Genomic DNA, 55,146 nt, shown 5'->3' with positions numbered 1-55,146 from the left:
TTCCTTTTGTTCTTCAGCAGCATGAATCACCTCAATGCCTTTCGATTGTAAAAATTCAAGTGGTTTGATTAGTTCATCGTGTTCTATACCAAGATTAGAGGTAATAAATAATGCTTTTTTAGACATGTTAAAAATCCTGAATTTTGTATTTGAATTCTGACATTAACAAAGTATATTCGATGAAGCTGTACAAAATTTAGCTTGTTCTTGTTAAGGTTTGAAAAAATTGAGTGAAAAATAAGCCCCATACGTGATGAGGCTTATTTTATATAGATTTCAAGTTAGACCTTTTTCTTACTTTTATGCATCCTGCTTACGTCGTTTATTATTTTTATTATTGGAAACATCCTATTTCCTGATAATTTAATCATATAGTTTGGGATCTATCTTAACTAGCCGAGATTGTATACTTTAGTTGTAAGTAATTGCGTACAAAATATAGATCATTGGTCGGTAAAAAAGAGTCGAAGAATGACTAATTTTCTATTGTTCTAATATTTAGACGTACATTAAAGTAGTTTTTGCATCCAAATTTCACAAGCATGGCTATGTCCAGTATTTCCTTTAGGTTGGTCTAAATATTTAAAACCTAATTTTTCATACAGTTTGATTGCTTGCCACAATTCCTTGGTCGTTTCTAGATAACAAGATTTAAAACCTTGTTGCTCAGTAAAGTGAAAACTTTTTTCTAGTATTTGTTTAGCAAAGCCTAAACTACGAATTTCTGGCAGAAAATACATTTTTTGAATTTCTAGGATCGTTTCATCACCTTTTAGTTCGGATAAACCGCCACCACCAAATATTTGGCCGTGTTCATTTTCAATGATCCAATACTGGCTGTTTTTCTGTGAATATACGCTGTATAAATCATCTAAAATTGAATCAGCTACGGCAAAACCAGATTCAGCAGCGAGTCCAAATTCTTTGGAAACTTTACGAATAATGCGTGCAATTTCAGTATTGTCTTGGGTTTGGATGGGTCTGATGTGATACATAAACTTAAATCAATAACAATAAAAAAAGAGATGGATTTTTATAACAAAAAATTCATCTCTTGTAAGTTCTTTTTCGATTAAAAAATCACAAAACTATTTTAATTCACTTGAATTTTTTCCTAATTCACGACGTGCAATAATGAGCTGTTGAATTTGTTGTGTACCTTCAAAAATGTCGAGAATTTTTGAGTCACGCGCCCATTTTTCCAATAATTCATCTTCGTTATAGCCAACTGTTGCAGCCAATTCGACACATTTTAATGTGATTTCATTACAAATTCGTCCTGCCTTGGCTTTTGAAATAGAAGCTTCACGTGAGTTTGGTTTTTTATTGTCAGCCATCCACGCAGCTTTCATGGTCAGTAAACGTGCAGCTTCCCATTCTGCCTCCATCCGATAAATTTGTGCGGCTATATAGGATGTCTGTAAATAGGGGGTAGCATAATTTTCATCGAGTTGATCTTTAAAAATTTCTTTAATTCTTTCTAGCGATGCTTTGGCACAGCCCACAGCCATTGCAGCGACCAAAGGGCGAGTGTTATCAAAAGTTTCCATGACACCAGCGAAACCTTTTGCCATATCAATTTCAGCGTGACCCAATAAATTTACACTGGGTACACGACAATCAATAAAGCTAATCACGGCAGTATCGGATGCTTTAATACCGAGTTTATGTTCCAGACGTTCTACTTTCATTCCCGCAGTTCCTTTCGGAACGACAAAGGATTTAATCGCAGCTCGACCTTGTTTTTTATCTAAGGTTGCCCAAACGACAACAGAGTCAGCACGTTCACCTGAAGTCACGAAAATTTTTTCACCATTTAAAATATAATCATCGCCATCTTTGGTTGCAGTGGTACGAATTGCAGCGGAATCTGAACCACAGCCAGATTCGGTAATGGCCATTGCGGCCCATGTGCCTTTGAAGCGTTCTAGCTGTTCATCGTTTGCGACAGCAGCGATTGCGGAATTACCTAAACCTTGACGCGGCATACTCAGTAATAATCCCGTATCTCCATAGCACATCTCAATGACACCGAGTGCCGTAGACATATTGACACCATTTTTATTTCCAGCTTCTGTGTTGCCACGTTTTCCGACGGCAGCACCTGCGTTCATGCCTTCGCCACCATCGTTCATCCCATCAAGGATTGAGGCAAACATATCGAGTTCTTTAGGATAGCTATGTTCGGCTTTATCGTATTTACGTGAAATAGGGCGCAGTACATTGACAGCCGTTTCATGGGCTTGATCTATCAGTAGCTTAAATTTTTTAGGATTTTGTAAGTTCATGTGCTTTATTCCTTATTTTGATAGATTAAGCATGTAAGCCTGAATGTAAGATTGCTGTTGCACGTAAATCACGATACCAACGTTCTACGGGGTGCTCTTTGGTAAAGCCATGACCCCCTAAAATTTGCACACCATTCGTGCCAATTTGCATGGATTTTTCTGCACAGAGTAAACGTGCTAAATAGGCTTCGCGATGAAAAGCTTGACCTGCTTCTGCAAGACTTGCCGCATTTAAAATCAGCATACGCATCGCATCAATTTCAATTGCCATATCTGCAATCATAAATGCCACACTTTGACGGTGTGAAATAGGTTCACCAAAAGCAGTACGTTCATTGGCATAGTGAATACAGTAAGCTTTCACTGCTTCACAAGTACCAACAGCCATAGCGCACCACATTAAATTGCCTAAGTCTAAGAAAGCTGGATAATTAAAGTCTTCATCACCTAACAATTCAGCAGGGGTTTGGTTGAACTTTAAAGTCATGGTTTCTGCGGCTTTCATCCCCATAGCTGTGCTTTTTTTTGCGGTAATAGTGTGGTTGCGTTTTACAATGAACACCTCTGCTGAGCCATTAAGTTCGGCATTTACCAGCAATAAATCAGCCGTTTCACCTAAGATAACTAAGGTTTTTTCTCCATTAATGGTGTATTTGCCATTGTTTGAAGTCGCTTTAGTTTTTAAGTTGAATGGATTAAATGCAGGAGTTGCTTCTTGTATCGCAAACGTTGCTTGGATGTCACTTTCATTGGCAAAGCTGGGTAAATAGGTCGCTTGAATTTTTTCCGAACCCCATTGTGTAATTGCATTTATTACACTGAAGGTAGAAAGTAAACCCGCAGTTAAGCTGAAATCACCTTTAGCTAAATGTTCAGCAATCAAAATATTACTTAAAATATTTTTTTCTGTTGCCACGCCACCTAAGGCTTCAGGAAGCGCATAGTAATTTAATCCTAGATTTGTACAGTGTTGCCAAAGCACCGTTGGAAATTTTTCATCTTGATCCGCTTGATGTGCCAAAGGATAGAGGACTTCAGATGCAAATTGATCCATTGCATCACAGGTCATTTGTTGTTCTTCGGTGAGATTTAAATCGAAGAGTGATTTTTGTTGATTGGGCAGACGCTGTTTATGAATTTTTGCATCTGCTTTAAATACTTTTTGGGTTTTGCTTAAGGTCTTAAAACTAATTTTTGAGCCTTGATATAAAGACTTTTCCAGAAATTTACGTAGCTTGAGCTGATCAAGAACGTCACTACCCGCAATTTTGGTGATGAGTGAAAGTCCAAATCCTTGTGCCTTGTTTACCATATTGGTCATTATTATCGTCCATTAGTTTTTGATTTTTTGTATTTTTATGCTGACATGTGGACATAGAAAAGACTATGTCGTTGCTGACAATTAAAATTGACTTAGATGAATGGTTTTAAGTTTTTTTAAAATTTCTTAAACTACTGAATAATATTTGTTTTTTTAGATTTTTATTTGGCATCAGAAATAGGGGATTGACTAGAATGACAATAAGTTCATTCTAGTCTAGATGGTTTTATAAGAATTTTTCAACCATTTTACGGACATTGGTTTTTGCATCAATCACGGTCATAAATGTGTATGCACCAATGAATTTACGGCTAATAAACATAAATTCTTTTGGTGGTACGCTGAAATAACGCGATGCCATTGATTTAGATGCACGCTGCATTACACGGCTATGTAGTTGGCTCTTTTTCCAATCGTAACGCTGTTGTTCATCCATAACGCCTTCAGGTAAGTCTGGATTGTTTGCGATTGTACTAAAGGCTTCAGTGGCTAATAAAAAGACTTTCGCCATATCGGGTTTAATGCTTTGAGGAATGGAATCAAAGAATTCATAACCAGTCATGGCATTGACCATTTCATCAATATTATGATGATAGCCGGCTTGAATTAAATTGCGAGCAACGCTTAGCAAATGCTCATCAAATTGACGAATCGCACCAAAATCTAACAGTACAATTTTATCTTTATTGTCTGATCCATTGCCCAATTGCACCAAATAATTGCCAAAATTTGGATCGGTTTGCATTTCGCCCCATTCAAAAATTTCACGGACGGCAATTTCTAATGATGCTTCACCGAGTTGATTACGACGTTCTTGAGGCAGAGACAACATCACAGGGCTATTGATTGGGACACCACGTTCAAAAGTCATACAGAGAATTTGATCTGTGCAGTACTCATCAATAATGTGCGGTACGACATAGCGTGGGTCATCTTTTAAACGTTCTGCAAAACGACGCGTAGTCGCAGCTTCAATGTCATAGTTGACTTCACGATGTAGCATTTCACGAACTTCATCGAACCATTGATCAAATTCACGGGTTTGCGGCACGATGCGCGTCAGTTTAAGCATATTTTTAAATAAGCTCATATCTGAATCAATAGCATCGGCTACACCAGGATATTGGATTTTAAGCACAATTTCCAAGCCATCTGATTTGCGAGTGGCACGATGTACTTGCGCCAATGAGGCTGTGCCCAAAGGTTCATGGTCAATCGTTAAATCATCTAATTTAGAACCTAATTGTTGTTCTAAATGTTGCTTAATGGCAGGCCATGCGAGGGCAATAGTTTGATTGTTTAACGTATTAAGCGCTTGTGTGATTTCTTCAGGTAAAAAATGTTCGCCATATAGCGCCATCATTTGACCAATTTTAACGATCGAACCTTTGAGTTTACCAATTTCAGAAACAAGATAATCGGCTTGCTCTTTCATGGCTTTTTTACGTTTCTTTTCTTTTTCTGCTTCACTGGAAAACATAGTTGTCGCATTAGATGCAGCCCAACGAGTTCCTGCTAGTAAGGATGCTTTAGCGATAGATAAGCGTCGATCCATAGAGGAAGTTTTAAGTTGTTTAAGCTTATCGTTCTGATCTGACATTAAACAAAATCCTTTAATCAGCAAGTCGCAGAATAATTAATTGTAGCGGATATTAACGTGTATTGGCGTATTAAAAAAGTTCAACATGCTTAAATAGGGTATGAATATGCTGAATATTTAATTCATTTTTCATATTTTACCAAGATGAACCGATACTTTCATGTTACCAGTTCAATTGCTAACGACAGTTACAGTACTTTTTTTAAGAAGGCCTATTTCAAAGGGGATTCGTTGCCAGCTATCTATTGGCCACTTACATATTGAATTGAATTTTAATATTACTTTTTTGCTTTAACGTCGTTTTATTGTCTTGAATATACTGAAAAATCATGGCTTGAACAGTATCATGCTGAAAACCAAGTGAATAACCTTTTACAATGATGATGCTAGGTAGACTAAAAAATAGATATTTAGCATCATCTTCAGTCGCTGTTGCATAAATGCCGTGTTGAATGAGAGTTTCTTGGAAAAACTTTTTTTCATGTAAAACTTGAGTGGATAACGTGTCATTCCAATAATTTTGACGCATTGCCATTAAATTGTTGTGTTTATAACTCATAATAAAAGATTCGATGCTGAATTGAATGAGACTGTGTTCAATATAAGGGCATTTGTGCCGAATTCAATATGAAAATTGCAATGAGCTTTTTGATCTTTAGATTTCAACATGCTGTGATAGGAATCTGTAGATGATTACTGTACTATTCATAAAATAAAAGAATAGAATTTTAAATGAGTCATGTCGACAAGGGGAAGTCATGCGATTCGGATCAGCCATTTTTGGATGTATCGTTGCTTTGGGATCAAGTACAGCTTTTGCTAATGGATACTCAGCAGTATATACGCAGTGTTTAAATAAAGCTTACGGTGATCTAGAAATCATTAAAAAGTGTGTAAGTATGGAACAGGAAAAACAAACTAAATTACTTAAAAAGTATTACGAAAAAGTTTTGGAAAATAATACTCAGCATACGGTAAATATTAAACAACAGCGTCAACTTTGGCAAAGTCAGGTTGAGCAGCGCTGTTATTCAGCGCTAAAAAGTGATTTTGGTAAAATAAGGCAAGCGAAGTGCCAGTTAGAGATGACCATGAACCAAGTCGCTTATTATCAAAGTAAGCAATTAGGTCTGAGTTAATTGTGCATGAATGTCATGCAAGCGTTATAAAAACCAGTAAAACAAGGTATCATAAGGCGTTTAAAAATATCGACCTTGGAGAAGCCTTAAGTGGATCAACTGACCATTAGCCCTGAACATTTGCAGGAAGCCGCTGAAAACCTAATTACCATTCGCGATTTTATTCGTTTTGGTGTTTCAGCTCTACGTCAATATGATGCACATTTAGGTCAAGGTACGGAAGACTTTTTTGCTGAAAGTTCGGCTTTAGTGTTGCAAACATTGGCATTGGATTGGAGTGCGAATCCAGAAATTTTAGATGCAAAATTATTGCCAAGTGAAAAAGCAGAATTTATCAGTTTGCTTGAACGTCGTATCAATGAAAAAGTGCCAACCTCTTATTTATTGAATTTGGCTTACTTCTGTGACAAGCCATATTACGTAGATGAACGTGTGCTTATCCCACGTTCACCGATTGCAGAATTGATTAATCAGCGTTTTGCACCGTACTGCTTAGATGAAAACGGTCAAGTACGCGAGGCTTTAAATAATCTGCCTGAAAATACAAATCCTAAAATGCCACGTCGTATTTTAGATATGTGTACAGGTTCTGGTTGTATCGCAATTGCTTTGGCATATGCATTCCCTGAATCTGAAGTAGATGCCACCGATATTTCTAAAGAAGCTTTAGAAGTGGCTTCGATTAATGCTGAACATCACAATATGCAATATCAAGTTGCATTGATGGAATCAGATCTATTTGCAAAAATTCCTGCTGAAAATCAATATGACTTAATCGTGTCAAATCCTCCGTATGTGGATGCTGAAGACATGGCTGATTTACCTGCTGAATTTTTACATGAACCAGAACTTGCACTTGCTGCGGGTCAAGATGGTTTAGATTTAGTGCGTAAAATGTTAGCGCAAGCTGCTGATTACTTGACTGAAGATGGCTTAATCGTGATTGAAGTTGGTAATTCTGAATGGGCAATGAAACAGAATTTTAATACTGTGGATTTCCATTGGTTAACGTTCCAAAAAGGTGGTTCAGGTATTTTTGCTTTAACAGCAGAACAATGCCGTAAATACCGTGATTTATTTGTAAAATCGGTTCAAGCATAAGGAGTTGTGAACATGGCAGGTAATAGTATTGGACAGCTGTTCCGTGTAACGACTTGTGGTGAATCTCATGGCGTTGGCCTCATGGCAATTGTCGATGGTGTTCCGCCAGGTTTAGAACTTTCTGAAGCCGATTTGCAATACGATTTAGACCGTCGTAAGCCGGGCACCTCTAAATTTGCAACTCAACGTAAAGAACCCGATGAGGTTGAAATTATTTCAGGTGTGTTTGAAGGTAAAACCACAGGTACATCGATTGGTTTACTGATTCGTAATACCGACCAGAAATCGAAAGACTATGGCAATATTGCACAAACCTTCCGTCCGGGGCATGCAGATTATACCTATACCCAAAAGTATGGCTTTCGTGATTACCGTGGTGGTGGTCGTTCAAGTGCGCGTGAAACAGCGATGCGTGTAGCGGCAGGTGCAATTGCTAAAAAATATCTTGCTGAAAAATTTGCGATTGATATTCGTGGTCATGTCACGCAAATTGGCACAGAAAAAGCAGAAAAATTGGATTGGGCAGAAGTTCCGAACAATCCTTTTTTCTGTGGTGATGTTGATGCGGTGTCTCGTTTTGAAGCTTTAGTGACTTCATTGCGTGAACAAGGAACAAGTTGTGGTGCAAAGCTTGAAATTGTTGCCGAAAAAGTTCCAGTAGGTTGGGGCGAGCCTGTATTCGATCGTTTAGATGCCGACATTGCCCATGCAATGATGAGTATCAATGCGGTTAAAGGTGTTGAAATTGGCGATGGTTTTGCAGTTGCAGAACAGTTTGGTCATGAAACGCGTGATGAGTTAACAACCGATGGTTTCTTGGCAAATCATGCGGGCGGTATTTTGGGTGGTATTTCATCTGGGCAAACGATTCGTGTGGCAATTGCATTAAAACCAACTGCAAGTATTACCACGCCGGGTAAAACCATTAATATTGATCGTCAAGATACCGATGTATTAACCAAAGGTCGTCATGATCCTTGTGTTGGTGTACGAGCGACACCGATTGCGGAAGCCATGCTTGCCATAGTATTGATGGATCACTTTATGCGTCATCGTGCGCAAAATGCGGATGTTGTTGCGCCGTTTGCACCGATTGAGCCGAAGTAAAAGAAAACTTTTCTTTGCTCGAACATCGTTAGTGAAGAATTCATTTATACGCTTTAATAAAAAACCAGACATAAAGTCTGGTTTTTTATTTTTGAATTCGACCCAAGATCTGCTACATTTTAATTCATATTGTATAAATCACAGATCAAAATCATAACAATGAAAAACTTAAGTTTGAGAACAGCAAATTCTTCAGATATTCAAAAGTTAGTGATTCTCATCAACCAAGCTTATAGAACGAATGATTCTGCGAGTTGGACCAGTGAAGAAGGTATTGTTGCTGGGGCAAGAATCAATGAACAACAACTGCTTCATTTTTTGGCGCAAAAGAATGTACGGCTATTTGTTGCTGATGTTAAGGACAACCCACAACAGGCATTGCTTGGCTGTATTGGTTTAACTTTTCAACAAGATACAGTGGAAATCGGGACGTTTTGTGTTGCATCTTCTTGGTAAAATCAAGGTGTTGGTCGGCAGATACTTAAATATGCTGAAATGAAGGCACTGGAAATATGTGCAAATTTAAAGTTTTATGAGATGTTTGTACTTGATGCCAGATCTGAATTAATTGAATATTATGAACGGTGTGGCTACGTTAAAACCGCTTACATCGAAAATTATCCAATTCATGCAAATGTAGGCATCCCATTAATTGATTTAAAGTTACAGCAGATGAAAAAACTGATTATGCAATAGATCTAAAAATGCTAGGTGAAAGGGTTACTGAATGAAACTCAGCATTAATTTCTATTCAAGTGAGAAAATTATTAGTCTAAATAGGATTCGGCTTAGTTAATAGCTGAATCATTACAATGTTTCAGAAATTATATGATCAGACGTTGCAATATGATATTGATTTCGACCATTACTTTTCGCTGTATATAGTGCGTGATCCGCTCGTGAAATAAAATCTGAAAGCTTGTCATTGAGATGAGGAATCATTGTCGCTACACCAACACTAATAGTCACATGTTTGGAAACATTACTTTTAGGGTGGATAATTCCAATATTTCGGACTAATTCCATTAACTGCTGTACCTGAATAAGTGCTTGGTCTTTGTCTGTTACTGAGAACAATAACAAAAACTCTTCACCCCCATAACGTGCCGCTAGATCACCACTTCGTGAAGAAATTGAACCTAGTAAAATTGCGATACGTCTGAGGCATTGATCTCCTTGAATATGGCCAAGTGCATCGTTATATAGTTTAAAAAAATCTATATCAATCATCATGATTGTTATAGGTAGCTTATGACGAATTGCACTTCTCCATTCATTTTCAAGGACTTCATCTAAGTAGCGTCGATTAGCCAAGCCCGTTAAAGCATCTTGTTGTGAAAGGATCGAAAGTTGTTGTGCTTGACGCATCAGTTCTAATCGATTTAGTTCAATCATACAATTCTGTAGATAGTTTTCCCGATGTTGTCGATCGATAGCATAAGCTAAAGCCATGCCAAGGAAACTACTAAAAGTATAAGTTCTGTTTAAAATAGTCCAATCAATTGAACCGTTTAACCATGTGCTTATGCCTATGCCAATCAGACCACCACACCAACCTGCAATAATTGCAGTATAAAATCTCATGCCAACAAAGCCATAAATAATCACCACCGCATACATCATTGCAGCGTGAAAGAGCACGTTATTTTGACCTTGTTCTAATACGTTAATCAGGGTGAACGTCAGTGCAACTGCACCTGTAGAGCCAAGACAAACATAGTGATCAAACCACTTGTTCATAGAGGGAATGAAGGCAAGTAACCATGCAAAAACAATGATCATGCCAACCCAACCATAATATACGATCCATTCAAAACGCATCTCAGCGGGTAATGCTTGATAAGTACCAAAACTTAAATATAGATATAATCCTAAAATGATAGGCGCACGAAAACGAAATTCATATGCAGCTTCATTTTTATACTGGTTTTTATAAACAACTTCTAATTCTTTAGGAAACCAAACTAAATTTAGCCCGCTAGAAATTAACAAGTCAATTTGTTCTTGCCCCAGTAGATTGGATGCTTTCAACTTCATTTTATCTCTCACCACTCCCAATATTTTTATAAATGTAAAAGAGAGATTATTTTTTTGACTACGTTACACTGAATTAAATAAAATGTGTATTAGATTATAAAAGATTAATATAATTCTATTATTCAGAATTTTTCTGTATTCAATATTTAACTAATATAATCATTAAGCTTAATAAAATGTTATATAAATAGAAATAGTTACAATTTAAACAACAATGATTGTGTATTTATTGTATTTAGATAAAATCTAAAAATTAGCAATCATAGAATATGGTTGAATTAAGTCATACGAATAGGATGCATCGCAATGACTGCTATGAATCAATATGGAACAAAATTAGAAATTACAGCTCATTCGGAGTGGTCTCAAAAGTTTTGGGATGAACTTTTTCCTGCAAAAGAACGAGTGAGTAAACACCCTTTATTTTTAGATATGGCAAATGGATCATTGAGTCTAGAATGTTTTCGTTCAGCATTACTCAATTTTTATCCTTTAGTTGCTCATTTTCCATCTTATATGGCTGGTGCGCTTACTAAAGCAACATCATTTTCTCTAGAGGGGGTCATAGATACTAGAAATTGGTTAATTCAAAATATTAAAGTTGAAGAAAGTCATCTGCGTTGGTATCAAGATTGGGCTAGAGGTTTTGGTTTAACAGCTGAAATGTTAAATGAAGTTAGACCTCCTGCTGCAATGAATGCAGTGAATCATTTTCTATGGGATGTTAATTTTAGAGGAACTTTAGCAGAAAGTATTGCTGCAACAAATTTAGCAATTGAATGGGCAACAGGGGACTGGACAATACAAGTTTACAAAGGAATACAAGCATATACAGAGCACCCAAAAGTAAGCATTAATAAGCGATCTTTGGCTTGGTTAAGAGCACATGCTCATTATGATGATTTACATCCGTATGAAGCAATGGAGCTTATCAAGCGGTTGTGTGATAAAGATCCTGTGTTACAGAAGAAAGCATTTTTAGCTGCACAAGAAGGTTTGGCGTATTATGAATTAGCGTTAGATGCATGCTACAAATTACGTTAGAAAGATTTACAAACCGTTATTTAGAAGAAAACTGTACCAATTTTTAGCTTTGGGGCAAAAGTATTATTTAATATTAGATAATACTTCATTTTACCGAAGTGGAAATATAAGACAGACTGTATAAGCATATGGTTGTATTTTAATCTATTTACCACCTTATTTTTCTGCGTTAAATCTAATAGAAAAATATTGGGCAGTGCTCAAGCAAAAAATAAGATTGCTACTATTCTTCGGGCATTGCTCTTTTAGGATGCGTTGGAAATCATTTGTAGCTCTTAAAATGTTTTGGTCATATTAAACTTAAATATCAGTGATGGAGTGTTATTTACTTTAGAGCTATTAAAAATCAAAAAATTATTTTAAATATTTGATATATATGTATATTTAATAAAATTAAATTGGTTAACAAATTTAATTAATTTAGTGTTCGCAAATGGTATAAAAATTGCTCATATTAGAATAAGCAATTATTGCAGGAGAGATGTTCTTCTGTGAACACGCCGAAGGAGCAACGACCCCGGAAACTCTCAGGCAAAAGGACTGTAATAATTTTAAAAATCTGGAGAGAAGCATATAAAATATGCTCACCGAAGGGGATGGTCAGCGTTGAAATTTTTAGCGTCATGGTCGAAGCTCTCAGGTACCAATGACAGATGGGGCTCATAGAAATGTCAGGACATTTCAAGGGAGTGTCGTATGTGTCATATTGTTGTGATTGGATCGGGAATTACTGGTGTTACTTCTGCCTATGAGTTGGCAAAACTAGGCTATAAAGTCACCGTGATTGATAAACATTTATATGCTGCTATGGAAACATCGTTTGCCAATGGTGGGCAACTTTCAGCATGTAATGCAGAGGTTTGGAATCAAAAATCTACCGTGCTAAAGGGCATGAAGTGGATGTTTAATAAAAATGCACCTTTGCTGCTTAATCCTTCATTTGACCTGCATAAATATGGCTGGTTAATAGAATTCCTCGGTAATATTAAACACTATGAAGCCAATACGCGTGATACCGTAAAAATGGCATTATTGGCACGTGAGCGTTTATTTACCGTGGCTGAAGAAGAGAATATTCAGTTTGATTTAGAGAAACGTGGAATTCTTCACTTTTATCACAATAAATTGGATTATGAAGTAGCCACTCGGGTTAATACCTTACTGAATGAAGGTGGGCTAGAACGAAATGCGGTTACGCCAGAAGAAATTAAAAGTATAGAACCGAGTTTAAAGGGTGAGTATTATGGTGGCTTTTATTGCCCAGGGGATGCAACAGGAGATATTCATAAATTTACAATAGGTTTAGCCAAAGCCTCTGAAAAATATGGCGTGAAGTATGTGTTTGGTATGGAAGTCACTGATGTGAAGCATCATGCCAAAGGTGTTACGGTGCTTTATCATGCAAGTAATGAAAATATGCAATTGGATGCGACTACAGTGGAATCACTAGAGGCCGATGCGATTGTGGTTTGTGGTGGTGTTGGCAGTTACCATTTGGCAAATTTATTAGGTGATCGAGTCAATATTTATCCAGTGAAGGGATATTCGATTACGCTCAATTTAAATGATGAAGATAGTGTTAAGCATGCACCATGGGTTAGTTTACTGGATGAAAGTGCAAAAATTGTGACTTCGCGTTTAGGTGCAGACCGTTTAAGGGTCGCAGGAACAGCAGAATTTAATGGTTATAATCTTGATATTCGAGCAGACCGTATTCAACCACTGACAGACTGGGTGAATAAAAATTTTAATATTAGCACTGAAAATGTTGTGCCGTGGGCAGGTTTACGTCCAATGATGCCAAACATGATGCCGACTGTCCGACGTGGTAAACGTGAACGAGTGTTTTATAATACAGGGCATGGACATTTAGGTTGGACGTTATCTGCTGCAACAGCAGTGATGATTAGTCAGGAAGTGGCATCACAACATCCCATTTAATTGTATAGAAACTAAAAAAGTGCAACGTGATATGTTGCATTTTTTTTGTTAGTTTAATATATGATGATCAAAAAAAATTTCGTGAGATACAAGAAAATGAACAAAGTCTGTCCAGTGATTCTGAGAAAAAACAATCACGTATTGGAAGTTTTGCTTTTTAAACATCCGACAGCAGGTATTCAACTTGTAAAAGGTACGATTCAAAAATCAGAACAAATCTTTCATGCCGCTATGCGTGAATTGTATGAAGAATCGGGCATCGTTGTGGAAGAACAACAATGTTATGATTGGGGAACACATCAAATAAGCAACCAAGCGTGGCATTTTATTTTTTGTGATACTTCAAGTCAAGATTTAGAGGATCAATGGTGTTATGACACATTAGATGATTATGGGCATTGTTTTGAGTTTTTTTGGGAAAATATAAATACATATAACATTCTAGATTTACATTGCAAGTATGTACAAGCCCTAGATTTGATCAGGCAAAAAATGAATCTTTATTTGCTGTAAGCAATAAAAAGTTGCTAATACTCAATTTCAAAAAAATAATGAATGCATTCAAAAATTAATCATAAAGCCGATATACACCGACAAAACGTTCACAGCCTTTTTGCTTGGTTTTGACCGATAAAATTGCTTTATTGAAATTGAACTGATATTTACAATCATGTTCGTTATCTATAATTTCATCTTTCTTTTCTGTAGTTGTATACGCCAAGAATGGAATGGTTTGAGTTTCTAATTTATTGTTCGGGTTGCGGTAGGCAATACCTTCAATTTTAATTTTATCTTTGGTAAGTTGGTGGACTTGTAAATGCACAGGTTGACTGGCAATTTTTCCATTTTCAAATTTTAAATAGTGGTTGGTTAAACTCTGATTCAGTGATGTGTAAAAATTAAGATCCTCAATGCGTAATTCAAATTGTTGTTTATAACAATCTAAACTTTTACATTGCTGTAAGCGCTTAAACCATAAGGTATGTGTGTCTTCTAATAAATGAACAGGTGCATCACTGACTAAAAAAGCAGTTATATAATGATTGCTTAATTTCTCTCGAGATTCTAAAAAACCTTCAGCGCAAATATTTTTCATTGACGATGTATTTGGGCGAGAGCAGTCAATTTCTTGAGCATAAGTCATGGTTGAGCACAAACAGCCAATACTGAATAATGTGCTTAATGTTTTAATGAGATTAATATCGGTATTCACCAGCATGATCGCTTATAATTTCACTATGTTGCGCTGATGTAACTATAGCGAAATAGAAAGCGTGAATACAACATTTCAATCATTTATTTCTTAAGGATGCTAAAAGTGGTCGCACAAATTCGAATTGGTCAGGGAATGGATGTACACGCCTTTGAAGAAGGTGATTTTGTAACTTTAGCAGGCATTAAAATTCCCCATACACATGGCTTAAAAGCCCATTCAGATGGTGATGTCGTGCTGCATGCTTTATGTGATGCTTTATTGGGGGCGTTAGCTTTAGGGGATATCGGGCAGCATTTCCCTGATACGAATGTAAAATTTAAAGGTGTAGATAGCCGAGTTTTACTTAAGCATGTCTATCAACTTATTTTGGATCGGGGTTATGTGTTAAATAATGCTGATATTACGGTTGCGTGCGAACGTCCAAAATTAGCCAAACATAATTTAGAAATGCGTCAAAGTATTGCTGACGTTTTAAACGTGCATGTCACGCAAATTAGTATTAAAGCGACAACCACAGAACAGCTAGGTTTTACAGGACGTCAGGAAGGGATTTTGGCAACGGCAACAGTCTTGATTTCACATCAAGCAAAATGATCTGGATGGATGAGTGCCTGTTGTAATTCTTTGGTGGCTTTACGACCTTGCAGTTGTAAAGCGACCGCATGGATTAAGCCTGTCCATGTGTCATTGGGTTCCCAAATGCTATGCATCAGCTCTTGCGCCGTAGGCATATCCATATCCATAGAATATTGACGATATAAATACATCAAACAACTGACATGATAATTTTTACTACAGTGAACCCAAACCATTTGTTCTTGTACTAAATGAGCAAGCATATCTAATATTAGTAAACATTGGTCATCAGATGGGGTTTCAGCAGAAATAGGCAATTGAATATAGTTTAAGCCTAAATCTAAACAAATTTTATCTTCATGAGTTAAATACTGCTTTGCATCAGATAATCCCAAATTTACAATTGTCGTGACACCGTATTCTTTAATCAGCTTTAACTGTTCAGCAGATGGCTGAGCCGATGTGAATAGGTGTTCGTGAATAAACTGGAAATTTTCAATATGGCTTAATGCATTTTCAATTTCATTCATAAGATAAAACTTTTCCTAAGGTTAAAGTAGAAACGCCATCAATCAAGATGGCGTTTTAAATCTCTTAGCGATTTGGTAAAACGTCTTTGAGTGCTTCATGCATATCAAGTAGGGCTTTTTCAGTGGTTTCCCAATCAATACAGCCATCTGTCACTGATTGACCATATTCAAGATCATCCAGATTTTCAGGAATATCTTGACGACCACCTTTGAGATGGCTTTCAACCATAAGACCAACAATTGACTTGTTACCATCTAGAATTTGTTCTGTGATGTTTTTTAGTACAAGCGGTTGTAAATACGGGTCTTTATTTGAATTGGCATGACTGGCATCAATCATAATTTTGTTGCTTACTTTGGCTTTGGCTAAAGCATTTTCAGCTTCTGCAACAGAACCTGCGTCATAGTTTGGTTTGCCATTACCACCACGAAGTACGACGTGTGCATATGGGTTGCCACTGGTACGAATGACAGAAACTTGACCTTGATCATTTAAACCGAGGAAGCTGTGACCATGTTTAACAGATTGCATCGCATTGGTTGCAACGGTTAAACCACCGTCTGTACCATTTTTAAATCCAACAGGAGAAGATAAACCTGAAGACATTTCACGGTGAGTTTGACTTTCAGTGGTACGCGCACCAATCGCTGACCATGAAATAAGGTCTTGATAATATTGTGGTGAGTTTGGATCAAGTGCTTCAGTGGCACATGGCAAACCTTTATTATTGAGTTCAACTAAAAGTTGACGACCAATACGAAGACCTTTTTCAATGTTAAAAGAATCATTCATGTCAGGGTCATTAATTAAACCTTTCCAGCCCACAGTGGTTCGTGGTTTTTCAAAGTAAACACGCATCACGATATAAAGCGTATCTTTAATTTTTTCGCTTAACACTTTTAAACGATCTGCATACTCATGTGCAGCAACCGTGTCATGAATTGAGCAAGGACCAATGACCACAAATAGACGGTTGTCTTTACCATCAAGAATATTGCGAATGGTTTCTCGACCTTTTAAGACAGTTTGATAGGCATGTTCAGTCAGAGGTAACTCTTTTTTTAATTCAGCAGGAGTTACAAGAGGCTGAATGCTTTGTACATTCACGTCATCGATGTCAGATTGTGTAATAGGATTTGACTGTAGTGTATTCATTGCCGTCACTGGTTTGATCATACAAGAGTTTTTTTAGTAGCCTGAATATAACACGATTTAAGCGGTGAGTTGCTATACAAAACACCAATAAATCCGTGAAAAAAACCAATTAATCGCATAGATAGCTTAACCGTTGTTCGATTTTTCAACAGTTAAAATCATAGCAGTTGTTGGTTTTTCAACAGGTTTTACTTTTACTGGATGAAGGATAAAGTTAATACCTAATGCGAATAAGGTAATGCCTAAAATTTTACGGATAATTTTTTCAGGTAAGCGTGAACTAATTAAAGTTCCCACCACAATGGCAGGGATTGAACCCACTAATAACCAACCGAGTAAGTGTAAATCTACATTACCCGAACTCATATGTCCTAAGCCTGCAACTAAAGTTAAAAGTACCGCGTGTACCACGTCAGATCCAATAATACGAATCATGGGTAAATTTGGAAACATGAGCACCAATGCCATAATACCAAATGCACCCGCACCGACTGAGGATAAAGTGACAAATACACCCAACACGATACCCATAATTACAATATAAACACGTTTATCTTTGGCACTAAAATTAACTTTTTCTAAATCTTGTGTCATATCTAGTGTTTCATTTTTACGAAACTTGTTAAAGAAGCGTTCGATATGCCCACGGAAAACGATAGAAACACCTGTTAAAGTCAACATAAAACCTAAAACAGTGGTCAGAACAGCTTTATAGCTTGTAGATTGACTTAAATAGTTTTCTAAAACCCAATGAGTGCACAATGATGCAGGAATACTGCCGACAGCCAGCCAAATCACAATCGGCCAGACAATATTCATTTTTTTAGCATGTACCATTGAACCGCAAAATTTAGAGATTGCGGCATAAAGCAAGTCAGTACCAATGGCAATGTGTGGCTCAATTCGAAACAAACTAATTAGAATAGGCGTCATGAGTGAACCACCGCCAACACCTGTAATGCCGACGCAGAAGCCGACGATAACACCCGCTAAAATAAATTCAATTGGACCAAACATGGTTATATGCCAAATATCAAAAAACGTGCATATGTTATGACTATTTCAGATAAGTCGTTGTCTTGATTATTGATTTACTTATTCCAAAAAACGCTAAAGTAAACTCAATGGGCTTAAACTTTTAACACTTATTTTAAACAGTGAATGATCGTTATCTATAGCGCTACTTTTGTTTCGCGCTAAGCTCATTGATATATAGAATAAAGATAAAAATCAGGGGACTGGAAAAGACCCAGAAGCTGATGAAACCAATGGAATAACCATCTTCTTGGATAATCAATAGAGTGGCAATCACCAGCAGAAAAAGACAAATAACACGCACAATTCGTGGATGGTATGCCAACAATGCCCATTTAGACTGCAAAGTTTTTCTGATTTGTTTTTCACTGACCCGATATAGACCATAAACAGCACATAGAATAAAAAGGAAGCTGAATAAAATATTCATCAGAGGCTTTCTCCATTGTTTAGCTGTACATTCTTTTCAAGCTTATTTTTTATTTTTGTTTGAGCTTTAAGTTGAATAGGCTGAATATTTCTGTATAGAAACACTGCCAATAAGCCAAAAATGAGCATAAATAAGTCGATTCTAAAGAAAGTCCAAAATTGAGTAAAATTTTGAATCTGATTTTGTTGTAGAAGAAAAAACAGATTAAAAATAGGTAAGCTGAATGCTAAAACAATAAATATTGCCAGTTGTTTTTTCCAAAGATATTGTTTTTTAAGACCTAAGCTTATGGCAAAGATGGATAACCACACGGCAAAAAAAGTTGTTACTTCATAATTTTGTGTGCTTTGGAGCATAAGTCCAATTCGATTTGCATAAAAGTAGCCAAGAGCCGCACTAGGTAAGCCGATAATAGCAGCGACATTGAGTCGTTGTACCAAATAATATCCAAAATGGAACTTTTCAGTTTTTGTTTGTAGCTGTCGCTTTAGACTCCAAAGCAATAGTCCTGAAGCAATCATCGCGCAGCCCAGTAAGCCTGAAAAAAATAGGGCCAAACGCAGTAGAGGTTGAGCGAAAGTCGCCATATGTAATCCGTACACACCTGCATTCAGCGTAGCGATAGCACTATCGTTTTTTGTGCTGCGTAATTTTTCTCCCGTGACTGCATTCAAAGTAATTTGTGCTGGATTACGGGTAATTGAGTGATCTTGAGCTTCGATAAAGGTGATTTGTGCTTGTCGTGTATTGGGATTTTTTATATTAATGGCACTGTATTTGGTTTCGCCCCATTCTTGATGAACGGGATGCATTAAGTTGTTAATAGATAACATCTTGGCGTGGCTGTTATTTTCAATTTTCGGGATGGTTTTGGCGTTAATTTCTGTAAAATATTGGTAATTATTTTCAGGATAAAGTTTTTGCATGCCCCAAGGTAAATATAAATAAAAGAAAATGGCTAAGCCTGTAAAAGTAATGGTAAGAAAGAAGGGCAACGCAATAACAGAGCTGACATTGTGAAAATCTAAATAAGAGCGTTGTCCTTTAAAGGCACGTAGGGTAAAGAAATCGGTCAGAATTTTTTTATGGGTAATAATGCCCGAAACCAATGCGATCAGCATAATAAATGCTGCGAGTGAAACAATTAATCTGCCGATTAAATAAGGCATACCGAACAATTGAAAGTGGAACAGATAGAAAAAATCGCCCCCTTGTGTTTGCGTCAGCGTTAACTCTTGTCCTGTATTGGGATTTAAGGTTTTGCTTTCATAAGCATCATCTGCCTTTTGCCAATAGAGTTGGTTTACAGGCTTTTGCTCATTTGCGAGATTGATCATCCATGTTTTTGCATCTGGTGCATTTTGTTGTAAATATTGGTATGCGGTACGTATCGCGGTATCTTGATTAACCTGTATTTGGGCAAGCGGTGGTTGCATCCATAGGCTGATTTCATGACGATAGTAAGACAGTGCCCCCATCAGAAAGATGGTGAACAATAACCATCCGAAAAGTAACCCTGTCCAAGCGTGCAGCCATGCCATAGATTGACGTATTGATTTTTGCATGACTTAACCTAATATCCAGTAGATCGCATAAAAACACGCAGTCAAACTTATACTTATCAAGCTTAGTTTATGTAAAGAGTAGATACAAAAACTACTGATCACAAAACTTACAAAGAATAAAATACCAATGAATGCCGCCAGATAAATTGCTTCTGCTTTGGGAAGTGAGTGATGAAAAAGTACGGTGAAATTGCTCACCAGTAAGGAAGTACAAGCGTAACCAAATACAAAGGCAATCATAAAGCGGTAGAGCACTGTCATTCGATAAGAGAAAGATAGGGAAGAAGTTTTACTCATAGGGAAGATCACTGTGCGCATAAAAAACCAAGCCTGAATACTCAGGCTTGGTGGGTAAATTAGTATTTGAATTTAACTGCAAGTGTATAGTTAGCAGGCTCTCCATAAAAAGCTTGCCCATCAGGGAAGCTATTTAAGTATTTTTTATCAGTCACATTTTTAGCATTCGCTTGTAGCAGAATATGGTCGTTGACCTCATAACTGGCCATTAAATTGACGAGTGCATAGGCATCCTGAGAGATGGTGCTTTTTAAAGTCGAGTCATAGAGCTTGATCTTATCTTGCCATTGTAGCCCAGCACCAACTTTAAGTTTAGGTAATGCAGGAACTGTATAAGTGGCTAACAAATTAATGGTTTGATTTGGATTATAAGTACGCGCAGCACCGCCATTTTTCATATCTTTAAGGCTAAATTGGGTGTAACCAAAAGCTAAATTAATATCATCACTCATTTGCCCTGCAAGACCGACTTCGACCCCTTGTGATTGTAAATCGCTGGTCTTAGAAGTACGGTTTAATGGATTACCATCTGAATTACGGAGTGGATAATTATTCTGTTCAGTTCTAAACACCGAGAGCGTACCCGTCAACTGATCGTTTAGCCATGTGCTTTTAATACCGACTTCATAGCTTTCACCCTCGACAGGTTTTAAAGCTTGGCGTGTTGTTTCTTCAATACCTGTTTGTGGACGGAAAATAGAGGTATAGCTCATATAGCCTGTATATTCGGGTGTGAAGTTATAGGTTAGGCCTGCATATGGCGATAACTTACTTTCATCATAGTCCATTGGAGAGCCATAACTTACGCCACGACTTTTTGCTTGAACGTAATTTCCACCCAAGATTAACTTTAAATCGTCCGTTAAATTAAGACGTGTTGCGGCATAGTATGAGTTAATTTTTTGTCTATAATCCGCTGCATCACTGAAGTCAGACCATGTTATGGACTGAGGTGTCCAGCTCGCCCAGTTGGTTGTGTATTGCGTAAGATAAGGAACGCCATTATAAATGCCCGAGACATTGTTAATATTACTGTCATTGATAAAACCACTGGATTGTTGGTCATACTGATGCGTTTGAATACGACTGTATCCCAAAGTTGCTTCATGTTCTTGATTGAATAAATTGTAAGTGCCTTGGAAATTTAAATCAGCAAAATGTTTACGTAGTTGTTCTTTACCACCCCAAGCTGTAAGTGAAACGCCTGAACCATCTGCTTGCGGGTTGCCATAGTAATAAAGCAAGCGGCTATTGTGTTCAGTATCGCTATAGTTGTAGGTGAGTTTAGCCGTCCATTTTTTGCCCAATTTTTGCTGTAATTCTATAAAAGCATCTTGGGTTTCATTGTCCCAATGTGCCCAATCTGGATTTGGATTGTAACTACGGTCATAAGACAGTTGTTTTCCATTTGCATCCAGTAGAGGTAAAGCTCCCCAGTTATTGGCATTTGGCTTGTTCTGATTTTGACTGTAACCGACCGTGAATAATGTTGAGTCAGTAATATCGGCTTCTAAGATGCCTGCAAAGCCATTTTTTTCAGAAGAATATCGGTCAAGATGAGAATCTCCCGTTTGCTCATACCCCATTAGGCGACCACGTACGCGTCCATCTGGAGAAAGTGAGCCAGAAACATCTGCTTCATAGCGCTGAGTATTCCAAGAACCATAACTTAGTCCAGCACTTGCCTGTAATTCTTTGGTCGGACGTTTACGAATATTATTAATGGTTGCACTTGGGTCACCAAAGGCATTCGATAGGGCATCGGCTCCTTTTACCACTTCGACACGGTCATAAAAGTAAGTGTCTGGATTGGTATTGTTATAGTTATAACTGCTTAAAGGAAAGCCTACGCCGTCAGTGAGAATATTTGAAATTTCAAAACCTCGTGCCATGTAAGACGTACGTTCTGTTTCTTGACTTTGAACCGTGACTCCGGGCGTGTTTTTTAAGATTTCACGTGTTGAATTTAACCCGAAATCCTCAATCTGTTGACGCGTTACGACATTGACGGTTTGAGGTGTTTCTTTCACGGTAATATTAAGTTTTGATGCGCTGCGACTATTTTTAACGGTATATGCTTTGGTCTTTTCAGAGCTTTGATCAGCACTTTCTGATTGAGCTTGTAGCTGAATGGTCGATAAAGTTTGCACCTGAGGGTCTACAGCATCTGCTGCGTAACTATTTTGAATATTCAGTATGGATAAGCTGAGGAATGACAATTTAAAGCATTTGGAAAGCAAAGGAGAGATGGATTTCATTATAAAATCTAAGTGAAAACAATTATCATTTATATTATTATTTAATAAATCTAAACACAATGGGGTGATTATCGATATTTTGAATTGAAAAAATTATTTAAATATAAAATAGAAGCAAAAATCTTATTTGTACTGTCGGGATATGTAGATAAGATTTCAAATATATGAGTATGCTAAAATACCCCTACTTTGAAATAGGATAAAAGTTTTGCAAAATCGGAAACTTAAAATAGGAATTGTCGTCGGTGAAGTATCGGGTGATACACTTGGTGCTAAACTTATTCGTAGCTTCCGTGAGCAGGGAATTGATGCAGAGTTTGAAGGGATTGGTGGACCTCAAATGATTGCTGAAGGTTTCAGCAGTGATTATCCGATGGATATTTTATCGGTTATGGGCATTGTCGAAGTCTTAAAAGATATTAAAAAACTATTTGCTGTCCGCGATGGTTTGGTCGATAAGTGGACTCAAGAGCCCGTTGATATATTTATTGGTATTGATGCGCCAGACTTTAATTTACGTTTATCGAAAAGCTTAAAACAAAAAAATCTACCGATTAAAACAGTGCAATATGTCAGTCCTTCGGTATGGGCGTGGCGACAGGGACGGGTTCATGGTATTAAGGCCAGTATTGATTTAGTCTTGTGCTTATTTCCGTTTGAAAAAGCGTTTTATCATAAATTTGATGTGCCTGCTGCGTTTGTTGGGCATCCATTGGCAAGTCAATTGCCACTAAAAAATCCTCTTATTGAAGCAAAAAAAGAGCTTGGTTTAAATGTAGAACAGAAGCATATTGCACTTTTACCGGGTAGCCGCCGTGGTGAAATTGAACGACTTGGTCCATTGGTGCTTGATGCAGCGAAAATCATCAGTCAAAAGCACCCTGACTATATATTTTTAATTCCTGCGATTAATGATGCACGTAAGCAGCAGATTGAAGAATTATTAAAGCATTATCCAAATGATCTTGTTGCTAAAGTTAAATTGATGGAAAACACGGATACCGAATCTAAAATTGGCCGTCAAGTGATGAATGCTTCAAATATTGTGGCATTGGCTTCAGGAACGGCAACTTTAGAAGCAATGCTGTTACATCGTCCGATGGTGACTTTTTATAAGCTGAATTGGCTCACTTATGTTGTGGTTAAATTTTTGATCAAAATTCAGTATTATTCATTGCCGAATATTATTTCGGGTAAAAAAGTCATTCAAGAACTGATTCAGCATGATGCAACGCCAGAAAATTTAGCTGCTGAAATTGAAAAACTGATGAATATTGAAACTGCGCAAATACAAGCGATGCAGCACCTTACTATGCACAAGCAATTGCTTTCAGGAAATAGTGAGGACCCCGTTCAGGCTATTCTTAGTACCTTAAGTGCAGAATAACTTATTGAAATTGTTGTCGATACTGGCTTGGTGTTAAATCAAACAGTCGTTTAAAGGTTTGGCTAAATGCCGTTTCAGAAGAATAACCAACCCGATGGGCAATGTGTTGAATAGACCATTGTCCTTCGCGTAAGTATTGAGATGCCAAACGGAAGCGATACTGCTGTAAATAAGCCAACGGTGTTTCGCCAACAATCGTGCTAAATAGCGGGGCAAATTTGGAGCGCGACATACAGCATTGTTCAGCCAGTGTTTCAACGGTCCACGCTAGTTCGGGTTTGCCGTGAATGGCGGCTAAAGCATTGGCCAGTTCGGTATGTACCAGTGCGCGAAGCCAATTATTTGAATCACTTAATTGCGCAATATAGTCACGCACACACTCAATAAAAAGAATACTAACCAAATGATCGAGAATTTTGTCCCGACCGGGGCGAATTTGGTAGGCTTCAACCGCTAGAAAATGCAGACCTATTTGTAGCCATTCTGGTGCATTACTGCCCGTAATATGGTGAATATGAATATAGCTTGGTAGGGCATTCAGTAAAGGACGCGCCATGATGGTATCAATATGACAGCGAATAGCTAAAATGAGAGCAGGTTCACCGCTTTGGCTGCCAAACTCGATCGTCTCTTGTCTTTTTTGATCAAAAAGTGCTGTGATGTTTAAGGCTTCAACTAAATTATTTTTGTTATTGTTATGACAAGAATGATTTTGCCCAGACGGAATAAGGACTAAATCACCTGCTTCAACATGAAGTTGGTTTTGTGAGTCAAATTGAATGGTGAGATTACCAACCAGTACCACATAGCCAATCATGGCACCTTGTTCTTGATAGGCATATGCCCAGTCACCTTGAGGTTTTAAATAAATATATTCAGATTTATTGAGATGAATATCATCAAAAATTTTACTTAAAGCATCCATGTATTATCTTTCTGTCATCATCGAATAAAATTATAAAAAGCTTAGAGTCATTCAAGCATGTGTTTTTAGGTCAAATATTGGCTCTTGATGCCAAAGACGTTTGCATAGGTTTTTTGGACGTTTACAACTGTTCTTGATGGCCCATTTCTAGAAATATAACGGTAGAACAAAAAATAGGGAAGTCGCCAGCATGAATGCACCAGTAAATTTAAATCAAACAACAATTCAAACCCTACCAACGGCTACAGGTTTAGCACTGGATAAAAAACGCTATTGGTGGTTATTAAGCCCTGGTTTGCCTGTGATTGGGATGGGGATTTTGGCAGGCTATCAATTTGGCCCTAAAGCGACGAAAAAAATCTTTGCTTTGGGCGGGCCGTTATTACTGCATGTGATTATTCCTAGTCTTGATGCCATTGTTGGAGCGGACAATAACAACCCGAGTGATGATCAAATTTCATCTTTGGTCGCAGACCCTTACTATGACCGTATTGTAAAATTATTTATTCCTTTGCAAATGGCAGCAAATGTATTTGCAGGTTATGTGGTCAGTCGTAAAACAACCTCGTTGCTTGACCAAATCCTGTTGGGGGTTTCGATGGGGGCAATTAATGGTATTGGGGTGAATACTGCACATGAGTTGTCACATAGACCCAATAAAAAAGATCATTATCTTTCACATGCAACGCTCATGCCGCTGTTTTATAACCATTTCCGTGTAGAGCATCCGTATGGACACCATAAACGTGCTGCAACACCTGAAGATCCTGCATCGTCTAAAATGGGGGAAACCTTTTATGAATTCTGGCCAAGAACCGTATTTGGTGGTCTTAAGTCTGCCGTTGAGATTGAAAGAAATCGTTTAAAACGCAAAGGTTTATCTTTTTTCAGTCCCCAAAATGAACTGTTTCAAGGTTGGGCGATGAGTGCGGGTTTTCATGCCACCATGTTGAAATTGTTTGGTAAAGACATTATTCCATATTTAGCGACACAGGCTTTTTATGGTGTGAGCTTATTTGAAATTATTAACTATATTGAACATTATGGTTTAATGCGTGATCAAAAAGAAGATGGCTCTTATGCACGGACGATGCCGGAACACAGTTGGAATAACAATAACATTACCACCAATTTGTTTTTGTATCAGTTACAGCGCCATTCGGATCATCATGCTTATCCGACACGTCCATTCCAAGCGTTACGTAATTTTGAACAAGCACCTGTATTACCAAGCGGTTATGCCACCATGTTATTGCCCGCTTTAGTTCCATCGTTATGGTTTAAAATGATGGATAAGCGGGTTTTTGATCATTACGAAGGCGATTTAAATAAAGCCAATATTCATCCGAAACGCCGTGCAAAAATCTTTAAAAAATTTGGTGTAGTTGATCGGTTATTAAATAAAGAGTAAGAGTAGATGTTGTTTGCTAAATAGTGAATTAAACGTACTTATTTTAATCAAATACGTGAAGTATTGCTTAATAAATAAGTGTGGAACACGATTATTTAGACAAAAAGCCCAATCGGGTAGGATTGGGCTTTTTGTTATTAAATTTTTGATTTGTATGTGAATAAAAATTGTTATTCCCCAATTAAAATGTCTGGTTTTTCCAAAATAAAAATATCCACTTTTAGAGGACTCAATTGAATATTAATTTAGATAAAATAGCCTAAGGAAGCCAAACATTAACTTTAAAAAAGCATATAATTTCATAAACCAACTATTTTCATCATTAAAAAATGACACCAGCTTGCAAAGTTTTAAAATCAAATAAAATTGAATTTTCTATCCATGAATATCAGCATGATGTAAATGCTAAAAGTTTTGGATTAGAAGCTGCTGAAAAGCTCAATTTAGAAGTACATGAAGTCTTTAAAACATTATTGGTAACAGATAGCAAGAATTACTATGTGGCAGTTTTACCTGTTGCACATCAGTTAAGTTTAAAGAAAATTGCTGCGGCTGTGGGTGTTAAAAAATTACAAATGGCAGACCCTAAAGATGCAGAACGCTTAACAGGCTATTTGGTGGGCGGTATTAGTCCAGTAGGGCAGAAAAAGCGTTTAAAAACAATTATCTGTGATAGTGCTAAACAGCTTAAATCTATGTACGTTAGTGGTGGTAAAAGAGGCTTGGATATTGGGGTAAAACCTGATGATCTGGCGCAGGTTTTAGGTGCTAAATTTGCCGATATTATTGATGAATAATCACGTTGTTTTACAGCATAAATTTTAGTTTATTTTTAAGTGTTACTCACATTATTACTCACTTATACAATTCCCTTAAAACAACAAAAGCCGCATTAAGCGGCTTTATGATTTGATTCTACATCAAGAATCACAGATTGAACATAAGAGTGAAGCCAAAAACTTTTCCTCCCATCTTTATGAGGTTTTTTATACCTACCGTCTCTAATTCGCGCATCCAGTGTTTCAGGCTCTATATTTAACAACTTGGAAAACTCTGCACGACCAATGCGTCTTTCGCTTTGATGCTTGAATGCTTTTTTGAGTTCTTGCATTTCATTGAAGATAGCTTCAAGCAAATTGTTTTCTGCTTCTGTTCGCATCAAGACACCTCCTTCAAACTTTGAGCAACATCAGAAGGTAGGTTGGCATCATTCCAAACAGCATATGCAACACAATCTTCAGCATAGTCATCTGTAACGGAAACCTGACCATTATGACCGCATGACTTGCACTCAATTTTATCGCCATCAAACAATAAATCTTCAGTACCTTCGATGGTTTCAACTATTGCCCAACCATGGCCACATTTATTGCATTCTTCTAGCCAAAAAACTTCAACTTTATGACTCATGACTTTGCTCCTGAATTTCATATTCGCCATTCGCCCAGCCATCTTCATAATCAACATCTGGCATACCGATTTGCTTAGCTACATGTTGCACATCGCTGAAATTTAAATTATTTGCAGCCCAATCATGAATTTCATAATCGTTGGATTCAAAAAGAGGAACTGTGTCATCGTTGAGGCTTTCTTCTAAAGAAATTCCGTCTTTTTTCGCAAAATATTTAGCACGGTGTTCGGCAATAATGCGGACTGGAACTGCCCATTTGCTATTGTCTTCCATTTCTACAACATAGTTTTTATCAAGAATGCTCATAACTTTGCTCCAGTGCTTTGATCATGTCTTGAATGCGATTTCCAAGTGAAACCAAATGGGAGCTAACCGCCTCGGGTCTATTCTCAGTTGTAAGTAAATCAATTTGATTAATTATCAGTATTAAATCTAAAAGCTCGGGGGAGCTAACCAGAACAAAACCTTCTGGAGCTTTGTAATTTGCTACCTCAATACTCTTAAAATATTTACGAATTGATTCAATAACTGGTCTAACAAGCTTTTCTTCTTTGCTGGTTTGATTTCTTGAAAAACTATGTACTAAGGAATCAACACTTGCATGCGTAGATATAAATTTTTCAACTTCCTTTTCCCAATGGGTAAGAAGACGCGCAGTCCAAGCACAACCCCTATGGGTAATGGTTACTTCAAAATTTCCTTTATCGTGATTGATTATAAATACAGCGATAGGGCTAACATCATCCTGCTTTGGAATGTGATAAGTAATAACTTCTTCAATTTCCATCAGAGCATCACCTCATCGGAAAGCTGAGCAGATAACCGGGTAATTGATTGGCCTTCAGCGAAAAACTGAACATTCTTCAAACCGAATAAATCTTGAAGTAAGTTAGATAATTGTTTTGCATTTAAAGAAACGCTTTTCTTTTCTACAGTGACTGTTTCAACCATGGACTTATATTGTTCAAATGGATCAGTCACAATTTCGGGTTGATTATCAGGATCTACAACTTTGATAACTTCACTTTTTTGCGTAGAGGTTTTCACTTCAGCTTTAGGTTCAACCCCACCCGATATATCAAGTGGGGGATTATCAGCTGGAGTATCAATTAGTTTTTCTTTTTCATTCTGAGGAACGTCTGGCTGGGTTTCGCTATTTACTGATTCAGGTTGATTATTAGTTGAATCTTTAATTGTGAAAATGCCTAAGCCGTTATCTTGGGCTTCATCTAAAGTAGCAATGACATTCCGAACGGTTTTAACGCTTAGACGCGTGTTATTCGCAATTTGTGATACAGACAAGCCAAATGGATCACTTTTTATTGCAGCTAAAATTTTTTGAGCATTTTTCTGCATAACACGTTCATCTTCTGCAGCACGTACATCATTTAAAGCATCTTTACTCATGATATTTTCCAAATAGATTTTTATTCCTCAAACTCATGGCCTGAGGGGAATTTCAAATAATCCTAGGATCATTAACGATGGGTTTTAGCCCATTGCTTATAATCATCAGACTGGAAGTGGCCAGTTTTGTTTAGAAGGTCGTAATACTCAGTATTACGTTTTGCTTTACGGGCTGTAATTAATGCGTTGATAATCAAATCTGAGACTGTGTCTTTATCTACAGGAGTTAAATTGCCTTGAGATTCTTTATAGATGCTGAATCCATCAAGGTTGATACCACTACGGCCACTTGGTTTAAGTACATAGAAGCTAGGGTATTTTCCAATTCGATAGCGTTCGTTTTTATCACCATCTAATCCAACACATTCAGAAAAATACTTTTCTGATTGAGCTTTTTGAGCACGTTTCAAACCTTCATCCAAGGTTTGAGCAAAACGGAATTTAATAAAACCGCTAAATAAGTCAGCAAAGCCCAAACGTGTTTGAGGGGTTAGGAGTTCCCAATCATTGGTATCAACTTCTGCAAATTCCATTTTGAAACCTTTGGCTAAGGCTTCAAAAACTTGAGTAGGAGTGAGGGTTTGTTTAATGATTTGAGTCATCATTAGCGAGCTCCTTCAGTTGAAGAAGCAGAAAACTGCAATTGATGTTTTAAAGCCGCAGCATGTTGACGATCTACTTCGTTTGAGCAGCTGCGAACTGTAAATACGGTTGATACAACAGTGATACAGATTAGAGAGATTGCAGCGACTTCTTTCAGAACTACTTTAACTTGAGCACGCTTACTTGATTTTGCAAGCTGCTCGCTTGATGGTGGATGTTGAAACAGAACAGAAGTCGTTTGACTTTTGTCAGCGTCAAACTCAGGCATTTGACTGTGTGATGGGTTTTGATTCATAATTGCCTCGTTACAGTAATTAAGCTCCGTGTCTGCCAAGATTTATCGGAGCTTTTTTATTGGGTACGAGATTTAGTTTATCAAGGGAAACAATTAAGTCAATATAAAGTTGACTAATGGAAACAATTAATTCTACATAAAGAAACTTTATGTTTTAATAGACAAAAGAAAACCCATCACAGGGATGGGTTGTTAAAAAAGAGAGTGCTAACTCGCCTTTAACATTTCAAATATTCTTGACGCACCTTCATCCTCAGAATGACAAGCATAAATTTTAATATTAGATTTGGAGGAGATTTCTTTTCTAAGTAAATGAACATTTTCCTCCATCCGAGCTAAGGTTTTTGTGGGAACTTGGAGATCGTCCGCTGTAGGCATATAAAGTATCAAGTCATAATTATTTGATACGTGGTTGGAATCAAGTATTTGCAAATCAAATAAATTTGATTTCATTCTGGTAATGGTTTGTGATGTGCATACATTAAACTTTGCAGAATAACTAGGTGTATGAAATCCACAGGCAATACGGACATCTTTTCCAACTGGAATTTTTAAGTCAAAACATTTTTCATATGATGGGTCAATTTTAATTACCGCATTCTTGATTCGCTTTGACCACCTAGAATCAATTTGCTCATTTTCAATCAGAGTTTCATCTTGGTCAAATAAACCTTTCAAAGCGACAGATCCTAAGCTAGCCGTTCTATATAAGGCCTGCCTTACAATTCCTTTAATATCAATTGATTGAGATAATCGCCATGGACCCTCACTCACACCATCTACATTTGAAATTCCATTATTTTTGATTATATTATTTTTAATAAGCTTAATGTAGCCTTGAAATGATGGTGCCTTTGAGCCGTATAAGCTATCGATAACTGTTGGATGTAAAGCATCATAAATAGTAATTTTAAGATCAGCACTACGAGTTACGATAAGAATTGCAATTTTCTCACCACTATTTGGAATGGGTTCAAAGTATATCGTTTTCCATTCTGCTTGGAAGGTGGGGCTAGAGGGGAAATCAATTTTGCTAAACATATTAATCCCCTAAAAAGTCTAGTTGTGGTGAGTCATCTAGATGGGTTATAGCATTTTCAATTAGTAATGCCAATGACCCCAAACGTGCCGATAGAAAGCTTCGAATTCGATCTAGAAGAATATTATAATCAGTAAGTAATGTATTTTTTTGAGATTTAAAAAGAAGATGGTCGCAATCTGTCGCAGTAATTTCATCCTGAAGTAGATTTTTAATTTTAGCCATTAGCTTATGAATATATATATTATTTTCACCTTTATAGTGTTTAACAATATCTGAAATATTCCCGATTTTATGTATTTCATTTATTGGGAGTCGAGGGTTTTGTTGTGGATGAAAGGCTTTTTCATGATCGATAAACCGAAAAGACTCGCCATCATACAAAATATTACTATTGTTTCGATCAGGATTACCTATAAGCTCATCAAACGTGATAATTGATGAAAGATTGGGGTATTCAAGAATGCAATCCTCACTTAAGTCACTATCTCTTAAGAACCTTTCAAATGATGGCATCTCATACATTTGAGAGCCAAATAGATAGGATGTTTGTGTAACGTTTATTTGAGGATGATTTGGTTCAACTAAGACAATGATAGGTTTTGGAATGGGAATATTAAACCATAAACCTAACAGTGAACTAATCACTTCAATGCATAACCCCTCTGGATTTCTGCATTGTTTAATATAGGCTGGCATTTCACCTACATTGGTAGCCACAAATCCAGTCCACAACGGGTTAGACCCCTTATTGCTTACATCGAGGTCAATTAGTGCACGACCAAAAAGTAAGTTTTCATTGATAAATTGCTCTACTTCCATATATACCCCCTTCAATTTTATAAACCAAAATATTCATGTGCCTAGTTCACTGCATTAATTTTTCTATTTTTTGAATTATGACTTACATATATATTTATCAATCATTAATTCACCCACTTGATCCAAAGAACTGCATCGGTTTCGCAGTTTGTTTTAAATCACCCAAAAATCTGAATCCGCTTAAATTTTTTATTTGCCTCAATATGACTTCTATAAAACTTATCTTTATCTGCTGAATCAATAAATTCAGCAAATGTGCTAGCCTCTAGAAGCCTGTATATAAACTTTTCACCAGTCTTAAGTTCAACCGTTAATAAGAGCCATTGATAGAGCACACGGCTGATTTTATGTGAATTCATTTCAATTATTTGCATTCATATCACTGGACTATCCATAATCATCTGATTAATTAGCTGTTTCGGGTATAGCTTTTTACCATTTTTCTATTCTTGCTATTTGCCAAATCCAACCAAATATTTGAAAGTCTTGTTCTACACGTTCCTCAGCAGTCAAAATAATTTCAGGATATTCAATAGCATTGTCAGATACGATGCGAACTCCACCAAAAGGCATGTTGTATAAGCGTTTGGCATAATGAAGACCACCAATACAAATAACGAAAATACGACCATCTTTAATTTCTTTACGGCCTAAATCGATATGAATCGTATCGCCATCTTGAATTGTTGGTGACATTGAATCACCAGAAGCAGTTGCAGCTACAGCATTATCTTTGCTTATAGAAAGATTTCTTAGAGTCGCTTTGGACATCCGTAATTTTCGTTTTTCTTTAGAAATTTGTTCATTAATTGAGCCTATACCACAAGCAAATGAAAAATCTTTAAAGAATGGAATTTCAACTTCATCCTCATCAAGAGGGGTGTTCTCGTCCCATGGTTCAATTTTTTTGAAATCAGCACTTTGAATATTGTTTTCAACACCATTAATTAGCCAATCTGGTGTTGTGTTTAATAGCTTTGCTAAATCAGGTAACACTGAGGCACTCGGGACATTAATTCCTGAAACCCATTTAGAGACAGTGCCTTTGCTCAAGCCCAAAGCTCGGATGATATCTGTTTGCTTTAAATTTAATTCAGACATCCTCTGAATTAACCTACCCCTAACATCATTCATAAAGTACTCCATGCTCTCCAGCATTATGTTTCCTATGGTAAACAAACAAATTGACCCTAGAATAAACTTATGGTTTACTATTGGAAACATAACGGTTTATCAGGGTAAACATGACTGTGGATGATTTAAGACTCCATTACGGAGTAAAAACCGATACTGAGATTGCTCAGATTCTTGGTTATACAAAAGGAGCCATCAGTAAGTGGCGCCACAAAGGTATTTGCCTTGAGACTCAGGCAGTAATTGAGCTTAGAACTGAAGGAAAAGTTAAGGCTGATTTAAAAGCTTTAAGCTTATAGGAACTATAAATGTCCGAAAAATTAATAGAGAGTGGGACTTTTAAGTGTGCTGAATCTGAAAAATTAAAAGCTATCGCAATTGGTAAAACGCGTGGACAGAATTTTTCTGAATATATAAGAGCTTTAGTCATTAAGGATATTTCTGAAGTTGAGGTGTATTTAAATACTCTCATTCCAGTAATGGGTCTTACCACAGATACCGTAGATACGTTCCGCCTTGAACTTGCGCCACCTCCGATGCGTGATGTAACCCCAAAATATACAGGCACAAAAAAGGCTCAGTTGCATGAACAACTGAGCCTTTCTGCCGTTCACTCCGAAAAGTAAACGAGGTATGGAACCGATGTTGAATTTAGCACAACAGAAAAGCAATGACAATTCAGATTTTTTATCGGGTGATGTCGTGGTTTTAAAAGAATTAGATCTTTTATGTGTAAAGGATCTGATCACGCTCAATCGCTTTGATGGTGAGTTTTGGGAAACAGATCATCGCATTGGTCGAGTCTCTGAAGAGGTCATTCGTTCAGTATCACCAGCGGAACTCAAAGCCAAATGTCGTCTTGATCCATTAAACCGCCAAGCATTGGGTAAGAAGTGCTGTGATGATGATTCTTAGCTTATGTCACAGGTGTATGCATTCCAAGAGAACAGTTCGATCTAATCGAACGGAGCGAACACTAAGAATTACAAGGGGGATAATCCATGAATGCTTTGGTGAAAACAGCTATTGCCATTGGGGGTATTGAAATTCGGACAGATACGGATGGCCGCTTCTGTTTGAATGATTTGCATAAAGCTTCTGGCAATGATCGCAAGAATGAGCCTGGGTTCTTTTTGGCAAATAAGCAAACTATGGAACTTGTTCGGGAATTAACCGTTACAGGAATTCCTGTATCTGAAAAATTCAATAACTTAGCACCAGTTAGTGTGATTCGTGGTGGATTAGATCAGGGTACATACGTTGTCAAAGAATTAGTTTACTCATATGCAATGTGGATTAGCGCTGCATTCAATTTGAAAGTAATTCGCACATTTGATTCTCAATCAAATATTCCATCTGTTGCATTACCCAATTTCACCAATCCTGCTGAAGCAGCCCGTGCATGGGCAGAGCAATTCGAAGCAAAAAAAATAGCAGAACAGCAAATTACGATATTGGCACCTAAGGCAGAAGCATTAGAAACCATTGCGGATACGTCAAACACTTATTGCATACGTGAATGCGCAAAAACCATTGGCATAAAAGAATCTGAGCTGATCCAGCTACTGATTAATAAAAAATGGATTTACCGAGATGCAGACAGAAAATTGCAGCCACATGCCCAGTACACGATTAATGGCGTATTCATGAATAGAACATCACCAGTGATTAAAAATCAGTATGACGGCAAAGAGCGTGTATTTCTTCAAATGCGCGTAACGGCATTTGGTTTAACCCGTATTACCGGTCTTGTAAATAAATCTAAAAAGGAGAAAAGCATTGTATGAACCAATTAAGCGCTCATCAGGAACAAAAGTTAAAGATTTAGCTAAACAATTTTCTGTAAGCACTAGCACCATTGAATCGGTGCTTTATGGCAAGTCTTATAAGGTGATCCAAGGCGGTAGTAAGTGAAAGAAATAGACAAAGTTCTTCTTTTTATTTTCATGTTATTTGGGGCTGTTTTGGTCAAGGGTGGGGAATTTATATGAGTAATTTTACATATGCCACTTTGCAAGTGTTTGTTGCAGAACTGAAAGAAAGTCATGACAAGCACAACTGCTCTACACGTGACCCAATTTGGATGGTTCAAGAGCTTCAAAAAACATATGGTATGGATTCTGAATATGTTGATGATTCAACTTGGTTAGTAGATGGGGAAGGCTATTATAAAAACGCTCAAGCGTTGTTTGAGAGTCTTGATGCCGAAGAACGTCATGATATCAATGCATTCGTTTTAAAAGAGTCAGACATATTATTTGATGACTTAGATGGTGATGAATCTTCTCAAGATGATCTGCTTGAAAGTTATACACGTAGTAAAGGATTCAATTGGGAAAAGGTTTATTACGTCGAAGAATGGGTAAGTGTTCAAACTTTTGCTACCCGCCATGATGCAGACCGTTTTATTAAACGCCAAGGACATAACTACAAAGAATTACGTGTGTATGTTGAATCGCTCTGGCGCTCTCCTCAGTTGTGCGACCTGATGCAAGCCATTCTTGATGGTGAATTAAAACTGGTTAAGGCGGAGGAGTTAGTATGAGCTTAGATGCAACTATTTGGGCTTGGAAAGTTCGCCAAAAACAAAAGAAAGGTGGGAGCATAAAACCGCTTAAAAAATTGGTTTTACTCTCACTTTCTGACCGTGCAGGTGAAGATCATTGCGCCTATCCAAGTGTTGCTCGACTGGTTGAAGACACAGAAATGGACCGTAAAACTGTTTTAAAAATCATCGATGAGCTTATTGAAGATGGCTTAATTGTAGACACTGGTGAGAGAAAAGGACGTACAAAACAGGTTAAAGTTTATCAATTAGTTGGTGTGAATGGTCGGGAAACAGTCCCAACAACGGTACTCTTTGATGCTGGAAATGATGATTTAAACAGTCCCAACAGTGGAACAGTTCCAACAACGGAACAGTTCCAACAATTCCATGAAAGAGTCCCAACAATTCCGTTAAAGAGTCCCAACGTTGGGACACGGAATCTTTCAAAGAACCTCTCATTAGAATCTAAAAATAAAAAAGACTGGTTTTGCTTTAAAAAACTTCGTGAAGAAATTTATCTTGCCGATGACAGTATCGACTTTGAATCCATCATGAATTCGAAATGGGCTGAACGTGAAAAACGCGCATTCGAAATTTACAACGCTGAAAAAACTATGAGCGATGATCTGATGATTTATCACTTCACGGACTGGTTGATCAACGCATACAGAACCAAGTATTCGAATAATCAAAATTCAACTTCTGAAAAACCTGTAGGTACTGGAAATAAATCCCAACAACTTTCTGAAAAACAAATTCACAGCTTCGCTTTAAAACTTTCACAGCATCCTGAATTCGCAAGTAAGTTCTCTGAACCGGGTGAGTCTTATGAAAAACTTGCAGCACGTATCGCCGTAAAACTTGAAGATCCAGCTCAAGCGAAAAAATGGGAATCGTATTTGAAACAGGTTGGGTTCAGTGGAACTTTGGGAGCTGTAGCATGAATTTAATTGAAAAAATTGGAAATATTATTCAAGCAGAAATGATTGCATCTTGCCTTTTGACTACCGCAAATAACCCTGAGTATTTCAGCTTAAATCCAAAGCAGTACTTCAATGTGGTGGATGGTATTGTTTATTTTTATAACGATGATGAGCAACAGTTTTTTGAATACAAGCCATTGGTTGAGTGTGATTTTGAATATGTATTAATTGCCGACCTCCGCACTGCAATTGCCAATCATAATCTTACTGTCTCGAATTCAAACCAAAACGATAAGCAAATTGATTTGTCTATCAAAAAGGATATTGAAGACCACTGCACCGACATTGGTAACCACATTTCACCCCTAACTAGAGTGATTGATCGATGAGAAAGCGCAGTGCATGGGATTTATGGTCAAAAAATAATGTTGGCAGGTTCTCAGATCCATTTGAAGTGAAGAAAACAAACCGCCCAGCGCGTGAACGCCGTGTATTGGGAAGTGAGATCGTTTATCCATGTTCTTTAAAAACAGAAGTGATTGATCAAGATTCAGTACACCGAGGCAGTACTGGCGGAATAATTATCACAGGTGACAATTTCATTACTGTGAAATTGCCTTACGGAATTAGCGCGAATGATATTTGGCGTGCAACGATTGACGAAAATGGAAAGCAAAGAAACAGCCTTTCTGTGAATGCAAAAAAGTTTAAAAAGAAAGTTTTTGATACCTATGCACCAATTTTTAAAGCCATGAAATGGGAGGCTTTGAATCAGGAGTGTGAAGTGCGCTTGATGGTTCAGCCACCACTTAAACCACGCAATTATACAGTCAGAAGCTACCCACGCTTTGATATTGATAATTACCCAAAGCTGTTAATCGATTCCTTAAAAGGAACTGAATTACTTTATAAAGATGACAATATTTTTGTCAGTGAAAAAATTGAATTTGCAGAGCCTGTTCAGGACGGCTGTGTATGGCTTTCATGCATATTTATTGAAGAAACAAATTGGCTTGAAAAGAAAGTTAATTTCGACTGGTTGGCAGGGAGAAGTATTTAATGGCTAAACAATCTGATTTAGAAACCCGTGCAATGATCGGTCGTAAACTTGCGCTGGCGCGTGAACGCAGCGGGATGCTTCAGCATGAAGTGGCTATCGAATTATTTGGCGTAGCACAAAAGAATCGTATTAGTGAAATGGAAAATGGAAAAACTCTACCAGATGCAGAATTACTTCAGGTGATGTGCAGTCTTTACCGGGTTTCAGTAGATTGGGTACTGGGCTTTACAATTAACCCAGAGCTAAATGAAACAGAATCAGTAGCTGGTGTTCTGTTTAACAGCGTAGGAGATATTCTTTCTGAAAACTTAAATGCCGTTGCAGCACAAATGTCCATGTTGTGCGCAAAGCATATTGCCAGTTTCCCAAAGCCTTTGACAATTCAGCTTTTAGAGCAAGCTAAAACCGTAGTGAACCAATACCTATTGGATCAATGCTCTAATGATAAATTACAGCCCGTTATGATTGAACTGATCCAAACAATTAAAGAATGTGAAAAGGATCGGGCGATTCAATTCAATTACTTGGCCAAAGGCTTAGATGATATTTTTGAGCGCGATGAAGGTGATGTACAGGAGAAAATTTTACTTGATCTTAAAAAATCAAGAAAAACACGTTTTTCTCAAACGACATTGCCGAAAAGTGATTGCCAAGATAAGCAGATGGATTTTTTAGACGGTTCTGGGTTGGGTTAATTTATGGCTGTTCAATCTTATCCTCAAGAGGTTTGGGATCGATTAAAGGAGGTGTTTGAAACATCTCCAAAATTAACATGGCAGCAATTGGTTGATTTGGTCGGTGAAGAGTTGGGCTGTGAAATGCCTTCAGCATCGGTTGTACGCCGTAAAGCATTAGCCGAAAAATGGAAGAAGAGGACTAAATCACTAGTCAAAAAGAGTGCCCGTGAGCTCAATAATGAGATCAAAAAAATGACTAGTCAGAAGACTGGTCAAAAAAGTTCACAAGCTGATGATAGTAAAGATAAAAATAGCACTGAAAATGACGTCAAAAATCCGTCATTTTTACCTGCTTCTGCTAGTCATGATAGGGAGAATTTTGACAATCAAAGCAAACTTCATAAGAACAAATTAACATCAGCCACAATTATCAGGAAAAACCGCAATCGATTGGCGAGTTTGGGCGAGTTAGCAGGCGATACAATTGATAGTGTGATCCATATCCGCGATGAAGTATTACAGATCGATATAAGCGGCCCAATAACTGAAGAAACTGAATGGGTGATCAAGAATGTAAAGTTTAAGATGGGGCTGATCAGTCAAATTGTTGAGTTGAACGTAAAGCAGAGTATTACCCTAACTAATATTGCCAGATCTGAAGCCTTGTTCTGGGGCTTTGAGCAGGAAGACCTCAAGGATCTATCGGAAGTACAGGCACGGCGTACAGCTGTTGTTTCAGATGCTGAAAGAAAACTAGAGGAAGCCAAAGCGAAGATGAAAGAAGGTAAACGTGCGGCATTCCAGCGTAAGCTTGAAATCATTGAGGCGGGTGAAGTAGACGATGATGGGATAACGGTTATAGATGGGACGGATGTTCATTAATACTCACATAGATATTCCGTAGTGATGTTTTAATTAGCTACTTTAAAATTAATATAGCAATAAAAATTAGCTCTAATTAATATTTTTAAATAAAATATTAATTAGAGCTAATGATTTTGCTTAATTATTATTTTGGTATATTTTGCCACTGTTAGTCACTTGATTAGTGTTGAAAATACCCTCCAGAAACTAGCTGTAGTTTCTAATACTTTTAAACTGTTTTAGTTTCGGCCCATTCATTCGTGTTTGGGCTTTTTTTTTGTATAAAAATAAACTATGAAAGCTCTACATAATATTGTGTGAAAATTAAAAGAAGTAAAGTGTTTGAAATATTTCTTGTAATAAATATTCGATAAAAATATTAGAAATTAGCTGTGATGAGTTTCATAATAAATTAATTTATTGATGATTTAATATTTTTAGTATTTTGAAAAGGGGATGTTTATGTCTAATCACTACAAGCTTGAAGAAGTTACCGCATCTAATGATGATGGAGATACTGTCATAATTAATAGGATTTATGAATTAAAAACTAATCATAATTTAGATTCAAGTATTGATGGAAATATATATCAACCATCAAATAAAGTTATTATTGATGGGCAGGTAATTAAATTAACCTTAGATAGTTGCTTTCACCATCCCAAAAATAAAAAGATATATTCAATTTAATCTGGGAATTTTAGTCAAAACCACCTGCGGGTGGTTTTTTAATCTAATAGTTAGTATGTTGTGATAATTTAGAAAAAAGGGGGAAAGGTGCATGAAAAATATGATTTTAGGTTTTTTTATGTTGATAGGGCTTTCAACTGCAACTTTTGGAGAAATACCCCAAGATAGAATTGACCAACTTACTAAAACGCTATCAGCAGATATATATAGCGAATTCAACTCTCTTCAAGATTCGCAAACAGAAGATTCTTCAAACGATGAATTTTATCCCATAGCACATAAGTATGTGAATACAGAAAAAATTAATATTAGAAGTGCTCCAGTTGATGGAAGAATTTTTGGATATTTAAAGCGTGGAAAGCAGGTTCTTATTTATGACAGAAAAAATGAATGGGAAAGAATATCCAAGGAGAATGAAACTCCCAAATGGGTTTCATCTAAGCTCCTTTGTACTGGTAGCAGTTGCTATATAAATTCAGTTCAGAACTCCCATTCATCTTATTCAAGTAAACTCCCCTTAAATACTAACAGGACGAGCTCATTTACATCTGGTAATAGAGCTAAATCCTCGGCTGGATTATCTAGTGGAAGTTGTCCATGTTCAGGAGTTAGTAATTGTGTAGGTCCAAGAGGGGGTATTTATTGTATTACTTCAGGTGGAAATAAAAGATATAGATAGATTAATTACACATGGAACTGACAGCTAATCAGTAACTGCCAATACTTCAAAATTACCTTATATAAAATAGGGTGATTTTTTATGTCTCAATCTTCAAGTGGTTTGCAATATGATGAGCTGGGCTTTCTGATCGGTCTGAAACAGACTGGTCGTGATGTTGCCAAGATTGACAAGAATGTGGAGCAGATTATCAGTCTGCTTGAACAGGCTTTAAAAGAAAGAGAAAAGCCGCAACCTCAGAATGAGCTGCCGCAGCCGAAATTAAGCGCATTGGCACAGGCATTGATTGATGCACAACGTGAGCCGGTTAATTCAGAAGATATCATTCGAGAACAAAGACAGGCCACGACTGCTATAAATCAATTATTGGAAACAGTAGAGGATCTAGTCTCTGAAGCAGCACGGTCATCTAATTCAAAAACGAAGCCAAAGCGTTCAGTTATACAGAATGATTCCGTCACAATTGATTCACAGGAAAGCATTGCGCGTGAATTGGGATCAGACCGCCAGCGAGATGCTAATGGGCGTTTTATTGGATCTGGAAAGGAAAGTGGATCAACCTTAGGTAAAATTACTCAAACGCTTAGTACGGCGATAACAAATGGCTTGAATAGCACCCCTCAAGGCGTAGATCCGACCATTGATGCAATAAATGAAGTGGCAACGGTACTGTCTCCAGTTAAACGCGTTGCTGGCTTTATGTTGCGTCCTCTATCTGGTTTGATGAAGAGCCGTAAACGCAGTGAGCCATTACCCAAAGAAGAAAGCGAACACAATAAGAAGCAGATTAAGATGCTTCAGCGTATTGCTGACAACTTGGCCTCAAGAGGTGGATTGCTGGGCGGCATTGGTAAACTTTTGGGTGCTGGTGGTGGTCTATTAGGTGGCCTATTAGGCGGCTTATTTGGCAAAGGTGGTAAGGGTTTAACTAAATTACTTAAATTGGGTAAAGGATTACCAGTCGTTGGGGCTTTACTTACAGCACTGTCGTTCAGTGATTGGAAAAGTCAGAGTACCGAGGAGAAAGGCGGTACGGTAGGCGGTCTTGCTGGTGGTACTGTTGGTGCGATTGTAGGTAGCTTACTTGGCCCTGTAGGAACCCTTGTTGGTGGTATGGCTGGTGCTTGGGTCGGTGATAAGCTGGGTAGTACTGTTGCGCCGTATTTTAAGGAATGGACAGATAGCTTAAAGGCAGCAGATTTACCAAATATTTTAAAGGCTGGCTGGGATAGTTTTATAGATCTAGCGACTAAGGCTTTTAATCTAACGCCAGTGGGTCAGAGTACCAGTTTAATTAAAGATGGCTATGACTGGATAAAACAAAAGCTATCGGGTAACAGTAGCGGTACGTCACTCTTATTTCGTAAACAATACGGCGGACAGGGATTAGATGAGCCTGCGCAGTTTGGTGGGGCTTCTCAACAATCATTTTCTACTAGTGAATATGCTCCACTGTTAGATGAAATTGCACGAGGAGAATCAACCAAAGGGGCATTTGGTACATCTGGGTATGATGCAGTCTATAGTGGCGCGAAGGTTAAACCGCATAAGCCGATTTCACAAATGACAATTGGAGAATTTAAGAAATATCAAGATCAATTGCTTGCTGCTGGTTCTGGGTCAAGTCCTGGTGGTCGTTACCAATTTATTCGTGGTGATAAAGACAAAAAGACAGGAGAAACTGCATTCTCAAAAATGGTAAGAGGCGCAGGATTAAAGGACAGCGATATAATGTCACCAGAAAATCAGGACAGGCTGGCTATTCACTATGCTGGTGGGAAGAAACAGCTAGACAAATGGATTGAAACGAAAAATGGCGTTGCCTTGGCAAATAAAACTGCTCAACAATGGGCAGGCGTTAAAAATGCACGTGGCGTTGGTAATTATGACTATGATGGTTTAAATAAAGCCCGTGCTGGAGGCGTTGATGCGATGCGTAAGGCCAGTGAAGAGATTTTAAATAAGAGAAAACAGTCTGCTAGTTCAAAATCGCCAGTTAATAACCAAGCTACATCAATCGTAAATAGTGCAAAAAATAATACTGCATCTGCTATTGCATTTAGAAATGCTGCAACGCCTACGATTGCACGTACAAGTTCTCTGGGCGCGTCATTTACACCGCCTAAAATTAATACACATGTAGAACCAGCCAAAGAATATTTAACATCTCCAAGCCCTCAGCAAGTCGTTGTTGTAAATCAAAATAGTGGTAACATTAACCAAAATGTAAGCGATCGTCTATTAGCGCACGCTATTACTGGTGGACTTGGAATGGGGAATAATCAAAATGGGTAAACGAGCTTTAGTAGTGAGTTTGTTGTTATTCGCTGCTAGTTACTCAAATGCTGAGTCAAAAGTTGAACGATGCGAAAATATGCTAACAAGTGGTATGTATAATGAATTATTAGAAGATATTTGCGGATTTAAAGGTGGAGTATTTAGTGGCTTTCAAGATGCGTACTCTAGGAACAGTTGTCCTGATTTAATCTCAACAAATAAAATTCATGAATTAGCAGAGGACGTAGCTAAAGATACAATAAAGCGTCATTTAGCATTTGGTGAACATGACTTTTGTGAGCTTAATTTAGATGCATATTCTGATCTAAGCTTAGCCTTTAAGCAGGGTATTGATATGTTTAATCAAAATGAGTTTAAACAAAAAGGTTCTTTAGAAAAATAGAAAGTAAGTAGCGTGGGGGATATTTTGAGAAAGCTATTGTTGTTGTCTGTTATTGGTTCTTGTTTGATATTAAATGGATGTGATAAATCAAAAACAGAAGCTGTTCAAGAAGAAGTGGAACAGCCATCATTAGGAGAGATGGAAAGGCAAAATGAAATAGAGTTGTTGAATGAAATATCTGGGGTATGGACAGACAATAGATCATTAATAACTCTCAATTATAATGGTGGAGATTTTCAATTATTAGTAGATGAGAAGCCTATATTTGTAAATATAGGAGATATTGATCTAGATAATAATACTGTGAACCTACTCGCTTATAAAACAAGTGATGGTAAACAGGTAATTTGGACATTTAAAAAAGTTTTAGATGATGATTCATCTGGATTTACTTTAAGACTAACATTTCATGATGGTTCTTCTCAGTCCTTAGGTTTTGTTAGAAAAATCAGTAATGATGATAAACAACGGATTACAAACATCTATCTTGAAGATCAAAATAGTGGAAATACGAATTTAAAAGAATTTGCATATGCTGATGATGCCAATCTTTCTCAAGATGATACAAAATCATATTCATCACAAGATTTTTCCCAAAATGATCAGGAAAATGGCACAGTATCAAGTAATTGTGAATCAGATAAATTAAATACCTATCAAAGAAGATTCAAAGTGTATTCTCAAGATCAGGGATTGATGGAGTCATCACCTGAATATAAGCAAGCAATAAAATTGGCAAAAATATCGATACAACAGTCTTGTGCCAAAGAAAGTGAAGCTGAAATAGTTGGAAAGCCGTCATTTAACTGCCAAAAAGCAAAGGGATATGTAGAAGAGACTATTTGCTCGACAGTTAAATTAGGGGCATTAGATACTAAGGCAGCTCATGCCTATTCATCTGCTAAGTTTTTTGCAGTTAATAAAAATCAATTTTATAAAGCTGCATCTGATTGGCGTAAGAGAAGAGGGAAATGCACAACTGAAGAATGTATAGAACAGGCTTATTTAGATCGAATTCAGTATTTAAACACACAGTACTAAGAGAGCATTATGAAAAAAAATAGTATTTTGTTATTAAGTACGTTGGCTTATTCTTCCATTACATTTTCTGAGCCATATTCTGTTAGTGATATTTTAAATACCAAAATTGAAAATAAACAAGATTCAGGCCATTCTAATAGTGATAGTTCAAATATTTTTTGCTTGTATAGCAGTCAATATAATCCTTGCTATAAATCTGGGGTATCGAAGGATTCATTTTTAAATTGGCAAAAGCAACAGAGAGTTATTGCAAGCGATAGGAAAACTTTATATTTAGGGACTAATAAGCTTTATACTGTATTGGCTCAAAATTATGAACTAAAATCCACGGTTTCTTGCAGGATATATAGAGCTAAATCACATTCTGATACTGAATTTAGTAATTTTAAACGTTCTCATCCATATTTACTTTACTCATCAATGCCTCTAAATGAGAGATTAGGTGAAGAAAATGCGCAAGTAATGCTAATGGAATCATCTCTTCATAAAGATATTTATAGTGATTTATTAAGTGTTTTTATGCTGAATGAACCTGAGATTAAGAATGAAAAAAAGGCAAATATTATATTGTCTTTCCAACAAAGACACAGATTTATAGAGAAAAGTTGCGGTGAAAAATTTATGACCGCATACAATAAATATCTCGATGATTATGGTAAATATACTGCTGAAATACTGCAAAATGAACAAATTCAGAAAAATGAAGAAAAACGTCTAAAAGCTAATGAAAGAGAATTAGCTATTAAGCAAAAAGATGAAGAGGAGCATAGCTATCAACAATCTCTTTTACTTGCTACCCAACAAAAAGAGCAAAAGTACAAGGCAGAAGAGGAAGCAAAAGCAATGTGCTATAGATCTAAAAAATATTTAATGTATAAAGCATCTAATGAAATTGTATATGCAGTAGATTCAGTAAATGCAGGTCAGAAATTACTGCAACAAGATGATGCCAATATAAAAGTTGGAAGCGTCTCTAATATGACACAACGATATAGAGCTTCATCAATGATAAATGCTGGAAATCAGGCACTCAAAAAATCATTTGCTGAATATAAGCAGTTAGGCGGTACTGTATCATCACCTTATCAAGTAAAGAAAATAGCAAATTCTCCTTGTAGATAATGACTAAATAAGAATACCGCCGTGATGGCGGTATTCTTTCATTACATCTTCTGTGATTTTTTTGAATTCATATTAAAGGTGTGTATAATTACACAATGAACAGTAAAGAAATTATCAAACGCTTGGAACAAGAAGGCTGGATCAAAGTGGGCGGTAAGGGTGACCATGAGAAGTTTAAGCATCCTGATAAATCAGGACATGTGGTTGTTCCGCACCCGCGTAAAGATATGCCTATTGGGACTTTGCGTAATATTTATAAACAAGCTGGCTGGGAGTGGAGGTAAATATGTTGTATCCAGTATATGTTCATAAAGACCAAGATTCTGCTTATGGTTTAACTTTTCCTGATTTTGAAGGATGCTTTAGTGCAGCTGACGATATGCAAGATATACAGCGCATGGCGCAAGAAGCCGTAGAAGTATATTTTGATGGAGAAGATGCCCTATTACCTGAACCGTCAAGCCCTGAACAATGGATGGGTGATGAACGCTTTGAGGGTGGTTATTGGCTATTAGTTGATATTGATACTTCTAAGGTGAATAGCAAGTCTGTGCGTATTAATATCAGCATGCCAGAAGCACTGGTTAAACGTATCGATGCTGTTGCGAAAAAACAGCATTTAAGCCGTTCAGCATTTTTAGCAAAAAGTGCAGAGATGGCTCTACATTGATTTTGAATAATTAAGTAAGTATGTAGCCCTGCGAAAGCAGGGCTTTTTCATGTCTCACTGAATTTCAAAATGGTGCTTTTTAGTCACCATTTTTATTTCTATACCCCGATAATATCTGATCATTGGGTCTTTTATGTCTTTAGTGACGTGCTCATGAAACTTTGCATCTTTCATTAGCTTGGAGTAGGTCATATACCCAATAACGAGTAAGTTTGGACCCTTTTTAGTTTTCTTGAATTCTTCAATATGTTTATTAATTTCTTTAACACTAATATTCATTTTAAATTACTACCGATAAACATTGTTTTTCTATATAACAGAAAAATATGACAATTTAAAAAGTTAATTGAGATTTTTTCTTTGGAACTCCCCACATTTCACTATTTCTCATCTTTCTAAAATTGATGTGCAGGCTAGACCGTACATCGAAAGAAATGTAAGCATTCACACTCGTGCAAATCATTTTACCTGCACTCAAATTTTTTAAGAGTGTGGGAGTATTTTAAAATGAACATGATGACAACCTGCAACCACAGCTGCTGTAATGTTTATTGGAACTCCTAAGAATCAACATACGAACGAATGCCAAAATTGCCCTATTCAACGATAGGGCTTTTTTTATGGGCAATCTCAACCTTACTGCTATTACAGATCAAACGCCGTATGTTCAAAAGATTAAAGGCGCTTTAGAGAAGGCATCGGGACAATCTATTCCACTGATAGAAGTAAAGAAGGTGCAACGTAAAGGCGGCATCAGTGTTGCACCGATTGTATTTTTATTTGCTGGTGGTCAGGAATTAACTTTATTTGCCCGTGCTAGTGCTGATGTTTTCAAAGCTGCGCTGAACGGCAAAGAAATCGTACTGTCTGGTGACTTTAGTGATGATTATAAGCAGACGTTTGATAACGCCGTATCAGGTGTTGCTCAGCTGATCCGCACTGCACAGCCGAAGCTTGAAAAACAGAATAAAGATGAAAAGGTAAATATCCCACGGCGCAAGTCCAATAGCATTCCTAAACAGCTGTCAGAAAAGCTGGAGCAGGAAAAGCAACTTGATCAAGAGATAGTGGATAAGACAATCCAGCGTGATCAGCTACTGCAGAAGTTAGAGCAGACAAAAACACAGTCGGTTTAATTTAAAAGGTAATATTATGAAACAAGTACTAAAAATCAAATTGGCAAACCATTCTCAATTCCAACAAGCATGGAAGTTGCTCATTAAATTAGGCTACCACTGTGACAATAAACCACATACATGTCCTTATATTTTTACTGATAAGGATGGGACTTTAACTTATGATTTCTTTGATGTTGAAGGTTCTGATGGTGCATTGCAATATTTTAATAATCATACAAATCAAGAAGTAACTTTAGATGATTTACAAAGCATGCTGAATGTGCAAAAAATTTGGACTAAAGCACCATCCGAAGCATTTCATTGGGAACGATTCCCCAACGGTAAATGCGTTTGGCATTGTCGTAAAGATGGGAAATCTTTTGATAAAAAAGCTCCAAACTTTGAAATAGAGCGAAATACGTTATGGCGTGATGCTGAAAAGCAAAAAGAAGCTGATCAAATGAATGCGAATATTAATAAGCAGTTAGCTGATTTAAATATAGTTTTAGCTTAAGGATTGACTGACAATCAGAAACGGTTACTTATTTAAAGCAACTTGAAGAAAGATGATTTAAGGTTGAAATATCTCATATGGATTCATCCAAGTATGGGAAAGCGTATTGGTAAATCATTTCGTGTAGATTGATTACTCCATAGAAAATAAGCGTCTAATTTTCGGGCGAGTTCAATGAAGGGCTTTTTGAGCTGGTTTTTCTTGCCGAATGGTTAAACTACCTATTTAGCAGTACTAATCAAATTTGTGGAACATTGGTCAAAGAATAGGCGTGGAACGTGAAAAATCATAAAAAAAGCCCAATCCGAGGTGATTGGGCTTTGATAAAACAATTAAATAAATGATTTATATCAAAATAAAAAGAGCTACAAAATTCGTGGCTATTCAGCTCTCAACTTTATATGTTAGCTATAATTACATCACAAACTTTTTTAATATCTATTATAACTAATTGCTTTCTGTCTGTTATGTACATCAGCCAGTGCGTGCCATCTGGATCAACATAATAGTCTCGTTGTTTGCAGTGAAATACAGCATTTGCACAATCTCTTAAAGTTAGTTCTTCGTTTCGATTAAAAAAACTTCTTTGAGTTTTAAATATACTAAATTCATCGCAATTACTATCCGCTTCTTGAAAGTATCCTAAACTAGAATTTTTCCCTAATTTATTTGGAATTTCGTTATGATCCTGAGAGTTTCTAAGCTCTCTAAACATTTCCGTTAATTTAGTTTGTGCTTGAAATGATAAACTTCTACAAACTTCCAAATCATTTTGTTGTAGTGCAATAACAAATCTTTCAGTTACTTCTTTAAGCTCAGTAGCTAATTCTTTAGCTATATTTTTCCACATTTATATAACCATTTAATAAAATAACTTTAAAGTACGGTATTGTACTAAAAATCGTAGTAGATAAGTTACTAAATAAAAAATTCAAATCATCCTATTTAACATAATAGTGCTTATACGAATTTTACTTGTTAGAACCCATTTAAAGTGTCCGCTTTTAGGATATTCACCTAGAGATTATCTTAGCCATATGTTATTCCATATAGTTAACTAGACTCTAATTAGAAACCAAAAGACTGCTTATGCGGTCTTTTTTATTGGAACAGGTACGTTTACTGCAGTCATAGAAATCTTACCCTAGGCATAAATAGCTTAAGGGGTAGGTAATGCTGAATTTTGGTTTGAATGTACTGCTAGTCTTGCTCTTTTCGGTGCATGTGTTTTTTGCCTTTAAAGGTTTTCGTGACAGTAAAGTACAGCTCATGCATCTTTTGCGTCAGGGCGTTGTTGATAACGTATTTAGGCAGTCAAAAAAGACGCTGTATTTGCTTTTGATCCCTGCGGTTTTGATCACCAGCATTGCGACATGGTCATTTTATAATGTGCTGACTTACTGCGGTGCTTCAGCATTCATCCTTTATATCACTTTGGGCGCGTTTGCCCTGTATTCCATGACGGTGCTTGCCGCATTCCTGTTTTGTAAAGTCATTCAATTGGCTGCGTATAAGGCGGGGCTATGATTGATCGAAATAAAATACTTGCCATGCTGGATCATTGGTTTGAAGCTGAAATTAACGGCTATTTTGGATCCTCCTATGGACCGGATTTAAATAGCCTGCTGATGGGGCCTTTAGATTCTCCAGTGGCCAATGAATTCATCAACAAGATGAAGCAGGACATTCCTATCCTTCAGCAGCTCAGTGCGGATCAGCTTGCACTTTACAGTCAGAATGAGGGATTTGAAACAAAGATTATTTATCTCAAAGTCGGTGATGTCGCTATCAATCTGAATCAGATCCGTGACAGTCAGATGTCGCAGTCAATGCAAGGGGAGACATACGATGCTGACGCAAGCTAATTTTGAGGCACGTATTGTTGCCTCATTAGATGACTATGAAATTCAAGAGCGCTACAACGCGCAAGATCCTTTGGTCATTCAGCAAATCCGTTCTATTGCAGCATTTTTGGCGTTGTTCAGTCAGGAAATAGATATTGCGGAACTGGAACCGTTCATTAAAACCCGCGACCGCTCAATTATTGCCGATGCCACCAATAAGGGGATTTTACCGATTGGAATGCCGGCACAGCATATTATTGAAGTGATCAACCGTTCAGGGAACAGCATTACTTTAAGCCAAGGCCGTCAAATTGAAGATAACAGCGGTCGTCCATGGCGGTTATTGCAGTCTGTGACTGTATTGCCGGGTGAAACAGGGGAAGTACTGGCAGAGCAAAGTGAATATCGTGAAGTTCAATATCTTGTACAAAATACGGAGAACTTTCATCGTACACAGATTAAATTACAAGATGATTTGTCATTAGCTGGCATTACTGCACGTGATGACCAAAACAATAATTATCTGCTCAAGAAACGCTGGATGAATGTTGCGCCTTTAGAAAAAGCATTCAACCTGACAACGGATAGTCTACGCCGTATCTTTATAGAATTTGGTGATGATGAGCGTGCAGGATGTACAGCAAAAGCCAATCAGATATTTACCTTTGGTATTTTAGAAACATACGGCGATGTCGATATTTCGCGTTTAAAAGATGCTTCACTGGTCGATGTATTCAATGCGGATGAACAGCGTATCTCAGTGCGCTTTAAACAGAGCGGTGCGGTACGTCAGGGCGCAGATCCACTGAATGTGTCTGAATTACGTGTACTGTCCAGCTATCCTTCACTTTATGATGAAAACGCTGTATTTCTGGGTAATTTTGATTATTCAGTTCGGGCTAAGTTTATGCCCCGCGCTTACTATCTGGCGGTATGGAACGAAAATGAGCATGATCGTTACTATGGTGCAACCTATCAAGATATCAATCATCTACATATAGCAGTAGTCGCCAAAAACAGCGTGGAGCAGGAAACGCTAGAACAGGAAATCATTCAGTACATTGGCCAGCTGGACAGCCTATATAAAGACCGTGTTCGTGTGCATGCCGTTTTAGAAAAGCCATTCGCAGTAGCCTTAAACGGCCGCTTGGCCGCCGTGCATGATTTGGACGGTGTAAAGGTGCAGATCAAAGGCTTGCTGGTAGACCGTTATGGCCAAACGAAATTGAGTTCAAGCCGTTGGCTGGTAAATGGCTTCAATACACAAGAAATATCAACACAACTGCGTAAAAGTATTACAGCCTTTCAGGACAATATTAGTGACTTTTCACTCAGCGTACCTTCCTTGCTCAATAAACCACATGAATGGGTCTATGTTTCTGACTCCAGCATCACATTGAATTTAGAACGTACTGCGGAAATGGGGGCAGCATGGGTACTGTAAGTTTTACCCGGCCCATTGATCAGCAGGTTAATAATCATCAAGGCTTGGAAACGGCATTGGCCAAGGCATTTAAACAAGTCTTTGCCAAGGTTTTTGAACAGCAGGTGCAGGACATGCTGGACTATGGCTGTCCGCATTTAGGTAGCCGTACAGTCATTGAACGCTTTTCTAAGCAGGATGGTTTGGTCGTACTACGCCGTCCCTTAACTTCCGATACGCTGATGCGAGTAATCTATGCAAACTGGTCAAGTCTGGCCAGTGAGCGTGGTTTAGGTTTTTTAGAGTTTGTACTACGCATGATCTGGACGGATCAGTGGCAGATTAAACGCCTCTGGCATCCGATCAGCTCATATTTGAATTATCCCGCCCATATTACCGATGAAGAAAAGCCCGAGCACTTCCTCACAAGCCGTTTGCGCATTTCAATTGAGGATACCGTTGATACTTCCGAGATTATTGAACTGTCGCCCATTTTACGGCGTTTGGTGCCTGCCAATGTCGTGCTCAAGGTGCATTCAAAGGCTTTAGATGTCGAACTGGGGGATAGCTCAATTGGTGTGGGTGTGTATGGCAGGGTTTATCAGGTAATTGACTTTAGTGATTAAGATTGAAAGTTGCAAATTATGGGGGATATAAAAGGCGGGAAAACCCGCCTTTTTATAGTTTATTAGTAGGGGCTAGTTGGTAAATCTCTAAAGCCTAGATATAGCCCATAAGCAGCTTTTTGATCAAAAGCTGAACACAAACCAGATTTAAGTGAAGGATCAATATTTTTACTTAGATCGACTTTTTCGTTTGATGTGTAATCGCCAAAATATAATTTTCCATTTAATTCCACGACTACCATTTGGTATGCATCAGAAACATTCCCATCAGCTTCTTTTACATATGCAACATTCTTATTTGCCCACTGTTCTGTCATAACATTTAAACCCTGAGTTTTTTTCTCATTTACCCAAGCTGAATATGTTTTATTGATTAAGTTATTCTTGTCAAATTCAATAGTAGAGTGTGAAAGTTGAGTACTTAAGAACTGGTAACACTCAGCTCCCTCCGGAAAAGTTTGAGTAGATTTGAAAAAGGCAAGTCTAAGCTTTAAAAATTCAGTTGGTTCTGAATTGAGATTTTCAGAAGCGAAAATAGAGTTTATTACTTCCGAAGAGTTAATTTTCTTTTTAGAAAGACTAAGTGTCTTAAATGTAATGGTTTGAGTTAGACCACCTTTGTGCTGGTCATACGAAGTTATTACAGTACCTTTATCATTTTTTTCTAAATATAGAGGCAGGCTATAACCGTTAGATTCATATAACTTATCTTTAGTAAGAGTAAAATCATATTCTGTATAAGGATTTTCAGCCGTAGCGTATTGCTGTTCAAAATCAACTTGTGTTCTAGTCGTTATTGAAACATTATTATCACGTAATATTAGTGATTCACTAAATATTTTATATAACTCCCTTCCCATAAAATCATTTCTTTCACCTATTAATTCGTAAGTATGCATTGGAAACTTAATTGAAGTATTAGTTGCACTACTATTGTAGCTGTCACCTGTGCCACCTCCACCACATGCAGAGATAGTTAAGCCCATTAGGGAAATCAAACTTAGTTTTGAAAATTTTGAAGTTAATAATTTCATTATTGAATTACCCGAATATTAAATTAATATAAATTATGTATTTAAAAATAATAAGAATTTAGCAAATGCTATTCTAAAAAATTGAAGGGATTCTATATCAATTTAGAAGTTTTTCCTTCAAATATTTTTAACAAAAGGTAAAAAGTGGTTGCGCGGTTTTGATTGGAACACTGCAAAACCTACACTGCGCTGTATTGCCAAAATAGCCTCAATATTCCAATTATTGGGGCTTTTTTATGGCTGATACAGCTCGAAAAACCAAGAAAATTAAATACAACTTATTTGAGCGTGGCCGCCAGCATTCAGGTAAAAACCGCGCCAATGTTGATATGAAAGAAATGATCAATCAGATTAACCATCCGAGAGTTCAGGAAATGATTAAGTCGGGGACCATGTACGGCTATAACGGGCATGAGATCCGTCGCCGTTATGGGATGTTTCCGCCTGAATCAGTGATCATTGATGGCAAAGTGGTGTATTTAGAGTCAGCATTCAGAACACTTGAATCTTATGCCGATAAAAATGGTGATGTAACCCATGTAGCAGAGTTTCTCGATAATGCAGCAGGGGAACATGCCCGCAAGCAGTATCTAGCCCGTGTAGGCGGTTTCAGTTCAGCTCAGGATTACCGCCGTTCTGGACTGGGTTTAGTACCCGTTAATTTCTATGGTTATGATTATGTCACGCAGCCGAACTATGTCACTAACGTAGGTGATGGCCAGCTGTTTGATGGCCTAGCAGTACCCGAACATCAAGACGGTCTGATTTCCTGTTTTGACAGCGCGACAGACGTTTCCTTGTTATCACCTTCTGAAGCCATGATTGCCAATATGCTTGAACAGCAGATTGTGCGTGATTTTGACAACATCCATGCTCAGCTACAGCTCCATCAATTCAATGAACAGGCTTTAGATCAAGTGGATATGTTGGCAAATCAGCTGGCTAAACGCGATCAACGAGCAGTCTTGCAGGCGCAGCGTACACAGGACTTCTATACGGGCATGGTCGGAGAAATCCGCTCTTTTGATTCAGTTTGCGATGAAGCGGAGCAACTGCTGACGGAAAGTGAAATTGCGCGTATGCAGATCGACGGTGAAAAACCGAAGATGAAACCTGTAAAAGCGAAAGGCTTTAAACTCTTTGGCTGGGGCTGATTATGAACATGCCTAAAGATTCGCTTAAATGCGTTCAAGATGCTTGGTATAAAATGCTGGTCGATTTTCGTGCATGGTATATGCCCGAAACCGTTCAGACTGATGAATGGAAACAGCGCAATATCAGCACAGCGATTAAGTCCTGTCCAAGCCGTCTCATGGATGATTCAGAATCAATGCTGTCTGAATACCGTAAAAGCCAAAATGCTGATGTTTCAGGTGGTGCTACGGCGTTTATGCCGATTATGCTGACCGCTACTGCATTGATTGATCAGCCGCCCGATGTTAGTCAGCTTCTGCCAGTGCCATACTTTGTACCTGTGGTAATCAACGATCAATTAGTGAAAATTCGCTTAATTGCTAAGACTGTACGTGCGCAAATTGCTTTTTATGCGACTAACTCACATGATGCGCGCTCTGTATGTGATCAATTCTGTGCCTATATGTTGGATGAAGATAAACGCCGTGTTGCAGTGCCTTTTGAGATGGCGGGCAATCATATTGAGCACAGTACATTTACAGTTTTAGAAAATCAGTTGTTTCCATCACCAGTACCCAGTGAAGCAATCAACCTGTCTATTTTCACGATTGATGTGCAGCTGATCGGCTATGTTCCGCAAATTTTAGGGCTAGGTGGTCAGCATGATAACAACACTGACAATGGCTATAACCCAGATGGATCTGCAGTAGAAAAACCATTGCAAAATTTAGTGGTGATCCAAGCCGATAAATTTGCTGAAGATGGTCATGTTCGTATTAAAGCAGATAGAGGTACTGAAGATATTACAGTGGAGAACATTCATGACTGAAATGATCCGTATTGATAGCCGTGTGACGGGTTTCTCTGATCAACCTGTACGCTTAATGGCGATGTGTTATCAGGACACAGGTGAAATTCTGCTGCAAAAGACAGAGATTTTTACCGCCTTGGCCGTACCGCCAGATCTGCGTAAAAATACGGTCGTTGTTACCGATTCGCCTAACTTGATTAAGAACTGGCAGTTGAAATTTGATGCACAGCAGCATCTTGAAGAAGTGATCCGTATTTATCAGGCAAGCTATCGTGGTGGACTGGTTGAATTCGAAAATTCAATTACCCGCTATAACCCAATGAACATTCTGCAAGTGCGGAAAATTGATAAGAAGGGCATGCAGCAGGAGTTTGACAGTAGTTCGTTAGACAATGGCCATATTGCAGCATTACTGGCGATCTGGGCAAGTCATAAAATTTCCACTGCATATGGAGTAATTTCGAATCAGGTGCAAAACGAGTACGATGTTGATCGGACAATGTTGCCTTTTAGTATTTGATTCAAAACCGTCTATATTTAACATCATGGTTTGAAATGGTGACAGATGAACGTGCAAGTGTAAGGCGTGGATTAGCAGCTTTGCATAGTAGAT

General features: G+C 37.4%; 67 protein-coding genes and 1 riboswitch (1 of these 68 cut by a window edge). Of the genes, 38 read left to right on the top strand and 29 right to left on the bottom strand.

Annotated features, from left to right (window positions below):
• From B9T24_RS14410 to B9T24_RS14385, 6 genes are all read right to left on the bottom strand, one after another.
• Window positions 1-126 carry the beginning of a type 1 glutamine amidotransferase domain-containing protein gene (locus tag B9T24_RS14410; RefSeq protein WP_086166405.1) on the bottom strand. Its footprint begins 417 nt before the window's first position, so 126 of the gene's 543 nt are visible here — the first part of the coding sequence; its start codon is at window positions 124-126; the stop codon falls past the left edge of the window.
• Window positions 127-509: 383 nt separating this feature from the next.
• On the bottom strand, window positions 510-995 hold the full coding sequence (locus B9T24_RS14405) for a GNAT family N-acetyltransferase (RefSeq protein ID WP_086166404.1): 486 nt from the start codon (window positions 993-995) through the stop codon (window positions 510-512).
• Window positions 996-1,088: 93 nt separating this feature from the next.
• Entirely contained in the window at window positions 1,089-2,288 is a 1,200-nt protein-coding gene (locus B9T24_RS14400) for an acyl-CoA dehydrogenase family protein (protein WP_086166403.1), read from the bottom strand.
• Between the two features lie 25 nt (window positions 2,289-2,313).
• The gene (locus B9T24_RS14395; protein ID WP_171264917.1) at window positions 2,314-3,600 is read right to left on the bottom strand and encodes an acyl-CoA dehydrogenase family protein; all 1,287 of its coding nucleotides are present in this window, start codon (window positions 3,598-3,600) and stop codon (window positions 2,314-2,316) included.
• Window positions 3,601-3,835: 235 nt separating this feature from the next.
• The gene (locus B9T24_RS14390) at window positions 3,836-5,209 is read right to left on the bottom strand and encodes an ABC1 kinase family protein (protein ID WP_086166401.1); all 1,374 of its coding nucleotides are present in this window, start codon (window positions 5,207-5,209) and stop codon (window positions 3,836-3,838) included.
• A gap of 253 nt (window positions 5,210-5,462) precedes the next feature.
• Window positions 5,463-5,768, bottom strand: coding sequence for a hypothetical protein (locus B9T24_RS14385; RefSeq protein ID WP_086166400.1), 306 nt, complete (start codon window positions 5,766-5,768; stop codon window positions 5,463-5,465).
• A 199-nt stretch (window positions 5,769-5,967) separates the two neighbouring features.
• On the opposite strand from B9T24_RS14385, the gene B9T24_RS14380 reads away from it, so the two are divergent.
• The 4 genes from B9T24_RS14380 to B9T24_RS17230 all read left to right on the top strand — a co-directional run bounded on the left by B9T24_RS14380 (window position 5,968) and on the right by B9T24_RS17230 (window position 9,012).
• Window positions 5,968-6,348, top strand: a complete 381-nt coding sequence (locus B9T24_RS14380) for a hypothetical protein (protein WP_086166399.1) — start codon at window positions 5,968-5,970, stop codon at window positions 6,346-6,348.
• 90 nt (window positions 6,349-6,438) lie between these two features.
• Entirely contained in the window at window positions 6,439-7,449 is a 1,011-nt protein-coding gene (prmB, locus tag B9T24_RS14375) for a 50S ribosomal protein L3 N(5)-glutamine methyltransferase (protein WP_086166398.1), read from the top strand.
• Between the two features lie 12 nt (window positions 7,450-7,461).
• Window positions 7,462-8,556 carry a chorismate synthase gene (gene aroC / locus B9T24_RS14370; protein ID WP_086166397.1) on the top strand — a complete coding sequence of 365 codons (1,095 nt, stop codon included), beginning with the start codon at window positions 7,462-7,464 and terminating at the stop codon, window positions 8,554-8,556.
• 159 nt (window positions 8,557-8,715) lie between these two features.
• On the top strand, window positions 8,716-9,012 hold the full coding sequence (locus B9T24_RS17230) for a hypothetical protein (protein ID WP_228145730.1): 297 nt from the start codon (window positions 8,716-8,718) through the stop codon (window positions 9,010-9,012).
• 351 nt (window positions 9,013-9,363) lie between these two features.
• Here B9T24_RS17230 and B9T24_RS14360 read toward each other — a convergent pair whose 3' ends face one another.
• Window positions 9,364-10,593: a GGDEF domain-containing protein gene (locus tag B9T24_RS14360; RefSeq protein WP_086166396.1), complete on the bottom strand. Its 1,230-nt coding sequence runs from the start codon at window positions 10,591-10,593 to the stop codon at window positions 9,364-9,366.
• 306 nt (window positions 10,594-10,899) lie between these two features.
• On the opposite strand from B9T24_RS14360, the gene B9T24_RS14355 reads away from it, so the two are divergent.
• The 3 genes from B9T24_RS14355 (at window position 10,900) to B9T24_RS14345 (ending at window position 14,091) form a co-directional block, all read left to right on the top strand.
• Window positions 10,900-11,637 carry a TenA family transcriptional regulator gene (locus tag B9T24_RS14355; RefSeq protein ID WP_086166395.1) on the top strand — a complete coding sequence of 246 codons (738 nt, stop codon included), beginning with the start codon at window positions 10,900-10,902 and terminating at the stop codon, window positions 11,635-11,637.
• Between the two features lie 463 nt (window positions 11,638-12,100).
• Window positions 12,101-12,190, top strand: a riboswitch (glycine riboswitch).
• Between the two features lie 143 nt (window positions 12,191-12,333).
• Window positions 12,334-13,578, top strand: a complete 1,245-nt coding sequence (locus tag B9T24_RS14350) for a D-amino acid dehydrogenase (protein ID WP_086166394.1) — start codon at window positions 12,334-12,336, stop codon at window positions 13,576-13,578.
• Window positions 13,579-13,638: 60 nt separating this feature from the next.
• The gene (locus tag B9T24_RS14345; RefSeq protein WP_086166393.1) at window positions 13,639-14,091 is read left to right on the top strand and encodes an NUDIX domain-containing protein; all 453 of its coding nucleotides are present in this window, start codon (window positions 13,639-13,641) and stop codon (window positions 14,089-14,091) included.
• 55 nt (window positions 14,092-14,146) lie between these two features.
• On the opposite strand, the gene B9T24_RS14340 is transcribed toward B9T24_RS14345, so the two are convergent.
• A complete protein-coding gene (locus B9T24_RS14340; RefSeq protein WP_086166392.1) occupies window positions 14,147-14,797 on the bottom strand; it encodes a hypothetical protein in 651 nt (216 codons plus the stop codon).
• A gap of 99 nt (window positions 14,798-14,896) precedes the next feature.
• Here B9T24_RS14340 and ispF point away from each other — a divergent pair, with 99 nt between their 5' ends.
• On the top strand, window positions 14,897-15,388 hold the full coding sequence (ispF, locus tag B9T24_RS14335; protein WP_086166391.1) for a 2-C-methyl-D-erythritol 2,4-cyclodiphosphate synthase: 492 nt from the start codon (window positions 14,897-14,899) through the stop codon (window positions 15,386-15,388).
• Here the strand turns inward: ispF and B9T24_RS14330 are convergent.
• From B9T24_RS14330 to B9T24_RS14300, 7 genes are all read right to left on the bottom strand, one after another.
• Window positions 15,376-15,900 carry a protein tyrosine phosphatase family protein gene (locus B9T24_RS14330; RefSeq protein ID WP_086166390.1) on the bottom strand — a complete coding sequence of 175 codons (525 nt, stop codon included), beginning with the start codon at window positions 15,898-15,900 and terminating at the stop codon, window positions 15,376-15,378. The genes ispF and B9T24_RS14330 overlap by 13 nt on opposite strands.
• A gap of 64 nt (window positions 15,901-15,964) precedes the next feature.
• A complete protein-coding gene (locus tag B9T24_RS14325; protein WP_143223758.1) occupies window positions 15,965-17,056 on the bottom strand; it encodes a 3-deoxy-7-phosphoheptulonate synthase in 1,092 nt (363 codons plus the stop codon).
• Window positions 17,057-17,182: 126 nt separating this feature from the next.
• Window positions 17,183-18,073 (bottom strand): sulfite exporter TauE/SafE family protein, encoded by an 891-nt coding sequence (locus tag B9T24_RS14320; RefSeq protein ID WP_086166388.1) that lies wholly within the window; start codon window positions 18,071-18,073, stop codon window positions 17,183-17,185.
• 163 nt (window positions 18,074-18,236) lie between these two features.
• Window positions 18,237-18,521, bottom strand: a complete 285-nt coding sequence (locus tag B9T24_RS14315; RefSeq protein ID WP_086166387.1) for a hypothetical protein — start codon at window positions 18,519-18,521, stop codon at window positions 18,237-18,239.
• Window positions 18,521-20,086: a PepSY-associated TM helix domain-containing protein gene (locus B9T24_RS14310; RefSeq protein WP_086166386.1), complete on the bottom strand. Its 1,566-nt coding sequence runs from the start codon at window positions 20,084-20,086 to the stop codon at window positions 18,521-18,523. Before B9T24_RS14310 ends, B9T24_RS14315 begins: the two co-directional genes overlap by 1 nt.
• Window positions 20,087-20,089: 3 nt before the next feature.
• The gene (locus B9T24_RS17225) at window positions 20,090-20,383 is read right to left on the bottom strand and encodes a hypothetical protein (protein ID WP_086166413.1); all 294 of its coding nucleotides are present in this window, start codon (window positions 20,381-20,383) and stop codon (window positions 20,090-20,092) included.
• 59 nt (window positions 20,384-20,442) lie between these two features.
• A complete protein-coding gene (locus tag B9T24_RS14300; protein WP_086166385.1) occupies window positions 20,443-22,641 on the bottom strand; it encodes a TonB-dependent siderophore receptor in 2,199 nt (732 codons plus the stop codon).
• Window positions 22,642-22,849: 208 nt separating this feature from the next.
• Here B9T24_RS14300 and lpxB point away from each other — a divergent pair, with 208 nt between their 5' ends.
• Window positions 22,850-24,028 carry a lipid-A-disaccharide synthase gene (gene lpxB / locus B9T24_RS14295; protein ID WP_086166384.1) on the top strand — a complete coding sequence of 393 codons (1,179 nt, stop codon included), beginning with the start codon at window positions 22,850-22,852 and terminating at the stop codon, window positions 24,026-24,028.
• Window position 24,029: 1 nt separating this feature from the next.
• On the opposite strand, the gene B9T24_RS14290 is transcribed toward lpxB, so the two are convergent.
• On the bottom strand, window positions 24,030-24,953 hold the full coding sequence (locus B9T24_RS14290) for an AraC family transcriptional regulator (RefSeq protein ID WP_086166383.1): 924 nt from the start codon (window positions 24,951-24,953) through the stop codon (window positions 24,030-24,032).
• A gap of 190 nt (window positions 24,954-25,143) precedes the next feature.
• Between B9T24_RS14290 and B9T24_RS14285 the strand changes: the two genes are divergently transcribed.
• Together B9T24_RS14285 and ybaK are read left to right on the top strand one after the other, a co-directional pair.
• On the top strand, window positions 25,144-26,364 hold the full coding sequence (locus B9T24_RS14285; protein ID WP_086166382.1) for an alkane 1-monooxygenase: 1,221 nt from the start codon (window positions 25,144-25,146) through the stop codon (window positions 26,362-26,364).
• A gap of 329 nt (window positions 26,365-26,693) precedes the next feature.
• The gene (ybaK, locus tag B9T24_RS14280; RefSeq protein WP_086166381.1) at window positions 26,694-27,161 is read left to right on the top strand and encodes a Cys-tRNA(Pro) deacylase; all 468 of its coding nucleotides are present in this window, start codon (window positions 26,694-26,696) and stop codon (window positions 27,159-27,161) included.
• A 95-nt stretch (window positions 27,162-27,256) separates the two neighbouring features.
• On the opposite strand, the gene B9T24_RS14275 is transcribed toward ybaK, so the two are convergent.
• The 11 genes from B9T24_RS14275 to B9T24_RS14225 all read right to left on the bottom strand — a co-directional run bounded on the left by B9T24_RS14275 (window position 27,257) and on the right by B9T24_RS14225 (window position 33,075).
• Window positions 27,257-27,523: a hypothetical protein gene (locus B9T24_RS14275; protein WP_074947471.1), complete on the bottom strand. Its 267-nt coding sequence runs from the start codon at window positions 27,521-27,523 to the stop codon at window positions 27,257-27,259.
• On the bottom strand, window positions 27,523-27,774 hold the full coding sequence (locus tag B9T24_RS14270) for a hypothetical protein (RefSeq protein WP_086166380.1): 252 nt from the start codon (window positions 27,772-27,774) through the stop codon (window positions 27,523-27,525). Before B9T24_RS14270 ends, B9T24_RS14275 begins: the two co-directional genes overlap by 1 nt.
• Window positions 27,764-28,081: a hypothetical protein gene (locus B9T24_RS14265; RefSeq protein ID WP_086166379.1), complete on the bottom strand. Its 318-nt coding sequence runs from the start codon at window positions 28,079-28,081 to the stop codon at window positions 27,764-27,766. The genes B9T24_RS14270 and B9T24_RS14265 overlap by 11 nt, the downstream gene beginning before the upstream one ends.
• Window positions 28,068-28,562 (bottom strand): hypothetical protein, encoded by a 495-nt coding sequence (locus B9T24_RS14260; RefSeq protein ID WP_086166378.1) that lies wholly within the window; start codon window positions 28,560-28,562, stop codon window positions 28,068-28,070. Before B9T24_RS14260 ends, B9T24_RS14265 begins: the two co-directional genes overlap by 14 nt.
• On the bottom strand, window positions 28,562-29,182 hold the full coding sequence (locus tag B9T24_RS14255; RefSeq protein WP_086166377.1) for a hypothetical protein: 621 nt from the start codon (window positions 29,180-29,182) through the stop codon (window positions 28,562-28,564). Before B9T24_RS14255 ends, B9T24_RS14260 begins: the two co-directional genes overlap by 1 nt.
• Window positions 29,183-29,253: 71 nt before the next feature.
• Window positions 29,254-29,787, bottom strand: coding sequence for a hypothetical protein (locus B9T24_RS14250; RefSeq protein WP_086166376.1), 534 nt, complete (start codon window positions 29,785-29,787; stop codon window positions 29,254-29,256).
• A complete protein-coding gene (locus B9T24_RS14245) occupies window positions 29,787-30,080 on the bottom strand; it encodes a hypothetical protein (protein WP_086166375.1) in 294 nt (97 codons plus the stop codon). The genes B9T24_RS14250 and B9T24_RS14245 overlap by 1 nt, the downstream gene beginning before the upstream one ends.
• 207 nt (window positions 30,081-30,287) lie before the next feature.
• Window positions 30,288-31,121, bottom strand: a complete 834-nt coding sequence (locus tag B9T24_RS14240; protein WP_086166374.1) for a hypothetical protein — start codon at window positions 31,119-31,121, stop codon at window positions 30,288-30,290.
• Window position 31,122: 1 nt separating this feature from the next.
• Window positions 31,123-31,941 (bottom strand): HipA family kinase, encoded by an 819-nt coding sequence (locus B9T24_RS14235; RefSeq protein ID WP_086166373.1) that lies wholly within the window; start codon window positions 31,939-31,941, stop codon window positions 31,123-31,125.
• 158 nt (window positions 31,942-32,099) lie between these two features.
• Window positions 32,100-32,315, bottom strand: a complete 216-nt coding sequence (locus tag B9T24_RS14230; RefSeq protein ID WP_086166372.1) for a KTSC domain-containing protein — start codon at window positions 32,313-32,315, stop codon at window positions 32,100-32,102.
• Between the two features lie 58 nt (window positions 32,316-32,373).
• The gene (locus tag B9T24_RS14225; protein ID WP_086166371.1) at window positions 32,374-33,075 is read right to left on the bottom strand and encodes a S24 family peptidase; all 702 of its coding nucleotides are present in this window, start codon (window positions 33,073-33,075) and stop codon (window positions 32,374-32,376) included.
• A 110-nt stretch (window positions 33,076-33,185) separates the two neighbouring features.
• On the opposite strand from B9T24_RS14225, the gene B9T24_RS14220 reads away from it, so the two are divergent.
• The 20 genes from B9T24_RS14220 to B9T24_RS14110 all read left to right on the top strand — a co-directional run bounded on the left by B9T24_RS14220 (window position 33,186) and on the right by B9T24_RS14110 (window position 47,661).
• A complete protein-coding gene (locus tag B9T24_RS14220) occupies window positions 33,186-33,374 on the top strand; it encodes a hypothetical protein (protein ID WP_086166370.1) in 189 nt (62 codons plus the stop codon).
• Window positions 33,375-33,383: 9 nt separating this feature from the next.
• Window positions 33,384-33,701 carry a hypothetical protein gene (locus B9T24_RS14215; protein ID WP_086166369.1) on the top strand — a complete coding sequence of 106 codons (318 nt, stop codon included), beginning with the start codon at window positions 33,384-33,386 and terminating at the stop codon, window positions 33,699-33,701.
• Between the two features lie 16 nt (window positions 33,702-33,717).
• On the top strand, window positions 33,718-33,990 hold the full coding sequence (locus tag B9T24_RS14210) for a hypothetical protein (RefSeq protein WP_143223757.1): 273 nt from the start codon (window positions 33,718-33,720) through the stop codon (window positions 33,988-33,990).
• 86 nt (window positions 33,991-34,076) lie between these two features.
• Entirely contained in the window at window positions 34,077-34,862 is a 786-nt protein-coding gene (locus tag B9T24_RS17220) for a phage antirepressor KilAC domain-containing protein (RefSeq protein WP_228145729.1), read from the top strand.
• 200 nt (window positions 34,863-35,062) lie between these two features.
• Window positions 35,063-35,620 carry a hypothetical protein gene (locus B9T24_RS14190; protein ID WP_086166367.1) on the top strand — a complete coding sequence of 186 codons (558 nt, stop codon included), beginning with the start codon at window positions 35,063-35,065 and terminating at the stop codon, window positions 35,618-35,620.
• Entirely contained in the window at window positions 35,617-36,567 is a 951-nt protein-coding gene (locus B9T24_RS14185; RefSeq protein WP_086166366.1) for a helix-turn-helix domain-containing protein, read from the top strand. Before B9T24_RS14190 ends, B9T24_RS14185 begins: the two co-directional genes overlap by 4 nt.
• Window positions 36,564-36,935, top strand: a complete 372-nt coding sequence (locus B9T24_RS14180) for a hypothetical protein (RefSeq protein ID WP_086166365.1) — start codon at window positions 36,564-36,566, stop codon at window positions 36,933-36,935. Before B9T24_RS14185 ends, B9T24_RS14180 begins: the two co-directional genes overlap by 4 nt.
• Window positions 36,932-37,606 (top strand): RusA family crossover junction endodeoxyribonuclease, encoded by a 675-nt coding sequence (locus B9T24_RS14175; RefSeq protein WP_086166364.1) that lies wholly within the window; start codon window positions 36,932-36,934, stop codon window positions 37,604-37,606. The genes B9T24_RS14180 and B9T24_RS14175 overlap by 4 nt, the downstream gene beginning before the upstream one ends.
• Window positions 37,606-38,301 carry a helix-turn-helix domain-containing protein gene (locus tag B9T24_RS14170; protein WP_074947764.1) on the top strand — a complete coding sequence of 232 codons (696 nt, stop codon included), beginning with the start codon at window positions 37,606-37,608 and terminating at the stop codon, window positions 38,299-38,301. The genes B9T24_RS14175 and B9T24_RS14170 overlap by 1 nt, the downstream gene beginning before the upstream one ends.
• A gap of 3 nt (window positions 38,302-38,304) precedes the next feature.
• A complete protein-coding gene (locus B9T24_RS14165) occupies window positions 38,305-39,165 on the top strand; it encodes a hypothetical protein (RefSeq protein WP_086166363.1) in 861 nt (286 codons plus the stop codon).
• A gap of 444 nt (window positions 39,166-39,609) precedes the next feature.
• The gene (locus B9T24_RS14160) at window positions 39,610-39,837 is read left to right on the top strand and encodes a hypothetical protein (RefSeq protein ID WP_086166362.1); all 228 of its coding nucleotides are present in this window, start codon (window positions 39,610-39,612) and stop codon (window positions 39,835-39,837) included.
• Between the two features lie 91 nt (window positions 39,838-39,928).
• The gene (locus B9T24_RS14155) at window positions 39,929-40,516 is read left to right on the top strand and encodes an SH3 domain-containing protein (RefSeq protein WP_086166361.1); all 588 of its coding nucleotides are present in this window, start codon (window positions 39,929-39,931) and stop codon (window positions 40,514-40,516) included.
• Between the two features lie 81 nt (window positions 40,517-40,597).
• Window positions 40,598-42,811, top strand: a complete 2,214-nt coding sequence (locus B9T24_RS14150; protein WP_086166360.1) for a hypothetical protein — start codon at window positions 40,598-40,600, stop codon at window positions 42,809-42,811.
• A complete protein-coding gene (locus B9T24_RS14145) occupies window positions 42,804-43,196 on the top strand; it encodes a hypothetical protein (RefSeq protein WP_086166359.1) in 393 nt (130 codons plus the stop codon). The genes B9T24_RS14150 and B9T24_RS14145 overlap by 8 nt, the downstream gene beginning before the upstream one ends.
• Before the next feature lie 12 nt (window positions 43,197-43,208).
• Window positions 43,209-44,237 (top strand): lysozyme inhibitor LprI family protein, encoded by a 1,029-nt coding sequence (locus tag B9T24_RS14140; RefSeq protein ID WP_086166358.1) that lies wholly within the window; start codon window positions 43,209-43,211, stop codon window positions 44,235-44,237.
• 9 nt (window positions 44,238-44,246) lie between these two features.
• Window positions 44,247-45,359: a hypothetical protein gene (locus tag B9T24_RS14135; protein ID WP_086166357.1), complete on the top strand. Its 1,113-nt coding sequence runs from the start codon at window positions 44,247-44,249 to the stop codon at window positions 45,357-45,359.
• A gap of 95 nt (window positions 45,360-45,454) precedes the next feature.
• Window positions 45,455-45,643 carry a type II toxin-antitoxin system HicA family toxin gene (locus B9T24_RS14130; RefSeq protein WP_086166356.1) on the top strand — a complete coding sequence of 63 codons (189 nt, stop codon included), beginning with the start codon at window positions 45,455-45,457 and terminating at the stop codon, window positions 45,641-45,643.
• A 2-nt stretch (window positions 45,644-45,645) separates the two neighbouring features.
• Window positions 45,646-46,029, top strand: a complete 384-nt coding sequence (locus tag B9T24_RS14125; protein WP_086166355.1) for a type II toxin-antitoxin system HicB family antitoxin — start codon at window positions 45,646-45,648, stop codon at window positions 46,027-46,029.
• 620 nt (window positions 46,030-46,649) lie between these two features.
• Window positions 46,650-47,165, top strand: a complete 516-nt coding sequence (locus B9T24_RS14115) for a hypothetical protein (protein ID WP_086166354.1) — start codon at window positions 46,650-46,652, stop codon at window positions 47,163-47,165.
• 16 nt (window positions 47,166-47,181) lie between these two features.
• Window positions 47,182-47,661, top strand: coding sequence for a hypothetical protein (locus tag B9T24_RS14110; protein WP_086166353.1), 480 nt, complete (start codon window positions 47,182-47,184; stop codon window positions 47,659-47,661).
• A 397-nt stretch (window positions 47,662-48,058) separates the two neighbouring features.
• Here the strand turns inward: B9T24_RS14110 and B9T24_RS14105 are convergent, their stop codons facing one another.
• A complete protein-coding gene (locus B9T24_RS14105) occupies window positions 48,059-48,511 on the bottom strand; it encodes a hypothetical protein (protein ID WP_086166352.1) in 453 nt (150 codons plus the stop codon).
• A 323-nt stretch (window positions 48,512-48,834) separates the two neighbouring features.
• On the opposite strand from B9T24_RS14105, the gene B9T24_RS14100 reads away from it, so the two are divergent.
• The 4 genes from B9T24_RS14100 to B9T24_RS14085 are packed head-to-tail and all read left to right on the top strand — an operon-like array spanning window position 48,835 to window position 51,554.
• Window positions 48,835-49,188 carry a hypothetical protein gene (locus B9T24_RS14100; RefSeq protein WP_086166351.1) on the top strand — a complete coding sequence of 118 codons (354 nt, stop codon included), beginning with the start codon at window positions 48,835-48,837 and terminating at the stop codon, window positions 49,186-49,188.
• Complete coding sequence (locus tag B9T24_RS14095) at window positions 49,185-49,526, top strand: hypothetical protein (protein WP_086166350.1); 342 nt, start codon at window positions 49,185-49,187, stop codon at window positions 49,524-49,526. The genes B9T24_RS14100 and B9T24_RS14095 overlap by 4 nt, the downstream gene beginning before the upstream one ends.
• The gene (locus tag B9T24_RS14090; protein ID WP_086166349.1) at window positions 49,510-50,949 is read left to right on the top strand and encodes a hypothetical protein; all 1,440 of its coding nucleotides are present in this window, start codon (window positions 49,510-49,512) and stop codon (window positions 50,947-50,949) included. The genes B9T24_RS14095 and B9T24_RS14090 overlap by 17 nt, the downstream gene beginning before the upstream one ends.
• Window positions 50,937-51,554, top strand: a complete 618-nt coding sequence (locus tag B9T24_RS14085; protein WP_086166348.1) for a hypothetical protein — start codon at window positions 50,937-50,939, stop codon at window positions 51,552-51,554. The genes B9T24_RS14090 and B9T24_RS14085 overlap by 13 nt, the downstream gene beginning before the upstream one ends.
• 62 nt (window positions 51,555-51,616) lie before the next feature.
• Here the strand turns inward: B9T24_RS14085 and B9T24_RS14080 are convergent, their stop codons facing one another.
• Window positions 51,617-52,588, bottom strand: a complete 972-nt coding sequence (locus B9T24_RS14080) for a hypothetical protein (RefSeq protein WP_086166347.1) — start codon at window positions 52,586-52,588, stop codon at window positions 51,617-51,619.
• Between the two features lie 236 nt (window positions 52,589-52,824).
• Between B9T24_RS14080 and B9T24_RS14075 the strand changes: the two genes are divergently transcribed.
• The 3 genes from B9T24_RS14075 to B9T24_RS14065 are packed head-to-tail and all read left to right on the top strand — an operon-like array spanning window position 52,825 to window position 55,053.
• Complete coding sequence (locus tag B9T24_RS14075) at window positions 52,825-53,742, top strand: hypothetical protein (RefSeq protein ID WP_086166346.1); 918 nt, start codon at window positions 52,825-52,827, stop codon at window positions 53,740-53,742.
• 2 nt (window positions 53,743-53,744) lie between these two features.
• Entirely contained in the window at window positions 53,745-54,551 is an 807-nt protein-coding gene (locus B9T24_RS14070; RefSeq protein WP_086166345.1) for a hypothetical protein, read from the top strand.
• Window positions 54,544-55,053 (top strand): hypothetical protein, encoded by a 510-nt coding sequence (locus B9T24_RS14065; RefSeq protein WP_086166344.1) that lies wholly within the window; start codon window positions 54,544-54,546, stop codon window positions 55,051-55,053. Before B9T24_RS14070 ends, B9T24_RS14065 begins: the two co-directional genes overlap by 8 nt.
• Window positions 55,054-55,146: the final 93 nt, after the last annotated feature.

It is taken from the genome of Acinetobacter sp. ANC 4654, from assembly GCF_002135425.1.
In the GTDB taxonomy this organism is placed as follows: domain Bacteria; phylum Pseudomonadota; class Gammaproteobacteria; order Pseudomonadales; family Moraxellaceae; genus Acinetobacter; species Acinetobacter kyonggiensis.
This window is presented reverse-complemented; position numbering and strand designations above follow the sequence as displayed.

What these genes read in the sequence shown, in the direction of transcription:
- B9T24_RS14405 (WP_086166404.1), bottom strand. Translation starts at nt 995, where the DNA reads ATGTATCACATCAGACCCATCCAAACCCAAGACAATACTGAAATTGCA.
- B9T24_RS14400 (WP_086166403.1), bottom strand. Translation starts at nt 2,288, where the DNA reads ATGAACTTACAAAATCCTAAAAAATTTAAGCTACTGATAGATCAAGCC.
- B9T24_RS14395 (WP_171264917.1), bottom strand. Translation starts at nt 3,600, where the DNA reads ATGGTAAACAAGGCACAAGGATTTGGACTTTCACTCATCACCAAAATT.
- B9T24_RS14390 (WP_086166401.1), bottom strand. Translation starts at nt 5,209, where the DNA reads ATGTCAGATCAGAACGATAAGCTTAAACAACTTAAAACTTCCTCTATG.
- B9T24_RS14385 (WP_086166400.1), bottom strand. Translation starts at nt 5,768, where the DNA reads ATGAGTTATAAACACAACAATTTAATGGCAATGCGTCAAAATTATTGG.
- B9T24_RS14380 (WP_086166399.1), top strand. Translation starts at nt 5,968, where the DNA reads ATGCGATTCGGATCAGCCATTTTTGGATGTATCGTTGCTTTGGGATCA.
- aroC (WP_086166397.1), top strand. Translation starts at nt 7,462, where the DNA reads ATGGCAGGTAATAGTATTGGACAGCTGTTCCGTGTAACGACTTGTGGT.
- B9T24_RS17230 (WP_228145730.1), top strand. Translation starts at nt 8,716, where the DNA reads ATGAAAAACTTAAGTTTGAGAACAGCAAATTCTTCAGATATTCAAAAG.
- B9T24_RS14360 (WP_086166396.1), bottom strand. Translation starts at nt 10,593, where the DNA reads ATGAAGTTGAAAGCATCCAATCTACTGGGGCAAGAACAAATTGACTTG.
- B9T24_RS14355 (WP_086166395.1), top strand. Translation starts at nt 10,900, where the DNA reads ATGACTGCTATGAATCAATATGGAACAAAATTAGAAATTACAGCTCAT.
- B9T24_RS14350 (WP_086166394.1), top strand. Translation starts at nt 12,334, where the DNA reads ATGTGTCATATTGTTGTGATTGGATCGGGAATTACTGGTGTTACTTCT.
- B9T24_RS14345 (WP_086166393.1), top strand. Translation starts at nt 13,639, where the DNA reads ATGATGATCAAAAAAAATTTCGTGAGATACAAGAAAATGAACAAAGTC.
- B9T24_RS14340 (WP_086166392.1), bottom strand. Translation starts at nt 14,797, where the DNA reads ATGCTGGTGAATACCGATATTAATCTCATTAAAACATTAAGCACATTA.
- B9T24_RS14330 (WP_086166390.1), bottom strand. Translation starts at nt 15,900, where the DNA reads ATGAATGAAATTGAAAATGCATTAAGCCATATTGAAAATTTCCAGTTT.
- B9T24_RS14325 (WP_143223758.1), bottom strand. Translation starts at nt 17,056, where the DNA reads ATGAATACACTACAGTCAAATCCTATTACACAATCTGACATCGATGAC.
- B9T24_RS14320 (WP_086166388.1), bottom strand. Translation starts at nt 18,073, where the DNA reads ATGTTTGGTCCAATTGAATTTATTTTAGCGGGTGTTATCGTCGGCTTC.
- B9T24_RS14315 (WP_086166387.1), bottom strand. Translation starts at nt 18,521, where the DNA reads ATGAATATTTTATTCAGCTTCCTTTTTATTCTATGTGCTGTTTATGGT.
- B9T24_RS14310 (WP_086166386.1), bottom strand. Translation starts at nt 20,086, where the DNA reads ATGCAAAAATCAATACGTCAATCTATGGCATGGCTGCACGCTTGGACA.
- B9T24_RS17225 (WP_086166413.1), bottom strand. Translation starts at nt 20,383, where the DNA reads ATGAGTAAAACTTCTTCCCTATCTTTCTCTTATCGAATGACAGTGCTC.
- B9T24_RS14300 (WP_086166385.1), bottom strand. Translation starts at nt 22,641, where the DNA reads ATGAAATCCATCTCTCCTTTGCTTTCCAAATGCTTTAAATTGTCATTC.
- B9T24_RS14290 (WP_086166383.1), bottom strand. Translation starts at nt 24,953, where the DNA reads ATGGATGCTTTAAGTAAAATTTTTGATGATATTCATCTCAATAAATCT.
- B9T24_RS14285 (WP_086166382.1), top strand. Translation starts at nt 25,144, where the DNA reads ATGAATGCACCAGTAAATTTAAATCAAACAACAATTCAAACCCTACCA.
- ybaK (WP_086166381.1), top strand. Translation starts at nt 26,694, where the DNA reads ATGACACCAGCTTGCAAAGTTTTAAAATCAAATAAAATTGAATTTTCT.
- B9T24_RS14275 (WP_074947471.1), bottom strand. Translation starts at nt 27,523, where the DNA reads ATGCGAACAGAAGCAGAAAACAATTTGCTTGAAGCTATCTTCAATGAA.
- B9T24_RS14270 (WP_086166380.1), bottom strand. Translation starts at nt 27,774, where the DNA reads ATGAGTCATAAAGTTGAAGTTTTTTGGCTAGAAGAATGCAATAAATGT.
- B9T24_RS14265 (WP_086166379.1), bottom strand. Translation starts at nt 28,081, where the DNA reads ATGAGCATTCTTGATAAAAACTATGTTGTAGAAATGGAAGACAATAGC.
- B9T24_RS14260 (WP_086166378.1), bottom strand. Translation starts at nt 28,562, where the DNA reads ATGGAAATTGAAGAAGTTATTACTTATCACATTCCAAAGCAGGATGAT.
- B9T24_RS14255 (WP_086166377.1), bottom strand. Translation starts at nt 29,182, where the DNA reads ATGAGTAAAGATGCTTTAAATGATGTACGTGCTGCAGAAGATGAACGT.
- B9T24_RS14250 (WP_086166376.1), bottom strand. Translation starts at nt 29,787, where the DNA reads ATGATGACTCAAATCATTAAACAAACCCTCACTCCTACTCAAGTTTTT.
- B9T24_RS14245 (WP_086166375.1), bottom strand. Translation starts at nt 30,080, where the DNA reads ATGAATCAAAACCCATCACACAGTCAAATGCCTGAGTTTGACGCTGAC.
- B9T24_RS14240 (WP_086166374.1), bottom strand. Translation starts at nt 31,121, where the DNA reads ATGTTTAGCAAAATTGATTTCCCCTCTAGCCCCACCTTCCAAGCAGAA.
- B9T24_RS14235 (WP_086166373.1), bottom strand. Translation starts at nt 31,941, where the DNA reads ATGGAAGTAGAGCAATTTATCAATGAAAACTTACTTTTTGGTCGTGCA.
- B9T24_RS14230 (WP_086166372.1), bottom strand. Translation starts at nt 32,315, where the DNA reads ATGCAAATAATTGAAATGAATTCACATAAAATCAGCCGTGTGCTCTAT.
- B9T24_RS14225 (WP_086166371.1), bottom strand. Translation starts at nt 33,075, where the DNA reads ATGAATGATGTTAGGGGTAGGTTAATTCAGAGGATGTCTGAATTAAAT.
- B9T24_RS14220 (WP_086166370.1), top strand. Translation starts at nt 33,186, where the DNA reads ATGACTGTGGATGATTTAAGACTCCATTACGGAGTAAAAACCGATACT.
- B9T24_RS14215 (WP_086166369.1), top strand. Translation starts at nt 33,384, where the DNA reads ATGTCCGAAAAATTAATAGAGAGTGGGACTTTTAAGTGTGCTGAATCT.
- B9T24_RS14210 (WP_143223757.1), top strand. Translation starts at nt 33,718, where the DNA reads ATGTTGAATTTAGCACAACAGAAAAGCAATGACAATTCAGATTTTTTA.
- B9T24_RS17220 (WP_228145729.1), top strand. Translation starts at nt 34,077, where the DNA reads ATGAATGCTTTGGTGAAAACAGCTATTGCCATTGGGGGTATTGAAATT.
- B9T24_RS14190 (WP_086166367.1), top strand. Translation starts at nt 35,063, where the DNA reads ATGAGTAATTTTACATATGCCACTTTGCAAGTGTTTGTTGCAGAACTG.
- B9T24_RS14185 (WP_086166366.1), top strand. Translation starts at nt 35,617, where the DNA reads ATGAGCTTAGATGCAACTATTTGGGCTTGGAAAGTTCGCCAAAAACAA.
- B9T24_RS14180 (WP_086166365.1), top strand. Translation starts at nt 36,564, where the DNA reads ATGAATTTAATTGAAAAAATTGGAAATATTATTCAAGCAGAAATGATT.
- B9T24_RS14175 (WP_086166364.1), top strand. Translation starts at nt 36,932, where the DNA reads ATGAGAAAGCGCAGTGCATGGGATTTATGGTCAAAAAATAATGTTGGC.
- B9T24_RS14170 (WP_074947764.1), top strand. Translation starts at nt 37,606, where the DNA reads ATGGCTAAACAATCTGATTTAGAAACCCGTGCAATGATCGGTCGTAAA.
- B9T24_RS14165 (WP_086166363.1), top strand. Translation starts at nt 38,305, where the DNA reads ATGGCTGTTCAATCTTATCCTCAAGAGGTTTGGGATCGATTAAAGGAG.
- B9T24_RS14160 (WP_086166362.1), top strand. Translation starts at nt 39,610, where the DNA reads ATGTCTAATCACTACAAGCTTGAAGAAGTTACCGCATCTAATGATGAT.
- B9T24_RS14155 (WP_086166361.1), top strand. Translation starts at nt 39,929, where the DNA reads ATGAAAAATATGATTTTAGGTTTTTTTATGTTGATAGGGCTTTCAACT.
- B9T24_RS14150 (WP_086166360.1), top strand. Translation starts at nt 40,598, where the DNA reads ATGTCTCAATCTTCAAGTGGTTTGCAATATGATGAGCTGGGCTTTCTG.
- B9T24_RS14145 (WP_086166359.1), top strand. Translation starts at nt 42,804, where the DNA reads ATGGGTAAACGAGCTTTAGTAGTGAGTTTGTTGTTATTCGCTGCTAGT.
- B9T24_RS14135 (WP_086166357.1), top strand. Translation starts at nt 44,247, where the DNA reads ATGAAAAAAAATAGTATTTTGTTATTAAGTACGTTGGCTTATTCTTCC.
- B9T24_RS14130 (WP_086166356.1), top strand. Translation starts at nt 45,455, where the DNA reads ATGAACAGTAAAGAAATTATCAAACGCTTGGAACAAGAAGGCTGGATC.
- B9T24_RS14125 (WP_086166355.1), top strand. Translation starts at nt 45,646, where the DNA reads ATGTTGTATCCAGTATATGTTCATAAAGACCAAGATTCTGCTTATGGT.
- B9T24_RS14115 (WP_086166354.1), top strand. Translation starts at nt 46,650, where the DNA reads ATGGGCAATCTCAACCTTACTGCTATTACAGATCAAACGCCGTATGTT.
- B9T24_RS14110 (WP_086166353.1), top strand. Translation starts at nt 47,182, where the DNA reads ATGAAACAAGTACTAAAAATCAAATTGGCAAACCATTCTCAATTCCAA.
- B9T24_RS14105 (WP_086166352.1), bottom strand. Translation starts at nt 48,511, where the DNA reads ATGTGGAAAAATATAGCTAAAGAATTAGCTACTGAGCTTAAAGAAGTA.
- B9T24_RS14100 (WP_086166351.1), top strand. Translation starts at nt 48,835, where the DNA reads ATGCTGAATTTTGGTTTGAATGTACTGCTAGTCTTGCTCTTTTCGGTG.
- B9T24_RS14095 (WP_086166350.1), top strand. Translation starts at nt 49,185, where the DNA reads ATGATTGATCGAAATAAAATACTTGCCATGCTGGATCATTGGTTTGAA.
- B9T24_RS14090 (WP_086166349.1), top strand. Translation starts at nt 49,510, where the DNA reads ATGCTGACGCAAGCTAATTTTGAGGCACGTATTGTTGCCTCATTAGAT.
- B9T24_RS14085 (WP_086166348.1), top strand. Translation starts at nt 50,937, where the DNA reads ATGGGTACTGTAAGTTTTACCCGGCCCATTGATCAGCAGGTTAATAAT.
- B9T24_RS14080 (WP_086166347.1), bottom strand. Translation starts at nt 52,588, where the DNA reads ATGAAATTATTAACTTCAAAATTTTCAAAACTAAGTTTGATTTCCCTA.
- B9T24_RS14075 (WP_086166346.1), top strand. Translation starts at nt 52,825, where the DNA reads ATGGCTGATACAGCTCGAAAAACCAAGAAAATTAAATACAACTTATTT.
- B9T24_RS14070 (WP_086166345.1), top strand. Translation starts at nt 53,745, where the DNA reads ATGAACATGCCTAAAGATTCGCTTAAATGCGTTCAAGATGCTTGGTAT.
- B9T24_RS14065 (WP_086166344.1), top strand. Translation starts at nt 54,544, where the DNA reads ATGACTGAAATGATCCGTATTGATAGCCGTGTGACGGGTTTCTCTGAT.